Here is a 57671-nt window from a genome sequence, read left to right as displayed (position 1 = left end):
GGGCGCGCGTCGACCGGTGCCCCGCGATACGTCAGGCTATAGCCCTTGAGCGGATACATCGACACCGACTCACCCACCCCACGCAGCAACGGCACGGCGGCCAGACCGTTCGCGACGACGCAGGCATCGACCGGGATATCGCCAGCGCGTGTGCGAATAGCCTGAACGGTGTTGCCGCGCACATCGAATCCGGTCACTTCGCGCTCGAACAGCAACGTGCCGCGTTCATGCGCGCCGATCAGACGCATCAGTTCGCGGCACAGCATCTGACAGTCGCCGGTGCCTTCGCCCGGCGTGTGGATGCCACCGGCCAACTCACCGGCGATCTTGCTCAGCGCCGGTTCCAGCGAGACGCAGGTGGCCGCGTCGACGCGCCGCTGCGTGTAGCCCAGACCGTTGGCCATTTCCAGCGAGCGCTCTGCGGCCGCGAGCTTGCCCGCGTCGCGATACACCACGAGCTTGCCGCTCAGTCGGTAGTCGAACGTCCCCGACTCTTGCGCCAGAAACTCCAGCATCACCTCGCGGCTGTGCAAGCCGAGCGAGAGCAGACGCAGCGTCGAGCTGGCATTCGCCCGTGCATTGCAATGTTTGACGAATTCCAGCGACCAGCGCCAGAAATCCGGATCGAGCGACGGTTTGATCCGCAACGGCCCGGTGCTGGAGAGCAGCAGCGAGGGCAGTTGCGAGAGCACACCGGGGGCGGCGAGGGGCGACACGTAGCCGTAGCTCAACTGACCGCCGTTGGCGAAGCTGGTCCCCAGACCGCCGTCGCGCGACGCGTCGATAACCGTGACTTCGTGGCCTGCGCGAAGCAACTGATACGCGCTGGCGAGGCCGACGATGCCCGCCCCGATAACTCCAATGTGCATGACGATAGATAACGACGAAAAGCTGATGGAAAGCAAGGCGGGAAAAAATTGCGACACGTGGCGCACGCCTCGTGGCAGGTCTTCTGCACCGCCTTTGCTACGCAGTGTAGAGGGAGAAAATTCGCTAACCTATGCGGTTTTGAGGCAGCATATGTCTTTTGGCTATAGGGTCTGCCGCGCCTTTGCGCAGGCGGGCGGGACAGGGAGACGACGTCAGGCATGAAATTGCGGCATATCGAGACCTTTCGCGCAGTCGTGCTGACCGGATCGGCCAGCGGCGCGGCGCAATTGCTCAACGTATCGCAACCGGTCGTCTCTCGCGTGTTGCAGCACGCGGAGCAGCAACTCGGCTTCAAGCTGTTCGATCGGGTGAAAGGCCGCCTCGTGCCCACGGCCGAAGCGCGACGTCTGTATCCCGACGTCGAGCGCATCTTCAGCGACCTGGAGCGCCTGCGCACCACGTCGCGCAATCTGCGTCAGCACGGCGTGGGGCACCTGCGCATCGCGGTGACGCCGAGTCTCGCGCAGAGCCTGTTGCCCGCCGCCATCGAACGCATGCGGCGTGCGCATCCCGATGTCGTCTTCGAACTCATCACCCATCACACGAACGAGACCATCACCGCGATCCTGACGTCGTCGGTCGATGTCGGCATCGTCTCGGCGCCGCCGATGGCGGCCGGGATCGTGAGTCGCCCCGTGGCGCAGGGGCACATCGTGCTGGCCGTGCCCGCCGCGTGGCCGAAGCTCTCGCGGCGCGGGCCAGCCAGCGCCGACGCACTCGCCGGGCGCGATCTCATCAAGTTGCATGACGACACGCCGCTCGGCGCGCTGATCAACGAGCGGCTGGATCAGACGGAATTGCTGCAAGACGCCGAAGTGATGGTGCAGACGTATTCGCTCGCGGCGGCCCTCGTCGAGCACGGGTTGGGATACGCGCTGCTCGATCAGTTCACGGCGGCGAGCGCGCATGTGCAGGCGCAGCGCTTGTATCGTGTCGCGCCGGCCATCGAGTTTCCTGTCGAGATGCTGCGCCCCGCGCATGAGCCGGAGTCGGTGCTTGCAGATACGCTGCGGCGTCATCTGGCGGACGTCGCCAACGAACTCAGCGAGCGTGCCGAAGCGTTATGCGAAGGGCGCGAGATCGTGCTGACGCCTGCAGACGCGGCGCAAGAGGGCTGACGGGCCGACGCTGATGCTGACCGACGTTCAGCGGCAACTCGGCTCGCTTTTCACTTCGTAATAGGTAAACGGTTGCGGCTGGAGCTTATCGGCCAGCGACGGATAGTTCGCCTGCACGAAGCGTCGCGCGCCCGCCATGTCGAACTCGGTGCGCAGCCAGATCTTGCCGTCGTGATTGTCGAGAATCAGCGTGCCCGCGTAAACGACGTCGCCACGATTGACTCGCACCGTCGGCACCTTGCGCCCCTTGCAATAGCGAAAGCGATAGCTGTTGTCCGCCGGGGTGAATTCCATCGGACCGAAGCGCTCGTTGCGCATGAGCGGCGAGACGCGCATGGCGATGTACCCGCGCGTGGGCGGATTGCTGTTGAGCGTGCGGGTGATCTTGCCGCCGATGATGCCGTTGACCGTCTGATTGAAGTCCGAGTAGGTCCACGGCCCCCAGGTGCTTTGCAGCGGCGTGTCGAGACCGACGATGACGAGCGCGTATTCGTCGAGCGTGTCTTCGGTCAGGGTGGGGTTGGGCGCGATGCCCTTGGTACTGCAAGCGGCTAGCCAGGTCAGTCCACCGGCTGCCAGCAGGATGAGCGCCAGACGCCGCGCCGCCGGGAAGCACAACAGGGTACGCATCGACCTCATTGCAATCTCCTCGTGGCGCGTCGCGCTCAGGGGATGGATCCGAAAATTAATCCTGCAAGAATCTTACCTTGACCTTGCGGCCCTTGACACGGCCGTCGGACAACTTGCGCAGCGCCACCGGGGCGATATCCCGGTCTACGGCAATATACGTGAAGTTTTCGAGCACGTTGATCTTGCCGATCTGCGCGGCGGCAAAGCCGGCTTCGCCGGTCAGCGCGCCGAGTACGTCGCCCGGACGGATCTTGTCCTTCTTGCCGCCCAGCATCTGGATCGTCACCATCGGCGGGAGCAGATGTCCGCTGCCCGTGGGCGTCAGCTCCGAGAGCTTGTGCCACTGGACTTCCCCGCCCATCGCGGCTTCGATATTACCCACGCGGCCCATCTCGTCCATCGTCGCCAGGCTGAACGCCCAGCCGTCTTCGTCGGCCCGGCCCGTGCGGCCGATGCGGTGCACGTAGACCTCGGGATCGGGCGTCACGTCCACGTTGATGACGGCTTCGAGTTGGGCGATGTCCAGTCCGCGTGCGGCGACGTCGGTCGCCACCAGTACGGAGCAACTGCGGTTGGCGAACTGGATCAGGACCATGTCGCGCTCGCGTTGCTCCAGATCGCCGTGTAGCGTCAGGGCGTGGAAGCCCTCGGCGCGCAGCACGTCGGTCAGGTCGTTGCACTGTGCGCGGGTGTTGCAGAACGCAATCGTGCTGACCGGGCGGAAGTGATCGAGCAACTGCCCCACGGCGTGCAGACGTTCCTCGTCGCGCACTTCATAAAAGCGCTGGCGAATCTTGCTGGCGTCGTGCTTTTCTTCCAGACGGATCTCGCGCGGCGTCTTCAAGAAGCGCTGGGCGAGCTTGCCGATGCCTTCGGGGTACGTGGCCGAGAAAAGCAAGGTCTGGCGCGAGGCGGGCGTTTGTTTCGCCACGGCGGCGATGTCGTCGAAAAAGCCCATGTCGAGCATGCGGTCGGCTTCGTCGAGCACCAGCGTCTTGATGCCGGTGAGCGTAAGCGTGCCGCGGTCGAGGTGGTCCATGATGCGCCCCGGCGTGCCCACGATCACATGGGCACCGTGCGCGAGGCTTTCCGCCTGCGGACGGATCGGCGAGCCGCCGCACAGCGTCAGGACCTTGATGTTGTCCTCGGCGCGCGCGATGCGGCGTACTTCCTGGGCGACCTGCTCGGCAAGTTCGCGCGTGGGGCAAAGCACGGCGGCCTGCACGGCGAAATCGCGGGCGTCCACCCGCTGGAGCAGGCCCAGCGAGAAGGCGGCGGTCTTGCCGCTGCCGGTCTTGGCCTGCGCAATGATGTCGTGGCCGGCGAGCATGTCGGGGAGCGACGCCTGCTGGATGGGCGTCATCGAGGCGTAACCGAGCCGTGCGAGGTTCTCCTGCATGGCAGGCGAGAGCGGCAGGCTCGAGAAGGGAGTGGCGGGGGCGCTATCGGCGCGCGAATCGGTGGCTTTTGAGTTCATGCGCGATTATACCGGTGGCGTGAAGGACGTCGGGTTGATCGGATGGCTCGGGCGGACCGGCTCAGCATACCCGAACTCGGGAATCACGCCGTTGCCAGCCCGGGGCCGCCGGGCGTAGCATGGCCTTGCCTGTCCACAAGCCAGTGAATGGCCGGTAACTTATCCCTCGCTCGCCGGTCGAAGTCTCGTCCAATCCCGCAGAGGTGCCCATGCCCGCGAATCCGGAAGAGAAGGTCCGCCAGCACATGGCGGAAGTCGTTGCGATGGCCCGTGAACGTGCGCCCGAAGTGGCGGCGCTCTTCGAGCCTTTCGTCCAGCAGTATTACGGTCTGGCCGACGCCGAGGATGTCGTCTCGCGCAGTGTCGCCGATCTTTATGGCGCGGCGATGGCGCACTGGCAACTCGGCCAGAAGTTCGTCTCCGGCGAGCCCCGCATCCGAATCTACAACCCCACGCTCGATCAGCACGGCTGGCATTGCAGCCACACGGTCGTCGAAATCGTCAACGACGACATGCCGTTCCTTGTCGATTCGGTGACGATGGAGATCAACCGGCAGGGGCTGGCGCTGCATTCGGCCTTCCACCCGGTTTATCGCATCCGGCGCGACGCGGCGGGCAAGCGCCTGAGCGTCGCACCCGGCAGTAGTCCGGCGGGCAAGGAGGGGGAGGGCGACGGCAGCCGCTTCGAATCGTATATCCACATCGAAGTCGACCGATTCTCCGAGCCGGAGCGCATTCAGGCGCTGGTCGACGGGCTGCAACGCGTGCTGGGTGACGTGCGCGCCGCCGTCGACGACTGGCGCGCCATGCAGGCCGCGGCACATGCGGCCATCGAATCCCTGACCGAGCGTGCCGCGCAGCAAGGCGTGGCGGCGCAGGAGCGCGCAGAGATCGACGAAGCGCAGGCGTTTCTGGACTGGATGCTCCAGCGTCACTTCACCTTCCTCGGCTATCGCGACTACGAACTGGTCGAGCGCGACGGCGAGCACTACCTGCAAGGCGTGCCGGGCACGGGCCTCGGTGTGCTGCGCGAATCGCGCCGCGACGCCAGTACGCCCGACGTCACGCGCCTGTCGCCCGGGGCCATCGGTATCGTGCAGGCCAGTGCCCCGATCTTCCTGACGAAGGCCAATTCGCGCGCCAGCGTTCACCGCCCCGGCTATCTCGATTACGTCGGCGTAAAGCGCTTCGATGCGCAGGGCAAGGTCTGCGGCGAACGGCGTTTCCTGGGGCTGTACACCTCGACCGTCTACATGGTGCCGGCCGACGAAATCCCGCTGGTGCGTCGCAAAGTCGCCGAAGTGATCCGGCGAGCCGGGTTCCTGCCCAACGGCCATCTGGCCAAGACACTCGCGACCATCCTCGAACAATATCCGCGCGACGAACTGTTCCAGATCGACGTGGAGCAACTCGCCGACATCGCGCTGGGCATTCTGCGTTTGCAGGAGCGTCAGCGCACGCGGCTCTTCGTGCGACGCGACCGCTTCGACCGCTACGTGTCGTGCCTGGTGTTCGTGCCGCGCGAGAAATTCAACACCGATCTGCGCGTGCGGGTACAGAACCTGCTGCTGGCGGCATATCACGGCACCGGCGTCGAGTTCACGCCGCAACTCTCCGAGTCGATGCTCGCCCGCATTCAGATCACCGTGCGCACGGAGCCGGGGCACGTGCCGGAAGTCGACGTCAACGAGCTGGAAGCCCGCATCGTCGAGACTACGCGCCGTTGGCAGGACGACCTCTCCGATGCGCTGCGCGAGCAACTGGGCGAAGAACGCGGCACGCGGGCCTTGAGACGCTACGCACTGGCGTTCCCGGCCGGCTATCGGGAGGATTACGCGGCGCGCGTGGCTGTGCGCGACGTGGAGTTGATCGAACCGCTGTTGAACGCTGCACCAGCGCCCGCGCAAGCGGCTGCATCCGGTGGCTCGGGCGCAACGCCGCTCGCCATGCAGTTGTATCGCCCGCTGGAGGCTGCGCCCGGCACGCTGCGCTTCAAGATCTATCAGGCGGGCGAACCCATCGCGCTTTCGCGCAGCCTGCCGATGCTCGAACACTTGGGCGTGCGGGTGAACGATGAGCGGCCTTATCGGATTGAGCCGTCCGATGCAGGCGTGGTGTGGATGCACGACTTCGGCATGACGAGTCTCGACGGGGCCGACGTCGATCTCGAACACGCCCGCGCCCGCTTCGAAGACGCTTTCGCGCGTATCTGGGCCGGCGACGTCGAAAACGATGACCTCAACCGCCTCGTGCTGCAAGCTGGCCTGACGTGGCGTGAGGTGCGCATTCTGCGGGCGTACGCAAAGTACATCCGCCAGGTCGGCTCGACCTTCAGCAATGCCTATATCGAGAACGCGCTGACGGGGAACCCGACGATTGCGGGCATGCTCGTCCGCCTGTTCCTCGCGCGCTTCGATCCCTCGTTGAGTGCGGGGGTCCGCGAGTCGCGTGCTGAGCAATTGCGTACGCAGATCCACACGGCGTTGGAAGACGTCCCCAATCTCGACGAAGACCGAATCCTGCGTCAATTCCTCGGCGTTCTGGAAGCCACGCTGCGAACCAACTACTTCCAGACAGCGCAGGACGGGAGGGGCGGGAGCGGTGGAGGCGCGCAGAAGGCGTACCTCTCATTCAAGTTCGACCCGTCGAAGGTTCCGGGGCTGCCCGAACCGAAACCGATGTTCGAGATCTGGGTGTATTCGCCACGCGTGGAGGGCGTGCATCTGCGCGGTGGACGCGTCGCGCGCGGTGGCCTGCGCTGGTCGGACCGCCGCGAAGATTTCCGCACCGAAGTGCTGGGGCTGGTGAAGGCGCAGATGGTCAAGAACACGGTCATCGTGCCGGTGGGGTCGAAGGGCGGCTTCGTGGTCAAGCAGCCACCGTCGCCGGGAGACCGCGACGCGTACCTCGCCGAGGGCGTGGCGTGCTATCAGACCTTCCTGCGCGGGCTGCTGGATCTGACGGACAACTACGTCGACGGGCAACTCGTGCCGCCACCGCAGACCGTTCGCATCGATGGCGACGATCCGTATCTCGTGGTGGCCGCCGACAAGGGCACGGCCACGTTCTCCGACTATGCGAACGCGATCTCCGCAGAGTACGGCTTCTGGCTGGGTGATGCGTTCGCCTCGGGCGGGTCCGTCGGTTACGACCACAAGAAGATGGCCATCACGGCGCGCGGCGCGTGGGAGTCCGTCAAGCGGCACTTCAGCGAGATGGGCGTCGATACGCAGACGCAGGACTTCACGGTCGTGGGCATCGGCGATATGTCGGGCGACGTGTTCGGTAACGGCATGCTGCTCTCTAAGCACATCCGCCTGGTGGCGGCGTTCGATCACCGTCACATCTTCCTCGATCCCACACCGGATGCGGCGACCTCGTTTGCCGAGCGCGAGCGTCTGTTCCAGTTGCCGCGCTCCAGTTGGGCCGACTACGACGCGAAGCTGATTTCCAAGGGCGGTGGCATCTTCCCGCGCACGGCGAAAGCGATTGCGTTGTCGCCGGAGATGCGCGAATGGCTCGGCACCGAAGCTTCCGAGATGGCGCCGAACGATTTGCTGCGCGCGCTGCTGAGCGCGCCTGTCGATTTGCTCTACAACGGCGGCATCGGCACCTATGTGAAAGCGAGCACCGAGACGCATGCGCAAGTGGGCGACCGCGCGAATGATGGTCTGCGTGTGAACGGCGCGGAGCTGCGCTGCAAGGTGGTGGCCGAGGGCGGAAACCTCGGGCTGACGCAACTCGGACGCATCGAGTACGCCCAGCACGGCGGTCGCATCAACACCGATGCCATCGATAACTCGGCGGGTGTCGATTGCTCGGACCATGAAGTCAACATCAAGATTCTGCTGGGCCTCGTCGTCACCGACGGTGAAATGACGCTCAAGCAGCGCAATACGTTGCTCGCGGAAATGACGGAAGAAGTCGGCTCGCTCGTGTTGCGCGACAACTATCTGCAAACGCAGGCGTTGTCGCTCGGGCGTCTGCGCTCGGCGGCGGCACTCGATGGGGACGCCCGCTTCATGCGGTATCTGGAGCGCGCGCAACGCCTCGCACGCGCCATCGAGTTCCTGCCCGACGACGAAGCCCTCGATGCGCGTCGCGCGGCGGGTGCCGGGCTGACCTCGCCTGAGCGCGCTGTCCTCATGGCGTACAGCAAGATGTGGCTCTACGACTTGCTGCTCGCCAGCGATCTGCCGGACGCCGAATTCGTGGCCGACGGATTGCCGTCCTACTTCCCGACACCGTTGGCGAGCCGTTGTGGTGCGGCGATGCTACGTCATCCGCTCAAACGGGAAATCCTTGCGACGATGCACGCCAACGCGCTCGTCAATCGGGCGGGGGTGACGTTCGTGCATCGCCTGAGCGAAGAGACCGGCGCGGAGCCCGCCGATGTCGTGCGCGCAAGTCTCGCCGCCCGTGGCGCTTACGGGCTCGACGCGTTGTGGCTGGACATCGATGCGCTGGACGCGCGGGTATCGCACGAGACGCAGGCGTCGCTCTTCACGGCGATTGCGCAGTGGCACGAGCAGGCCACGCTGTGGTTCCTGCGCCGGCGGCTGACCGACGTGCCGCAGACCGTCGAGCGCCTGCGCAGCGTGCTCGATCCGATTCTCCCCACGCTCGACACACTCGTGAGCGGCGAAGCGGCCGATGAAGCCCGCACGCGCAGCCAGACCATGATCGACGCCGGCGTGCCCCCGATGCTCGCGCAAACGGCGGCGGGCGTCGGCGCACGCGTGGCGTTGCTCGACATCGCCGAGGTTGCGAGCACGAGCGGATGCGAGCCGTCGCTTGCGGCGCAGGTGTACTTCGCGCTCGACGCGCCGCTGGGCTACGGCTGGTTGCAGACGGGCGTGCTGGGCCTGCCCATGCAAACGCACTGGCAGCGTCTCGCGCGGGCGACGTTGCTGGAGGAATTGTCAGTGCTGCGTCGACGTTTGACGGCGAGCGTGCTGGAAGGCGGTAAGGGGAACGGCAAGGGAGACAGGGGCAATGCGGCTGCGTCACCGGAGACCGCCGATCAGAGTCCGGCCGCCCGGCTCGTCGCCGGATGGCAGCAGACGCACGCCGAAGCGCTCGCCCGTTATCACCGTGTGCTGGCCGATCAGATCGCCGTCGGCAACGCCGACCTTGCCATGTTGTCAGTGAGCCTGAAATCCCTCGCGGAAGTCGGGCGCTGACGTCAGTCAATGCCGCTCAAACGCTTGCCGGGCGGGGCTGTGGGCGATTAGCCCTGCACGGCAAGCAGCGGCAGCCGGGAAGCGCAAATCGTCGCCGCTGCAACATTTTTTAAGCGTTTACACAAAAGCGGCGAAACGGCGTATCATCCGGGAAAACCCTAGGATTGAGTTGACCCGCGCGCATGCTTGCCCGTCGCGCGGGTTGTCGCGTCCTGGGGTTTCGTCGATTCCTGATCCCTCTGCGCAATGCCTACCGACACCCGCCCTGCGAACGGCCAGTTCGCCACGACGTTGCAGATCGTCTCCACCGTGTTCTTCACGTTCCTCTGCTATCTGACGATCGGTTTGCCGCTCGCGGTACTGCCGTCGTTCGTGCACGTCGATCTGGCTTATAGCTCGGTGATCGCCGGGCTGGCGATTAGTGTTCAATATCTCGCGACGCTGCTCTCGCGCCCGTATGCCGGACGCACGGCCGACGCCTGGGGCCCGAAGCGCACGGTGCTGTGCGGTCTGGTGGCGTGCGGCGCGTCCGGCTTGCTCGTGGCGCTGGGGGGGGTGTTCTCCGGTGTGCCCTGGCTGGCGCTGCTCGCGCTGATCGCCGGACGTCTCGTACTCGGCTTCGGTGAAAGCTGGGTGTCGACAGGCGCGATCATGTGGGGCATCGGACAAGTCGGGCCGTCGCACACGGCACGCGTGATTTCCTGGAACGGTGTGGCGACATACGGCGCGCTGGCGCTCGGTGCACCGCTCGGCGTGGCGCTCAACAATGCGTACGGCATCAAGGCCGTGGGCGCTGCGGTGGCGTTGGCGGGGATCGTCGGTTTGCTGCTGGCACGCATGAAGCGTGCGACGCCGGTCATTCACGGTGAGCGACTCGCGTTCCGCGCGGTGCTCGGCCGCGTGATGCCGTTCGGTATGGGACTGGCGCTCGGGTCCATCGGCTTCGGTGCGATCTCGACGTTCATTACGCTTTACTACGCAAGCCATCATTGGGACAACGCAGCACTGGCGCTCACCGCGTTCGGACTGTGCTTCATGGGCGTGCGTCTGTTGCTCGGCAGCAGCATTCAGCGCTTTGGCGGCTATCGCGTGGCGATGGTGTCGTTCGCGCTGGAAGCTTTCGGCCTGATCGTGCTGGGCATTGCCCCGACGGGCTTCACGGCATTGCTGGGTGCAGCACTCTCGGGCGCGGGCTTCTCGCTCGTGTTCCCGTCGCTCGGTGTGGCGGCGGTCAACCTCGTGCCGGCGCAGAACCGTGGTGCAGCGCTGGGTGCTTACTCGGTGTTCCTCGACGTCGCGCTGGGCGTGACCGGTCCGGTCGCAGGCCTGATCGTGGGCGCATACGGCTACGCCGAGGTGTATCTGTGCGCCGCGCTGGCCGCCATCGCCGCTGTCCTGCTGACGCTCTGGATGTCGCGCAATGCGCCCAAGGCGCACGGTGGTGAGTCGACGGGCAAGCCCGCGCAGACGGCCACCTCGACGTCCTAAGTCACCCCCCTCGCATCCTTCCTCTTTCGCACGCGAACGACCGACGACCGGTCGTCGCGTGCCGATCACCGAGGCGAACGCCTCACGCAGCACGGTTTGCCACGTCCCTTGCTTAACGAAAAAACCGACAACATCGAGATGTCGAGTGGTCGTTGGCGCACAGTCAATTAGTTAGTTTCTGAAAGTTCGTTATCCGTACGACGCTTCTAATACTCGAACCGCACAGCCAGATCGGCGTGCGTGTCCGCTGCCGGATCGCGGCGCGGGAGGTGGAATCTTTTCCTGGAGTATTCGATGATGCGCAGCGTTTTGACGAAGGTTGGTCTGATGGTTTCGCTCCTGGGTGTGATTGGGACGTCTCAGGCGATGGATGGCCCGCCGCAGAGTTGCCCTTCGGTCGAAGAGGTCGCGGCCATGGGCAACAAATTCGAGAAGCCATTGGCCGGTGGTGCCCCCGGATTCTGGCGAGCGGCACCCTACACAGCGGTCAGCGGCACGGTGGAACGTTTTAGCAGAGCCTCCGCGCTCGGCGTCTATCGAGGCATTCACTTTCAGGGCTGTGCCTATACGACGGATCAAAACGAGAACGTCGACATCTTGTATCAGCCGGAAAAGCCTTTCGACGGCAGCATTGTCAAAATCGGCCGGGGCAACAAGAACTGGACAGCCGAAGAGACCCAATGGGGGCCGTTGTTCACGTGCAGTGCGGACGACCCGGCAAAGTGCACCTTCACACCTGCCGAAAAGGATTGGCGCGATGCATACCAATAATCCTTACGAAGTGGGAAACATGAGGGAGATTCGACGATGAGCAAGCGCTGGATCAGCGCAACGGCGATGGCGCTATTGATGGGCGTGAACATGACGACGCACGCGCAGGAAGCGGCGATACAGCACTGCCCTGCGGTGGACGATGTCAGGCGCGCGGGCGCGAATTTCGAAGCGCCGCTCAAAGACGTGCCGGGCTACTGGCGGGCGGACAGCGTGACGCCGATGCGCGGCTCCGTCACCAGTTTCCACGATGCGACGGCGGTGGCCGTGTACGGCGGGGTGCACTTCTACGCGTGCGCATATAAGACGGATCAGTCGGACGTCCTCAAGATCCTCTATCAGCCTGACGACGAGTTGGGCGGCATCGTCAAATTCTTGCCGGGCGACACGCACTGGCGAAAGGTCGAGACCAACGCTGCGCCCCGGTTCGTTTGCCAGGCCGACGCCCCGGAGAAATGCGCGTTCACGCCCGTGCCGCGCTCATAGCCACAATCGCAGCGAGCCGTTTGATCAAGCCGGGGATGCGGGAAGCGTCCGTATCCCCGTATCCGATCACCAATCCGTTGTCTGCCGGTTGCGGGTCGAGTGCGAAACTCGATAGCGCGCGGGGACCGATGCCCTCGCGCTGCGCGGCCGCCACGATCGCTTTGTCCGGGAATGCAGGGTCCAGCCGCACCGTCAGATGGAGTCCGCAGCGTTCGCCGATCACGGCATATGCGGGATCGAAGTACGTGGCGAGCGCTTCGCGTAATGCGGTCTGACGCTCTCGGTACAAACGCCGCATGCGCCCCAGATGGCGCGCAAACTGCCCGCTTCGGATGAAGTCGGCGAGCGCGAGCTGTTCGAAGCGATGGCCGCCGCGCAGGAGTTCGTCGAGCGCATCGCGGGCTTGCGTTGCGAGTGCCGTCGGCAGAATCAGAAATCCCAGCCGCAGCGCAGGGAACATCGTCTTGCTGAAGGTGCCGACGTAGACGACGGGCGCGTCCGGCACCATCCCCTGCATCGCGGCAATCGGCTCGCCCTGATGGCGAAACTCGCTGTCGTAATCGTCCTCCAGAATCCACGCACCGTGACGTCGTGCCTGCGCAATCAGATCGAGACGGCGTGATGCAGACAACACACTGCCGAGCGGGTACTGGTGCGAGGGCGTCACGTACACCAGGCGCGGCGGCGAGCGTTCCCACAGGCCTTCGGGAATGACGATGCCTTCGTCGTCCACACGCAATGCCTGCAATCGCACGTCGCTCGAATGAAAGGCGGCTTTCGCACCGCGATAGCCGGGGTCTTCCATCCACACCGTGTCGCCCGGGTCGGTCAGCAACCGCACGCAAAGAATCAGCGCCTCGTGCGCACCTTCCGTGATGACGACCTGCGAGGCATCGCAGCGCACGCCGCGAGAGATGCGCAGGTGATCGGCAATGGCCTCGCGCAGCGCGGGCTCGCCCAGCGGATCGCCGTAGTTGTAGTGGCGGGGCTGCGCTTCACGCATCACGCGCTCCAGCGTGCGCCGCCAGGTGCTCGCGGGAAAGCGGGTGAGGGCCGGCACACCGGGCGTGAACGGCAGCGGGGTTTCGCCCGCGCGCGCGGCGTGCCGCGTGGAGGGCAGGCGCTGGATGCGGCGCGAGGGTGACGGTGCCGTCACGACTTCCGACGCGCTGTCCGGCGCATCGACGGGATCGACGTGTTGCGTCTTCGACTTCGCGACCTGTGCCGCTTGCGCGGCAATGTGCGGATCGAGCGAGAGTTGCGCGACGCGCGTGCCGAGCCGATGCGGGACGATGAAGCCCTCGGCCGCGAGCTGGTCGTAGACGATGGAGACAGTGTTGCGCGACACGGCAAGGTCTTCCGCGAGTGTGCGCGAGGCGGGTAGGCGGGCTCCCGCGGGCAGACGTCCTTCGAGAATGGCGTGCTTGAGTCGCGTCAGAAGCTGCTTCTGGAGTGAGACGTTGCGTCCCGGTCCTGTGGCAAGCGGGCTATCGAACAGGGCAGCAACGTTCTCCGGTGCTAAGGCAAGCGCTGAAGGCGTCGTGTCGGCGCGCGTTTTGGCTACGGATGTCATGGCACCAAGAGATTCGCGAGGAGTGGTGCTTTTCATCGTACCACTGGAGGGATAACTTAGTCAGCTTGATCAGAATGCCCAGCCAATTGCCGGAGACGAGAGAACCATGACCGACGCACCGAACTTCAACGACTACGACCAGCCCATCGGCCCGGCGCTGCCGGACTGGAAGCCGCGCGCGCAGCCGCCGCGCACGCCGGTCAGCGGCCGGTATTGCCGTCTGGAGCCGATTGACGTCGAGCGTCACGCCAAAGACCTTTTCGACGCCTATGCCACCGCGCCGGACGGCCGCGACTGGACTTACATGAGCGGTGGCCCGTTCCCCGACTTCGACAGCTACTACGCGTATGCCACGAAGCTGGCAGCGTCTACCGATCCGCTGCATCACGCCATCGTCGATCTGGAGACGGGCAAGGCTGTCGGCACGCTCGCGCTCATGCGTATCGACCCGGCGAACGGTGTGGTCGAAGTCGGGCACGTGGCGTACTCGCCGCTGCTCAAGCGCACGCGTGCGGGGACCGAGGCGCAGTACTTGCTGATGCGTCGCGCGTTCGACGAGCTGGGCTATCGGCGCTATGAATGGAAGTGCGATTCGCTGAATGCGCCCTCGCGCCGCGCGGCGGCCCGCTATGGCTTCACGTTCGAAGGTATCTTCCGTAACGCTATCGTCTATCGCGGACGCAGCCGGGACACGGCGTGGTTTTCCATCACCGACGCCGAATGGCCTGCGATCAGCCGTGGCTTCGAGCAGTGGCTCTCGCTGGAGAATTTCGACGCACAGGGCCAGCATCGCGCGGGACTTGCCGCATTGATCGCCGCTGCCCGGGCATAACGACGACGTCAAAGCTGCGACGTCAAAACGAAACGGCCCGCCGGGAAATCCCCGGCGGGCCGTTTTGCTTGTTGGCTTACTGGCTTGCTATCGAAACCGTCCCAATCGACGGCGGCGATAACCCGTGCCGATCAGCCCGGGAAGAAGATGTACTTCAACACGAACAGCACGGCGATCACCCATGCGGCCGGGTGGACTTCCTTCGCACGGCCCGTGAACAACTTCAGCACGGCGTACGAGATGAAGCCGAAAGCCAGACCCGTGGCGATCGAGTACGTGAACGGCATGGCCAGCGCGGTCAGCGCAGCCGGCGTGGCTTCCGTGATGTCGTCCCACTCGACGTCGAGCAGTTCGCGCAGCATCAGGCCCGCAACGTACAGCAGTGCCGGTGCGGCGGCGTACGCCGGAACCGAGCCTGCCAGCGGGGCGATGAACAGCGCGAGGATGAACAGCACGGCAATCGTCAGCGCGGTCAGACCCGTGCGGCCACCCGCTTGCACGCCAGAGGCGCTTTCCACGTATGCCGTCGTGCTGCTCGTACCCAGCAGCGAGCCGATGAAGATGGCGATGGAGTCGGCGAACAGCGCACGTCCCAGGCCCTTGTAAAGCGTGCCTTCGAGCAGACCGGCGCGCTTGGCCACACCCATCAGCGTGCCCGTCGCATCGAACACTTCGACCAGCACGAAGGCCAGAATCACGTGCACGAAACCGGCGTGCAGGGCACCCGGTATGTCGAGCTGGAGGAACGTCGGCGAGAGGCTCGGCGGCATGGCGAACACGCCCTGGAACTGGTTCAGACCCAGCACCATCGAGAGCACCGTCACGGCCAGAATGCCGATCAGGATGGCACCGCGAACCCGCAGTGCGTCGAGCACGGCGATCAGGAAGAAGCCGAAGATGGCGAGTAGTGCCTGCGGCGAGTGGAGGTCGCCCAGACCGATCTTCGTGGCCGGGTTGGCAACGACCACGCCGGCGTTACCGAGCGCGATGATGGCGAGGAACAGACCGATACCGGCTGCAATGGCGCATCGTAGCGATTTGGGTACCCCGGCAATGAGCCAGGATCGCACCCCTGTGACGGTCAGGATGATGAACAGACACCCTGAGATGAACACCGCGCCGAGCGCCTGTTGCCACGTGTAGCCCATCGCCCCCACGACCGTGAAGGCGAAGAAGGCGTTCAGGCCCATCCCCGGTGCCATGCCGATCGGGTAGTTGGCGACGAAGGCCATCACCACCGAGCCGATCGCCGCTGCAAGGCAGGTCGCCACGAACACGGCACTCTTGTCCATGCCCGTCGTGCCGAGGATGTTGGGGTTGACGAAAATGATGTACGACATGGTGAGGAAGGTCGTGAGACCCGCCACCATTTCGGTGCGTACATTGGAGCCATGCTCCTCGAGTTTGAAGAATTTGGTCAGCAACGCGCTCTCCTTGTGACTTTGTTATGCCGTTGTCCGTGTGCAGCGGGGGCGCGCGCATTGTACTGCGCGCGCGCCCGTGCCACCGATTTTGTCAGGCGACTGCTTGCGTCGAGTCTGTCAGAACTTCATGCGCATGCCCACCCCGAAAGTATTCCCGGCATCCAGCCCGGAAACCTTGTCGTTGAGGTAGGCCGTGTACACATCGGTGCGTTTGGAGAGGTTGTAGTCGTAGCCGATGGCCCACGTATTCCGGCTGGCATTGTTCGCCCCGGAATTCTTCGTGTAAGCGTAAGACGCCATCACATTACCCCCGCCGAGCGGCACGGTAAAGCCGAGCTGGCCGCCGTTGGACGTCAGATTGCCGCCCGTGATAGTGTTCTTGATGTATTGGTACTGACCGAAGAACTTGACCACCTTGAAGTCGTACGTCAGACCGGCCTGAAGCGCCTGCTGATTGCGAAAGCCGGTGATCCCGGCCTGATCGTCGGGCGTCGAATCGAACTTGACCTGCTGATAGGCGAGCGTGGCGGCGAGCGGACCATGGAAGTACATGGCCGCAGCGCTCCACTTGTTCTGTCCCATTTCGCCGGCCTTGTTGCCGAATGCGTAGGAGAAGCTCGCGCCCAGCCCCTTGTAGTCGGGCGTGGCGTACATCACGCCGTTGTTCCATCCCGAGTCGCCGACGATCCCTTGTCCCGCGAGACCGAGGAACGTGTGATAGACCATCGGGCTGAAGGTGTAGGAGTCGACAAACGGATTGAACAGAATCGTCGACACGAAGTACGACGTGGTGAGCCGACCCATCGTGATCGTGCCCAGCGTGTCCGATTGCAGGCCGACGTAGGCGTTGCGCGAGAAGAAGCTGTCGCCGGTGAAGCGGCCATAGCGGCCGTTCTGCGGCAGGAAGAAGTCTTCGAGGGTGAAGATTGCCTTCAGGCCATTGCCCAGATCTTCGGAGCCCTTCATACCCCAGTAGGACGTGGACATACCGCCGCCGGCCTGCGTCCACGCGCGTTCGCCGCCGGGCGCTTTGGCCGCGCCAACCCAGGCGTCGACCTGACCGTAAAGGGAAACGCTGGATTGTGCGTTCGCGACGCCCGCCGCGCCGCAAATTGCGAGGGCGAGCGTGCCCCGCAGCCAACCTGCTGCCTTGCTCATGAATGTGTCTCCGTCTCGTTTTAGTTTGTGCGTGCCTCGAACTGCTCTTTTCACCGAAGGGTGCAAGGGGGCACGCCCGAGTCATTGACACACTGACTTCGCGTTGCGCGGGGATCGGTGTTGCTTTGAGGCGTGATCATTATTATCAAGGTGCCTCACATGACATATCACGCGGCGTTGATACTCGTTATCCGTTGTTGTCGCCACACTTCTCGGGTTAACACTGGCGGTTTACCTCTTGCGCAGCGCAATTCGCGGGGACGAAAAAAAACGGATATCCGCGCTATGTACGCGAATATCCGCTTTCGTTTCGATGGTGGCTTAAGTCAAGTCGCCGTCGTCGACTGTGCTCAATTAGCTTAACGAACTGCGCGCCAGCTCGCGTTGTGTGCGTCGAGCCAGTTCTGCGCAAGCGTCGGATCGCCGTGACGATTCGGATGGAACGACGGCAGCATGTACTTGAGCATCGGGCCGGTGGTGCGCCAGACGACGCCGTCCCGACCGAAGAACATCGTCGTGAATCCCCACCACGTGCTCGGCTTGAATAGTGTGCCGTCGCGCCAGAGGTTGTTGATCGTCTGCGCGTGGCTCTCCAGACCGAACATGAACAGCACGTAGAGATACGTCAGCACCCGCTGGCGTTCGCTACCACCCAGCGCGCGATACAGATCGAACGCCACTGCCTTGTGTTCGGTCTCTTCGGCCGCGTGCCAGCGCCACATCAGACGCATCTTCGGCTCCGCCTTCGCAAGCCAGCGGTCGTAGCGCAGCGCGCCGTCGCCGAACACCGCTGTGCAGTGCTCGTAAGCGGCCGTGACAGCGAGCATGTACATCGGCGACAGCTTGCGGCGTTTCGCCCACTGAATGCGTGACGTCGCCCAGTTCTCCCAATGATTCACCAAGCCTTGCTTGGCAAGCTGCGCGTTGTACTGGCCGTGCAGGTGACGGTGCGTCGCTTCCTGTCCGATGAATTGCGCAATGTCGGCGCGCAGCTTGTCGTAGCGCGCATCGTCGGGCAGACGGCCCATCGTGTCGCGCACCGAGTCGATGAACGACTGCTCGCCGACGGGAAAGCTCATCGACAGCGCGTTGTAGTACATCGTGCGGTAGGCGTCGCCACTGTGCCAATAGCGCTCGAAGCCACTGGCCAGATCGACCGTCAGCTTGCGCACGGTCAGCGCGGAAATGTCGTTGCTCATGATGGCAGGCCTCTCTGGCAATCAAGACGGATGTCCAACGCAATGAATATGACGTCCATGACGCCGTCTCTTGAATTTCATACCGAATGTGAGCATTATTCATTTTCCAGGCGTCATGCCGCAACTCGCTTCTCGCTCAGTTCCTGCTCAGGTTTTCAGTCATGTCCACACCGAAGTCGCCCGCCACCCCGAACGCCCCGTCCGCCATGCGAAAGCGGCCGATGCAGGCCCGCGCGCAGCACACCGTCGAGACCATTTTCGAAGCCACGGCTCAGGTTCTCGACGAAGAAGGGGAGGCGGCGCTCACGACCAATCGCATCGCCAAGAAGGCTGGTTTCTCGATTGGCACGCTGTATCAGTACTTCCCGACGAAGGAAGCGATCCTGCTGGCGATGATTGCGCGCGAGCGGCGTCGCGTGATGGACGAGCAGAACGAATTCCTCGCACGCGCCGCCGATGAGGGCGCGGACCCCGAGCGCGTGATTCGCGAGCGTATTCGCATGCTGATCGAAGCGTTCGGTTCGGGCGGACGCGTGAAGCGCTCGCTCATCAAGATGGCCTGGCAGATGGACCATCACGAGAACATCATGCAGGCGATGCGCGAGGCGGCCGAGCATATCGCCGTCGCCATGTCGCGCCGCGATGCGCCGGGGATGCGTCCGCCGACCACCGCCACGGTCTTTGTGCTCACGCGCGCGTTCATGGGCACGCTGCGCTCGGCGGTACTCGAAGACTCCCCGTTGCTTGGCACTCCAGAATTCGAGGACGAGCTTTACCGGTTATGCTGGGGCCTGTTGCGCGCCGACGCCTGACGGCACGGCCACCGGGCCGACGGTAGGTTCCACAGTCGCTTCGCAGGCAAAGACGCGCACCATTTCGATAGCTCCGGCAGTACGCACAAAGGAAGGCGTTGCATGGGTGAAATCGTCAAGGCGGTCAGCATTCTGGCGGGTGGCGTAGGCATCTTCCTCATCGGTATGGCGATGATGACCGACGGCCTCAAACTCGCCGCCGGGCCAGCGCTCGAACGCATTCTCGCGGGCGCCACGCGGACCCGATGGCAAGCGTTCGCTTCCGGCGTGCTGGTCACCGCCATCACCCAAAGCTCGTCGGTCGTGACGATTGCGACCATCGGCTTCGTCAACGCCGGGCTGCTCAAGCTCGGCGGCGCGCTCTGGCTGATGTTCGGCTCGAATCTCGGCTCGACGATGATGGGGTGGATCGTCGCGGTGATCGGCCTCAAGTTCAATATCGATGCCTTCGCGCTGCCGATGATCGCCGTCGGCGTGGCGCTGCGTCTGACGGGCGCGGGCACCCGGCGCGGTGCCATCGGTAACGCGCTCGCGGGCTTCGGTCTGCTCTTCTTCGGCATCTCGTTGCTGCAATCCGCCTTCATCGACATGGCGGGCATGATTCGTCTGCCCGACGGCACTGGCCCGCTCGACGTGCTGCTGCAAGTCGTCGTGGGCTTCGTGCTCACCTGCATCGTGCAGTCGTCTGCGGCCGCCATGGCGATCACGCTGACGGCGGCGCAGAACGGACTGCTCGGCGCGCAGGGCGCGGCGGCGGTGGTGATCGGCGCGAACATCGGCACGACGGTCACGGCCGTGATCGCGGCCATCGGGGCGACGCCCAACGCGCGGCGCGCTGCCATGGCGCACGTCGCCTTCAACGTGGTGGCGGCTGTCGTGGCACTTCTGCTGCTGCCGTGGATGATCCGCGCCATCGTCGCTGGCATGGCATGGATGCACCGCGAAGCCGACCCCGCCATTCAGCTCGCCATCTTCCATACGACGTTCAACGTGCTCGGCGTGCTGCTGATGATTCCGCTGACCACGCCGCTGTTGCACTGGCTGCAGCGCCGCTTTCGCTCACGTGAAGAAGACGAAGGCGCGCCGCAGTTCCTCGACGACAACGTGTTGCAGGTGCCCCAACTGGCCGTCGACGCGCTCAAGCGCGAAGTCGATCGCCTTGGCGTGATCAGTCGGCATATGGTGCGCGGCGCGCTGACCGGCACGAGTTCCGGCGTGCTTGCGCAGTCGCACGCGTCCGTCATGCGCCTCGGCAGCGTCTGTCAGACGTTTGCCGAGCGCATGAGTCGCGTGGCCATGGGCGCAACGTCCGCCGAACAACTGGCCGACACGCTGCGCACATTGCGCTACTACGAGAGCGCGGCCGAGCAGGCGGTGGCCGCCGCCGCGTTGCGGGACCAGACCAGCACCGCAACGGGCTTGTCGGATGCCTACACGGCGTTCCTGCACGAATCGGGCGCGCTGCTCGATCATGTGGAAAGCGATGCGTTGCCGGAGGATGGTGGCGAATCGCTGGGCACGCATGCGTCGGCGATGGAAGCGGCGTATGGCGGGCTCAAGGCCAAATTGCTCGCCGACGGCGCGGCCGGCACGGTACGTATCTCCGTCATGGAAGAAGCCTTGCGACGGTACAGCGCGCTGCGACGTGCGTTGCAACAGACCGTGAAAGCGAGCACGCGTCGCGCGAAAGGAACCGATCCCATCGACTGAGCGGGTGAGCGCGCGGCGAGAGGTGTGGTTTTTGCGTCGTACCGGTCACTTGCGCAACGCAACATGCGTGGCTAGAATGGCGACGGATTCTTGGCATCTGGCGAAATCTTCGCCGGTGTCACGTAAGCGTTCACGTGAATCAACGCATTCTCCGCGACAGCGGCCGGTTTCATCGGCACGTCGGTCGAGGGGCGTGCATTCATGCGTGAACTACCGGGCAACCCATTCAGCGTTGTTTCCGGTGCTCTGAGCGTCATAAGCGCCGTCCTCCTCCGATTTGCCTGTTTCGATACCGATGCCCTGGTTGCGGTCGTTCGTCCGCCGGTTGGCGTCTGGTGTCCGTCGTTCGTGGCTTGTTCATCGTTCGCCGGTGGTGCACCGATGGCTTCGCTCGCGTGTCATTTGTGTAATTTGGCACTGGCTTGCGCTGACCGGCAACCTTTGGAGCTTTCTCGCATGTCGTCCTCCGCTGCATCGGCCCAATCCTCGGATTCGGCCAAATCTGCGCATCAGTCGGCGGGCGCACCCGTCAACGCTACGGCGTTGCTCGTGCGCTTCTCGCTCAATGTCTTTCTCGCGTGCCTGACCATCGGCATGTCGCTCTCCGTCGTGCCGCTGTTCGTGCACGACACACTCGGGTATCACAACGTCATCGTCGGCTTTGCCGTGGGCGTGCAGTCGCTCGCGACAGTGCTCACTCGCAAGTTCGCCGGACGCACCGCCGATCAGCGCGGTGCGCGCGTGGCGCTCATGCGCGGTCTCGTGTTCGTCGGCCTGTCGGGCATCGCGCTGCTCGCGACGAGCCTGATTTCGGTGGCCGCCGAGCCGCGTCTGGCGGTGCTGACACTCGCTCGCCTGCTGCTCGGCGTGGGCGAGAGCCTGTGCATTACCGGCACGTTGACGTGGGCCATCGGCAGTCTCGGTGCTGCGCAGTCGGGCCGCGTGATGTCGTGGACCGGTGCGGCTGTCTTCGGCGGATTCGCGGTCGGTGCGCCGTTGGGATTGGCGCTCTATGGCGGTACGTCGCTCGCGGGTGTCGCCATCGCCATCTGCCTGTTGCCGCTGGCGGGCTGGGCGGTCATTTCGCGCATTGCCGCCGTCGCACCCGCGCATCAGGCAGGGGGCGCGCTGCCGTACTCGCAGGTGTTGCGTATCGTCTTCATGCCCGGACTGGCGTTGGCGTTGCAGGGTGTCGGGTTCGCGGTGATCGGTGCGTTCGTGGTGCTTTACTTCGAGGCGTCACGCTGGACCGGAGCGGCGATTGCCTTGTCGGCGTTCGGTCTGGCCTTTGTGCTGATGCGTCTGATCGGCGGACGCTGGCCCGAGCGCTTCGGCAATCTGCGCGTGGCGCAGGCGTCGCTGGTCGTCGAGGCCATCGGGCTGCTGATCGTCTGGCAAGCGCCCGTCGCATGGCTCGCACTACTGGGGACTGCGTTGGCCGGGGCCGGGGCGTCGCTGATCTTCCCGTCGCTGGGCATTGAAGTCGTCAAGCGCGCACCGGCGGCCAGCCGTGGCACGAGTCTTGGCACGTACGCCGCGTTTCAGGACATCGCGATCCTGACCACCGGTCCGCTCGCGGGGGCCGTGGCCAACCCGTTCGGCTATCGCGCCGTGTTTCTGTGTGGCGCGGTCGCGGCGGCGCTGGGCGTCGTCGTGGTCGTGTCGTTGCGAGCACGTCAGCGTTGATCTGAACATCGATGCAGCGCCGTGCAGCCTCTCTCACCTGAGATGCTGCACGGCGCTGCCTTTCGTCGTTCCGCAGGTGCCTGTAAAGACCTATTCGATATCCGACGATCGCGCCTCAGGAAAATGTTCATGCACTGAAGGTTCGTTCCATTTAAAGCGGTGTCCTATGGTTTACAATCCGCCTCGGCCTCCCAATACCTAAGGGGATGGCAGGGTGAGATACGTCGCACAACGGCTTAACGGCCGGGCGCGACGTCCGGAGACAATGCCTCCGGGCCCCGCGTGATCGATTCCCGCAACATGGGAATCGTGAGGTCTTCAGAGCGGTCGAGTGGGTAAGGCAGCGTGATCGGTGCGAGTGGTCCGGGTGCAACGTTGCAGTCAATTCAGGCTGCGTGGCAGCCGAAGTTCGAAGTGGAGACCATGAGTACTATCGCTAGCGGTGTCAAAGCCAACGCGCATACGCGCGAGATCGAGGCGCAAGCCTACGCAAAAGCGACCTGGCGTTTGTTGCCGTTCCTTTTCCTGTGTTACGTCGCGGCCTATCTGGACCGCGTGAATGTCGGCTTCGCCAAGCTGCAAATGCTGAACGACCTCCAGTTCAGCGAGACCGTCTACGGTCTGGGCGCCGGCATCTTCTTTATCGGTTACTTCTTCTTCGAAGTGCCGTCAAACATCATCATGCACAAGGTCGGTGCGCGTCGCTGGATTGCGCGCATCATGATCTCGTGGGCGGTGCTCTCGGCGGCGACGCTGTTCGTCACGACGCCGACGCAGTTCTATGTCGTGCGCTTCCTGCTCGGTGTGGCCGAGGCCGGCTTCTTCCCCGGCATTGTGCTGTATCTGACCTACTGGTTCCCGGCGCAGCGCCGTGGCCGCATGAACGCGCTGTTCATGATCGGTATTCCGGTGGCCGGTGTGTTCGGCGGTCCGCTCTCGGGCTGGATTCTGCAAGCGTTCAACGGCGTGGGCGGCTGGAAGGCCTGGCAATGGCTGTTCTTCATCGAAGCCATTCCGTCGGTGATTCTCGGCGTGATCACGCTGATGTATCTGCCCAACGGCATTCGCGCGGCAAAGTGGCTCACCGAAGACGAGAAGGCCGTGCTGGAGCACAACATCGCGCAGGACAGCGCAGGCAAGGCACCGCAATCGGTGGCCTCGGTGTTCTCGAACGGTCGTGTGTGGCTGATGGCCGTGATCTACTTCTGCTGCATGATGGGTCTGTACGGCATTGGCTTCTACCTGCCGACGCTCATCAAGGCCAGCGGCGTGAAGAGCGCGCTCGACGTGGGTCTGCTGACGGCCATTCCGTACGCTTGTGCCGTCGTCAGCATGATCGCCGTGGCGCGCAGCTCGGATCGCACGCGTGAGCGTCGCTGGCACTTCGCTGTGGTGTCGTTCGCCGGTGCCGTTGGTCTGTACCTGAGCACGATCTGGGGCAACAACGTACCGCTCGCGATGGTCGCGCTGTCGGTCGGCACGGCCGGCATGCTGGCCACGATGCCCGTGTTCTGGACCTACCCGAGTGCACTGCTCGTCGGCGGCTCCGCCGCTGCTGCCATCGGCATGATCAACTCGATCGGCAACCTGGCAGGCTTCGTGAGCCCGTTCGTCATCGGCTGGCTCAAGGATGTGACGCAGAGCACCAACGCCGGTATGTACTGCGTGTCGGCCGCGCTCGCGCTGGGTGCCGTGCTGGCACTCACGCAGTCGAAGGAACAGGTCAATCGCTGATCGTTCCGTAGTGATGTGAGGGGAGGGCGGCAGCGCTGCTCTTCCTTCTGCGGAGAGGCTTCTTGCGGGAAGCTTCGCCAACAAAAAAAGCGGGTCCATGTGAGTGGACCCGCTTTTTTGTTGGCTGCTACCGGGCGATTCTTGCGAACCGCCCGGTGTTCACGCGATGACTTACGCCTTGGCGACGCTTGCCAGTGCTGCGTTGAACGTCTTGCTCGGACGCATGACTTGTTCGAGCTTTTCGAAGTCCGGCTTGTAGTAGCCGCCGATGTCGGTCGGCTTGCCCTGCACGTCGGCGAGTTCGCCCACGATGGTCTTCTCGTTCTCGGTCAGAACCTTTGCGAGCGGGGCGAAGAGCTCGGCCAGTTCGGCGTCGTCCTTCTGCTCGGCGAGTTCCTGCGCCCAGTACATCGACAGGTAGAACTGGCTGCCACGGTTGTCCAGCTCGCCAGTCTTCGGCGACGGACCCTTGTTGTTGTCGAGCAGCTTGCCCGTTGCTGCGTCGAGCGTCTTGGCGAGGATCTTGGCGCGCTGGTTGCCCGTCTTGATGCCCAGGTCTTCCAGCGAAACAGCCAGCGCCAGGAATTCACCCAGCGAATCCCAGCGCAGGTGGTTCTCTTCCACCAGTTGCTTGACGTGCTTCGGTGCCGAACCGCCAGCACCCGTTTCGTACATGCCGCCACCGGCCATCAGCGGCACGATGGAGAGCATCTTGGCGCTGGTGCCCAGTTCCATGATCGGGAACAGGTCGGTCAGGTAGTCGCGCAGAATGTTGCCGGTCACCGAGATGGTGTCCAGACCGCGGATCACGCGCTCCAGGGTGTAACGCATGGCGCGCACTTGCGACATGATCTGGATATCGAGACCGTTGGTGTCGTAATCCTTGAGGTACGTTTCGACCTTCTTGATCAGTTCGGCTTCGTGCGGACGGTACGGGTCGAGCCAGAACACGGCCGGCATGCCCGAGTTGCGCACGCGGTTCACGGCGAGCTTCACCCAGTCACGGATCGGGGCGTCCTTGACCTGGCACATACGCCAGATGTCGCCGGCTTCCACGTTCTGCGAGAGCAGCACTTCGCCCGTGGCGATGTCGACGATGTTCGCCACGCCGTCTTCGGCGATTTCGAACGTCTTGTCGTGCGAGCCGTATTCCTCAGCCTTCTGTGCCATCAGGCCGACGTTCGGCACCGTACCCATCGTGGTCGGATCGAATGCGCCGTTCGTCTTGCAGAAGTTGATGATTTCTTGGTAGATGCGAGCGAACGTGCTTTCCGGGATCACGGCCTTCGTGTCCTTCGGACGGCCGTCGGCACCCCACATCTTGCCGCCGATACGGATCATGGCCGGCATCGATGCGTCGACGATCACGTCGTTCGGTGCGTGCAGGTTCGAGATGCCCTTGGCCGAGTCGACCATCGCCAGTTCCGGGCGGTGCTCGTGGCAAGCGTGCAGATCGCGAATGATCTCTTCGCGTTGCGTGCTCGGCAGCGCTTCGATCTTCTCGTACAGGTTCACGAGACCGTTGTTGACGTTCACGCCCAGTTCGTCGAACAGCTTGCCGTGCTTCTCGAAGGCTTCCTTGTAGAAGATCTTCACGGCGTGGCCGAACACGATCGGGTGCGAGACCTTCATCATCGTGGCCTTCACGTGCAGCGAGAACATGACGCCGGTCTTGCGTGCGTCTTCCATCTGCTCTTCGTAGAAGTCGCACAGCGCCTTCTTGCTCATGAACATGCTGTCGATGATTTCGCCGTCGAGCAGCGAGACCTTCGGCTTGAGAACGATCGTCTTGCCGCTGTTCGTCACGAGTTCCATCTTGACGTCGCGTGCCTTGTCGATCGTCATCGACTTTTCGCCGTGGTAGAAGTCGCCATGCTTCATGTGCGCGACGTGCGTGCGCGAAGCCATGCTCCACTCGCCCATGCTGTGCGGGTGCTTCTTGGCGTAGTTCTTGACGGCGAGCGGTGCGCGACGATCCGAATTGCCTTCACGCAGGACCGGGTTCACGGCCGAGCCGAGGCACTTCGAGTAACGCTTCTGGATGGCCTTCTCTTCGTCGGTCTTCGGGTCTTCCGGGAAGTCCGGAATCTTGTAGCCCTTCGACTGGAGTTCCTTGATGGCGCTCTGGAGCTGGAACACCGAAGCGCTGATGTTCGGCAGCTTGATGATGTTCGTGTTCGGGTCTTGCGTCAGACGGCCGAGTTCGGCGAGGTTGTCCGGCACGCGCTGTTCTTCGGTCAGGAATTCCGGGAATTCGCCGAGGATACGGCCCGAGACCGAGATGTCGCTCGTGTCGACCGCCACGCCCGCCGGAGCGGTGAACGTGCGGATGATCGGGAGGAAGGAGCCGGTGGCGAGAAGCGGAGCTTCGTCGGTCAGGGTGTAGATGATGCTGGGTTGCTGCGTGCTCATCGCTGGTCTCGGATTCAAGAATCAGGAAAAGGTGGGGGAACGCCGCCGACTGGGTCACAGTCCGCTAGCCATGACAAATTTTCCCTGATTGTGACACGGGTCGGGGGCAAAACTGAAATGCCTTTTCGTAATGTGAATGCTTGGGTCTTATATAAGACTGGCACGGAAGTGCCCATCACGCCGTTGAAAACCCCGCAGGCTGGGGCGGGGGTGCGGGAAATGACGGGGCGGAAGGGGGTTCTGATGGGGGTTGCTTGGATGGATTTTGTTTTTCGATAGAAAAAATCTATGGAAAACGCCGTGAAAGCCGTCGTCGAGACGTGAGGAAATCCCGTTCGAGAAGCAGTTATGACGTCGGCTGATGCGGCCGCGCGACACTCTGTTTTCTCAGTTGCAACCGGCAAGGTGTTGCGATTAAATGGCGCGCAACGCGCCGACCCTCGGAAGTTCTGTCCCCGGGTGCAGTCATCCCCCCGACTGCCGGCGGGCGTTCGTCATCTGCCGCAAGCAAAACAGATATAGGCGCAGTGACGCATTGGGCTATGCGGTTGTACAAGGCAAAACTAATAACAAACCAGCATGGGGCTGCCGGCCGCGCCGGGGTCTCGTCGTATCGGGGATTCATGCATGTCCGTTCTATCGCTTCGCCGCAGTGCGCTTGTCGCCGCGGCGCTTTCTGCTGTGCTTACGGGAACTGCGGGGGCGTCCGAGGGCGTCGCTGTGGGGGATGCCTCACCCGCCGTAAGCGCTGACGTCCGGGGTTCCGCCATCGCGCAGGCACGCGCTCACATGCGCGCGAAGTCGCCGGAGCAGGCATACGCCGTATTGGCCCCGCTGGAGGGACGTCTCGGCGGGGACGCGGAATACGATTACCTGCTCGGCATCGCGGCAGCGGACACCCGTCACCTCGACGTGGCGGAGCGCGCGCTCAAGCGCAGCATCGCCGAGCGGCCGGGTGACGGCCCGACGCACCTCGAACTCGGACGCACCTACTTCTTGTTGGGGCAGCGAGAGAACGCCCGACGGGAGTTCGAAGGCGTGGCGGCGGGCGATGTGCCCGAAGGCGTTCGTCCGGTGATTCAGGCCTATCTCAACGCGATCAACGCGCCGGTGGGTGTGCGTACGGCATGGTCCGGCTACGTGCAGGGCAATTTCGGACACGACACCAACGCCAATAATGCGACGACCAACTCGTCCATTGCGATTCCTGCGCTTGGCGGCCTGATGTTCGTGCTCGACGGTGGCTCCCGTGGCACGCCCGCGAATTTCGGCGACGTGAGCGGCGGGCTTGCCGTTCGTCATGCGGTGACGGAGAACCTCGTCGTCTCAGGATCGGGTGACGTCGATGTGCGGCGCTATGGCGGCAACGCGCGCGCGTTCGATCAGGGCAGCTACGTGTTCCAGTTGGGGGCGAACTGGTTGTCCGGCAAGAATAATTTCGGGCTGCAATATGCGAATCAGCATATGTGGGTCGATTCGGAGAGTTACCGGAGTCTCAACGGTTTCACCGCGCAGTGGACGCGCGACCTCGGCGAGAGTCTTCAGGCAGCAGCGTTCGCGCAGTACACGCCGATCCGCTATATGGGGACCAACGCACGCGACGTGAATCGCGCGATTGGCGGGGCGTCCATCGTCAAGGGATTCGCGTCGGTCTACGGTGAACCGGTGGCCTATGCGTCGATGTATGCGGGACGGGAGAGTCCCAAGGACGATCTGTCTGCGGCATTCGGCAATCACCTTTGGGGCGGACGTGTCGGTGGCGAATGGCACGTGATGCCCAATCAGATGTTCTTCGCCAACGTGAGCTTCGAGCGGCGCGATTACGACACGCTGGACAGCCTATTTCTGATCGAGCGTCGTGATCGTCAGCTCGATGTGAAAGCCGGCTATTCGTATTTCGTGACGAAGGCGTTTTCGATCACGCCGCAATTCACCTTCACGCGTAACGGTTCCAGCCAGCCGCTGTATGCCTATCACCGAAGTGTTTACGAGATCGTGGCTCGCTATGACTTCCGTTGATCTCCCTCGTCATGTCCGTCAATCTGATTCGGAGCGAAACATCATGAAGCGTAAGCCACTGTCGATGGCGCGGGGCATGTCTCGACTGTGTGCCCGGTGGATTGCAGGGTGCATCGTTGCGTTGCCGGGGATGGCGTTGTTGGCGAGTGCGTCGGCAAATGCGCAGACGTTTGTGCCGACATTCGGTCAGACGCCTGCGCCGGATTACGTCCGGTTCGGTTCTCAGCCGTCGCAGACTTCTGCGGGATCGTCGCCCATCGCGCCGACGGGTTTGGCCCCCGGCTTGTACGTTCAGGTGATCGATGGCTTGGTGACCCTGAGCAATCCGGCAGGGGCGCAGGTATTTCAGGCCGGGCAGTTTGGCTTTAACCCGTCGTACGCGGTGCCGCCGGTCGTCATTCCGCAGAATCCGGGGCTGCTGTTCACGCCGCCGGTGTCGTTCAGTCCGCCAGCACCGCAGACCCCGATGCCTCCCGCACCCAGCGGACCAATGGTCACCCAAACACCGACTCCGGTCGTCACACCGCCTATCACGCCTCCGGTGGTACTGGCGAACGGCACGAACTACTACATGATGAACTGGGGTTCGGACGGTCTTGCGAATCTCGGCATCGGCGCGGGTGTCTTCAACAGTGCGAATGCGCTGACGAAGTTCACGGGCACGACAGTGCCATTCAATGTGGTGTCCGGCGTGACGGCGACCGATACCGGCGCACTGGAAGACCTCGGTTGGGGACGCTGGACGGCGGGCAAGGTGGCGGATCACGGCATCACGTTCGATCTGTCGACGTGGAACGCCGGCATGCCTTATGTCATCGGTCGTCCGACGCTCGATGCGAATCTGCCGGTAAGCGGCACGATGACGTACGCGCTTGCCGGCGCGACGAAGGCCATCGATATGACGACGGGGGCGGTGGGTACGCTCTCTGGCAGTCTGAGCATCGCGTTCCAGAACGCGCAGTACGCCGTCACGCCGAATCTGAACATCGCGATGTCGGCGGGGCCGACCTATGTGACTGGTGCGGGATCGACGACAGTCGGCCCTGACGGTGCGCGCGCGACATTCAGCACGACGACGCAAAACGTGACGGGCGGGGCTTGCGCAGGCGGATGCCGATTCTCGACGCAGGGCGTGCTGACCGGTGCGGCGGCGAACAATGCGGGGATCGTCTATTCGCTGACGGGGCCGGATGTTCGTGTGGTGGGGGCGGCGGGTTTCAAGCGCTGATGAGCAAGGCGAACTCTCCAGCAGCGCAACCATCGGGGGTGCGGCCTTGTGCCGCATACGCGCGCATGCGATCGGTGTAGTCTGAGTCATATTGCATCGTCCGTGACTTCACCCATGACCAAAGCGCGCGCCGTGCCCATGCTTAGCGACAGCGTAATTGCACCGCTCTACGCGGGCGCAGATCTGTCGGACACTTATGCCATTCGACTGCCGTCAGAGGCCAGCAATGATCTGGAGGTGTTGACACGCATTCTGTTCGAGCGGCAGGCGTGGTGGATTCGTGCACTCATGCGTGTCCGCGATGCAGTGATGGTGACAGTCGACGTCAAATCGTCGCGCGCCGTTGGTCTTGCGGGCGCAGCGCGCGGCCCGGTGATCAGCTTCTTTCCGCTGCTGTCAAAGACGGCGACGGAGTTGGTGCTGGGCGCAGATGACCGACACCTCGATTTCCGCGTCTCCGTCCAACTTCGCACCGATGCGGCCAATGGGCGCGAGCTGCTCGCCGCGACGGTGGTGCATTGCCACAACCGACTGGGCAGAATCTATCTCGCGACGATCGCGCCGTTCCATCGCGTGATCCTTCGGTCGAATTTGGAGCGGGCGGTCAGAGATATGAGGGCGTGAGCGCGTGTAGCGGCACGACTGACTAAACCTGTTGGGCGCCTAACGTCTCTGAACAGAATTTCGGCGGAAAAAGAAAAAGGCCCTCGGCATTTGCCTGAGGGCCTTTCCTTGCGCGATTCGCGCGAATCTGGTGGGTGGTACAGGGATTGAACCTGTGACCCCTGCCGTGTGAAGGCAGTGCTCTACCGCTGAGCTAACCACCCAAATCATTAACTAAATCAATGACTTAGTGTCGATTACTGAAGTTCTTCTTTCGCAATCAGGAGCAGAACTTTAACTGTTTTCGTAGAAGTCTGCAACCTTTCTTTTGTTCTGTTTTGCTGCCGTCGTGATGATATCTCTCGATCACTTCACGTCGTTTCTTGCGATGACTCGCAAGCAGCAAAGACAGCGATTATAGTGACGTTTTCTTCGTTTGGGAAGGGCTTTGTGCGAATTTTTCGCGAGACTCGCCGCCTTCGCCAAAAGATCGCGCAAGCTCAGGTCGCAGCCGGCGTTTCACCTTCCTGTGGTTCCGGTTCCTTGCGCCACACGCACGTCCCCTTCATGCCCTTGTCGATGCCGTTCAGTACGCCGTCGTGCAGCTCCACTTCTTCGCTGGCCGCGAGGATCACCGGCAGATCGAACTGACGCAGCGAAATCTTTTCGCGTGGCACGCCGTCGTTGCTCTCGTCACCTTCGCCATCGTCGATGACGAGGCTTTCCTGACCGCGCGTCATCGCGAGATAAACGTCCGCGAGCAGTTCCGCGTCGAGCAATGCGCCGTGCAACGTACGGTGCGCATTGTTCACGCCGAGTCGTTCGCACAGCGCGTCGAGCGAGTTGCGTCGCCCCGGGAACATTTCGCGCGCACGCATCAGCGTGTCGATCAGCCCCGAGCAGTTCTGCATGAACGGCGGCCAGCCGAGGCGGCCGAACTCCATGTCGAGAAAGCCCAGGTCGAACGCCGCGTTGTGAATGATGATCTCGGCGTCGCGGCAGTACTCGCGCAACTGCTCGGCGATCTCGGCGAACTTGGGTTTGTCGGAGAGGAATTCGGTCGTGAGGCCGTGCACCGCCAGTGCGCCCGGATCGCTGTCGCGCTCGGGGTTGATGTAGAAGTGCAGGTTGTTGCCGGTCAGACGTCGATTGACCAGTTCGACGCAACCGATTTCCAGCAGACGGTCACCCGTCTTGGCATTCAGGCCAGTGGTTTCGGTGTCGAGGATCAGTTGTCGCATGATGTTCGGTCGTGTTTCGTGTGCTTTCGGAATTGGCGCACTGCGGGTCGTCGCATATGACGACGTCCTCACGCAGTGCGCGGATGATGCGATTGGCTTACGCGCTTACCCGCGACGCAGGCTTTCGACGCCGCGATTGGCTAACTGGTCGGCGGCTTCGTTACCGTCGTGCCCCGCGTGACCCTTCACCCAGCGCCAGTCGATGTCGTGCTTCTGCGAGACGGCGTCCAGTTCCTGCCAGAGGTCGGCGTTCTTCACCGGTTCCTTCGCCGCTGTCTTCCAGCCACGCGCCTTCCAGCCGTGAATCCACTCGCTGATGCCCTTCTGAACATATTGCGAGTCGGTATGCAGCACGACCTGACAGGGCTTGTTCAGGGCTTCGAGCGCGCGGATGACGGCGAGAAGCTCCATGCGGTTGTTCGTGGTGTTGTGTTCACCGCCGAACATTTCCTTGCGGTGCTTGCCTGCGATGAGCAGGGCGCCCCAGCCGCCGGGGCCGGGATTGCCTTTACAGGCGCCGTCGGTGTAGATCTCAACTTGCGGCAAGGTCATCTCTCAAACAATCAATCGGACGCTTCGGTCGTTTCCGCCAGTTGGCGATGCGTGGTATTCGGTGTGGCAACCGGTGCCGCCGCTGGCTGGAGGCCGAGTATACGCTTGCGCACTTTACCGACCAAACGCATGCCCTTGACGCGCTTGACCGCACGCACGGCATACAGCGCACCGAAGATCGGCCACCAGCGGTCGCCCGCCGGCTCCATGAATTCGAAACGTTGCAACCAGTGGTCGCCGCGAAGGGGCGGACGATAACACCCGAAGCGGCCCCGGTCGATATCGAACGACAACAGCTTGAGCCAGTCCTTCAGGCGGGTGAACGCGATCAGATCGGCACCCGGCGGCAGGAACGGCGCGCCGGCAAGCCGACCCAGTTCCTCGCGTGCACCCCACAGACTCAGATTGTTGAATCCGGTAATGATGACCTGACCTTCCGGTACAAGGATGCGTTCGACTTCGCGCAGGATGTCGTGAGGATTCTCGGCAAATTCGAGCACGTGCGGCAGCACCACAAGATCTGTGCTGGCCGTGGCGATCGGCAACTCGTCGAAGCGACTCACGAGGATGTCGCGTGCGACCATCTCGGCGCTCGTGCCATCGCCCGGCGTGCCGGACGGCGCGCAACCGGTCGTGTCGCTGGCGGCTTTGGTCATGAGCGGCGGGGCCTCCGGACCGCGCGCGGCGGGCAGGATGAGGCCCCGGTAGGGCATGCGGTTTTCGCGTAGCGTATCGAGCTCGGGACGACCCAACTGCAACGCGTGATAGCCGAACAGATCCCCGACCCATTGGTCGAAGAGGGCCTGTTCCCATGCGAGCGCGTAGCGGCCTGGCGGTGAGACGAGCCAGACGGGCCAGTCTATAATCGGACGTTCTGACATGGTGGCGAGTATATATGGATGCGCACGCAGATGCGGCAAGTGGACAGTCGGCCGGAACACTGACCGTCTTTCCAGTCCCCGCGTTCCAGGACAATTATCTCTGGGTCATCGATAACGGCAAAGATGCCGTCGTGGTGGACCCGGGCGATGCCGCGCCGGTGCTCGCCTATCTCGAATCGCGCAACCTCACGCTGCGCGCTATCCTCATCACGCACAAGCATGCCGATCACATCGGCGGCGTCGATACGTTGCTCGAACGTTTCGACGTGCCGGTGCACGGTCCCGCACATGAGGCGATTGCCTGCGTCGATCATCCGCACAATGGCGGCGAGACGGTGCACATCGCATCGCCTGCCATGACGCTTCAGGTGATCGACGTGCCCGGCCACACCGCAGGCCACATCGCTTACTTCCTGGGGGCGGGCGTCGCTGGCGCACCGCACCTGTTCTGCGGTGACACGTTGTTCTCTTGTGGTTGCGGCCGACTGTTCGAAGGTACACCCGCCCAGATGCTCGCGTCGCTCGACGCGCTCGCGGCCCTGCCGCCGGCCACGCTCGTGCACTGCGCGCATGAATATACGTTATCGAATATCCGCTTCGCGCTCGCCGTGGATCCGGATAACGAGGCGCTCGGCGCATGGCATCGGGAAGCGACGGCGCTGCGTGCGGCCGGTCGCCCGACGCTGCCCACGACGCTCGCTCAGGAGCGCGTGACCAACCCCTTCCTTCGCAGCGACGCCCCGGCAGTGGTCGCCGCCGCCGAAGCCCACGCGGGACGCACGTCGCTCTCGCGCGAAGCGGTCTTCGCGACCGTGCGCGGCTGGAAAGACACCTTTCGCGGATGACACGGCTGGCGCACGACGCGCTAGCTGTGCAAGTGTTGCGCTGTCAACATCGCAGCGCGTCATACGCTCTGTCACGGAGCAGACGTTGACAGGTTTGTCGCCGCCTGCTCCGCCCTGATGAATCGCCCCCAGTGTGAAGTTTCGGTGTCGTATCGATGGCATCGTATACGTACGGACTGTCACAAAGCGCGTCGAAAATGCGTCTCGTCGCGGCCACAATTTGTGAATTCAAACTCGGGGATAACCCTTATTTTTGGGGCATTTCTGCGTAAATTTTGCAAAAAATTTAGGCAGAAAGGTTGACGCATCTGAAGGGTTTCCTTACCATCCTTGCCAATTTCATGAAGATGTAACCCAAATCGAGCCCGATCAATGCGACTTATCGTTAGCTTGCTCCTGACGCTGCTTTTGGCAGCGTGTGCCAGCACAGCGCCGACCACAGGTGCATCGAATTCCACGCCCGATGCGCAGAGCAAGTCGCCTGTCGCTTCGACCGCAAAAGGCAAGCAGCGCGTCTCCAGCGATCAGACCATCGACCTGGACAACGACTCGATCAACGACCTGGCCTACGGCAGCGACGACGCCGATCTCTGGTCGCGCATCCGCCACGGTTTCTCCATCCCCGACCTCGACACCGACCTCGCGCAGGATCGCACGCAGTGGTACGCGCAGCGCCCCGAGTATGTCGAGCGCATGATTCAGCGTTCCGAGAAGTATCTGTTCCACATCGTCGAAGAGCTTGAGCGCCGTCATATGCCGACGGAACTCGCGCTGCTGCCGTTCGTGGAAAGCGCCTACAACCCGCAAGCACTCTCGACGGCCAAGGCCGCCGGCATGTGGCAGTTCATCCCCAGCACCGGGAAGACGTACAACCTCAAGCAGAACATGTTCCAGGACGAGCGCCGCGATGTGCTCGCCTCGACGACCGCGGCACTCGATTACCTCTCGAAGCTCTACGCCATGTTCGGCGACTGGCACCTTGCGCTGGCCGCCTATAACTGGGGCGAGGGCAACGTGCAGCGCGCCATCGACCGCAATCAGGCTCAAGGTCTGCCGACCGATTACCTGAGCCTGCGCATGCCCACGGAGACGCGCTATTACGTGCCGAAGCTCCAGGCCATCAAGAACATCATTGCGCATCCGGATATCTACAGCGTGAAGCTGCCGGAGATTCCGAATCACCCGTATTTCGTGAGCGTCACCACCAAGCGCGACATCGACGTGGCGCTGGCCGCCAAGCTGGCCGATCTGCCGCTCGACGAATTCCGCGCGCTCAACCCGTCGTTCCGCAAGCCCGTGATTCTGGGTGCCGCGCAGCCGCAGATTCTGTTGCCGTTCGAGAGCGCCGAAGTGTTCCAACGCCGTCTGAAGGGCTACGACAAGCCGCTGTCGAGCTGGACGACGTATACGTCGTCGTCGCGTGAGCGTCCGGAAGACGTGGCGCGCAAGCTGGGCGTGGACGCCGCCGTCATCCGCTCGGTCAACAACATCGCCCCGCGCATGCGCCTGAAGGCGGGCTCGACGCTGCTGGTGCCGCGCTCGGACGACATCGATCAGGACATCAGCGCTTCGGTCGCGAGCAGCGCCGTGCTGGCCCTCGAACCGGATCTGCCCGACACCCGCAAGGTGATGGTGCGTGCCCGCAAGCACGACACGCTCGCGGGTGTGGCATCGCGCAGTGGCGTGAGCGTCGCGCAGATCAAGAGCTGGAACCGCCTGCGTCGCGACACGCTGACGTCGGGCCAGTTGCTGGTCCTGCACGTGCCGGTGAAGGATGCCTCGCGTGTAGTCGCCGCCTCCGCACCGGAGCCGGTCGCCGCGAAGGATGACGACGATGCACCGCGCACGCGTCTGGTCCGTGGCAAGAACGGCAAGATGATTCGCGTGGTCGACCACCGTCCGGCCGCCAAGTCGGCCAAGGCGGCGGTCGCCAGCAAGGCTGCACCGGCCGCGAAGGTCGCCTCGAAGGCACCGGTCAAGGCCGCAGCGAAAGCGCCTGCCAAGGCCGTCGCTAAGTCGTCCGCCAAGCCTGCGACGAAGGTCACCAAGACCGCGCAGCGCTAAGCCGCAGCACCGTTATCGCAAACGCCCGTGAGGTCAGCCTCACGGGCGTTTTGCTTTTGGCGCGGCCGATGCGTGTCGCAATGACCCGCAAGTCCCTGCACGGGGTTCACGTACGCCTTCGGAAAATTCCCATAAATGCACTGGCTCCCGTTTCCTATGATGAAGACGCGGACGATTCCGTTCGTATTCACTCAACAAGGAGTCCTAAATGAAGAAGGATCAGGGAACCGTGAAAGAAGTGACCGAACTCGACGTGCTGGCATCGGTGGATGCCACGCACGCCACGCGAGGTGTCCTCGGCAATGACGCCGAAGGCATCACCGTGCTGCCGCTGTGCTTCAAGCCGGTTTGCATCCCGACGCTGCCGCCGGTGACCGGAGGTCATGCCTGACGTGGCAGATTCGACGCGAATCGGAACCGGCGCGTGTGCGGACGCGCCGGTTTTCCGTCATCTGGCACCGGACGTGCACATCGTTGGCATGGACGCACACGTTGTCGTGCTCAAGCTCGCGCACGATCGCTACTTCAATCTGTCGTACGCGCACTCTCAGGCGCTGCGTCGGCTGATCGGATGGCGTCATGCGCCGCAGGAAGTCACGCAGGGACTGCCCGCGATGCAGGCCATGTTCGACGCCGAGGGCCTGTTGGCACCCGGCGAGCAGGACATGCCCGACACCCGTCACGCCGCGCGCGATATGACACCACGCCTGGGCTTCGACGTCTGGCTGGCGATGCCCGGCGATCTCGCAGGCCATGCGCGTGCGCGCGATGTGATGCGGGCGAGCTACTGGCTCTGGCAAGCGCAGCGCGCGACGCGCAAGACGCGTATGGCGGGCGTGATCGGGCGCATCCGCGACGCGCAGGAGCGACGTGCCACGCAATACGGTTTGCCCGGCGATTACGCGCCATACGTCGCGGCGATGCACCGCGCTGCGCTGTGCTATCCGCAGTGCACGCCGTGCCTGCCGTGGTACGCGGCGCTTGCGCTGTGGTGCGCGCATGACGGGTTGCGTCTGCAACTGGTGATCGGTGTGCAGCGCCAGCCGTTCTATGCGCACGCGTGGGCGGAAGCGCAGGGCCGTGTGATCGGCGACGACCCGCGACGTCGCGAACAGCTCGCCGTCATTTACGAGACGCCCGTCTGAGCACCTGTTCTCGCTTCGGTCCATCGCCCATATCGTCAACTTCGAGGCATCGCCTGCCTTTCACCTGCGCCTGCGCCGGCGCGCCATCCAACACGGAGCCTGTCATGCAACTTGCCCGCCTGAGACCAGGACCGGCCGAGCGTCACGTGCCGTTGCCCGGCGCTGTCGTATTACGGGGGCTGGACGGTCAGCCTGCGGCCCGGATTCGTCCCGAAGCGAACGACGACCGTCGCCATGTGAGCGATCAGAGCGAATTGCTCGCGTGGTACGTGAGCGGTCGTGTGTTTCACAAGGACGATGGACGCGAAGTGTCGCCGGGACTGGATCTGGCACGACTGGCGCTGGAATCGCCCGAGCGCTTCGTGCAGCAGTATTGGGGGCACTACCGAATCATCGTGCATGACCGCTGGTGCGGGGCGACGCTCGTGTTGTGCGACCCCTGCGGTCACTGTCCGACGTACTACCGTTTCTGCCGCGACGGCGCGGTGCACGTCGCGTCAGACCCGGCGGCCCTTGTAGGGGACGAGCCGTCGTTCGACAGCACCGCCCTCAAGTCCTTTCTGGTGCACGGCGACGTGGGCGGCGTGCAGTGTGCGTTATACGACGTGGAGCGTTTGCCACTCGGCCACGCGCTGTGGATCCCTGAGCGTGGTGCACCGAAGACGCGGGTCGTCTGGTGGCCCGCATGGCAGCCGGGCGGCGGGGCGAGCGAGGTGTATGAGATGACGTCGGGCACCGGTCTGCTCGGCGTCTTGCGCCGCGCTACGGAGCGATGTCTTGGCGACCGCTCCGCAGTGCTGGAACTGTCGGGCGGGGTGGAGTCGACGTCGCTGGCGCTTGCGCTCGCGCAGTCGGGACTCGCCGGTCAGTGCACGGCAGTGAACCATTGCGACCCGGCGTCGCCGTCGAGCGACGAGTCGCATCACGCGGGCAGTGTAGCGAGACACGTGCGCATGGCGTTCGAGCGACTCGATATCGCATGTGCGGCGTTTTCGCCGCCGACGGATATTCCGCGTCTGGCACGTCCGGCCATGCACTTGTGCATGCTTGCGCAACTGGATGCCGTGCGAGAGCGGCTGATGCCGTACCACGCGCATCGCCTCGTCAACGGTCACGGTGGCGACGCCATCTTCCTCGCGCCGCCGCCCGATGGTGCCTTGCTCGATGCCTTCGCGGACGGTCAGTGGCGTCGCGCGCTCGGTGCATGGCGCGATCTGGCAATCATGCAGCGCTTGCCGCTTTGGTCGGTCGCGCGAGGGGCGTTTGAGCAACTGCGTCAGCGGCAGGCGAACCCGCTCGCCGCGACGCAGGACGGTTTGTTGACGGCCGCCGCCTGCGCAGGCGAGCCATGCCATGGCGAACCGCTTGCACAGGCATGGCTGGCGCAGTGGCCGCTCAGGATGCGTCCGGGCAAGCGCGCGCAGATTCTCGGCACGCTCGGCAACCTGCGCGACATCGAAGTGCATCCGTCGCTGGCGGCGGGCGGCACGGCGTTTCCGTTCCTCACGCAACCGGTCGTTGAAGCGGGCTTTGCGATGCCGACGTACCGGCTCTTCAACGCCATGCACAACCGTTTGCCGCTACGTCGTGCGGCGTATCTGGCCAGCGGTCTGCCGAACCTCTGGCGGCGCGACAAGGGGATGATGACGGGCGTTGTCGGCGCGGGCGTCGCGGCCAATTTGCGGCACGTCGAGGAAGTCTGTCTGGAGGGCTATTGCGCGGCGTCCGGATGGATCGATCGCGATGCCTGCCGTCGTGCCATCGGCCGGATTGCGCACCATCATCTCGAATCGATGACAACGATTCGCCGGCTGTACGCCGTCGAGATGTTCGTGCGCGGCTGGCGGCAAGGAGCGGGCGGCGTTGGCGGAGTGCCCGAGGCGGAGGGACGGCGCGCGCAACATGGGGCGTACGGCGGTAGCGGCGAGGCGACGGCATGACGCGACAGGCGGGGTGGAACGCGCTGTGTTTCGTGCTGCGCACGCTGTGGGCGCGTGAGACGGCGACATCGCGTCATCGGCTGTGGCTTGCCGCCGCGACGCTTGCTGCGGCGCTGATGCTCGCGTTGCGGCTCGTCGCACCCTGGGTGCTGGGCCTGGCCGTCGATGCGCTGGCGGGGGAGCGTCCGGATACGCGGGCGATGCCGTTCGCGGTGGCCTACGTCGTGCTGTGGTCGGGAGCGGCCATCGGCGAGCGCGGTAAAGACCTGCTCATCCAGCGGGTGATGGAAGATCTTCGACGCCGCACCGGACTCGGCTATCTCACACGCCTGATCGCGCTGCCCGCGCACCGCGCGCGGGACGTCAACGCCGGGCACGTGCTCGACTGCCTGTTTCGTGTGGAAGTGGCGCTGCCGGTCATCGTCACGGGACTGGTGTTCGGACTGTTGCCGCTGGCCGTGCAGGTGATCGCGACGGGCGTGATCCTGATGCTCAACTTCGGCGTGCTCTACGGCGTGATTCTTGGCGCGACGGTCGTCGCCTACGTGCTGACGCTGCGGCCGACGCTCGCGCGCGTGACCCGTCGCGAATCGCAGGCGAACGACGTCTCACGCGCTACAACCGGCGCGCTTGCCGACACGCTGAGTCAGTTGGAGTGTGTGAAGACGTTCGCGCAAGAACCCGCCGAAGTGGGCCGCCTGTCGCAGCGTCTGCGAACGCGCTATATCGCGGCGTTGGCGACGGCCACCACGGCGCAGGCCACGAGCGCTTTGCAGATGGCGATCATGGCGGCGGGCGTCTCGGCGATGACCTTGCTCGCGGTCAGCGACGTGGCGCGGGGTGCCGAGCCGGTGGGCACGCTGGTGCAGGTCAACGCCTATCTGCTTCAGTTCGCGTTGCCTGCCGCCATGCTCGGTGCGCTCGTGTCGCAGGTGGCGAGGGCGCTGGTCAGCGTCGATGAACATCTGCGCGATGGGGCGAGTGGGGCGAGTGGGGCGAGTGGAGCGAGTGGAGCGAGTGGCGCGGGCACGCGTCGCGATGGGTCGGCACCTTCACCGTCTTCGGCTTCTCGAACGCCAGTCGCATCGCATGCACCCACCATCGAATTCGACGACGTCAGCGTGGCCGTCGGCGACGCACCGCCCATCGTGTCCGGCATCCGTCTGCGGATCGCGGCAGGCGAGTACGTGGCGCTCGTCGGCCCCTCGGGTGCGGGGAAATCGACGCTGCTGAGGCTGATGACGGGCCTCGTGTTGCCTTCGCACGGTGAAGTACGCGTCGACGACCACAAGCTGTGCGTAGCGCGCGCTGAAGCCATGCGTCGAGTGACGGGGTTCGTCACACAGGACTGTCGTCTGTTCGATCGTTCGGTGTTCGATAACGTCGCTTATCGTGCGGGACGCGCGGAGCTCGACGAAGGCGCACTGCGCGAAGATGACCCTGTTCGGAACGAATATCTGCGCGTGACGGCGCTTGCAGAAGTCCCGGATGCGGCTTCCGTCGCGGGCCTGTCGGGCGGCGAGCGCCAGCGCGTGAATATTGCGCGCGCACTCTGGGGCAGCCCCCCGTTGCTGCTGCTCGACGAACCGACCGCCGCGCTCGACGCCCTGACCGAGGCGCGCATTCTGGCCCGTCTCTCACGCGAACGGGCAGGTGCGACGTGCGTGGTCGTGGCGCACCGTCTCGCCGCCATCCGGCAGGCGGATCGCATCGTGGTGATGGAGGGCGGGCGCATCAAAGAGACGGGCGACCATGCGGCGCTACTGCGTCACGGCGGCCTTTACGCTCGGATGTGGCACGCCCAGCAAGCCGAAGCACCGTCATCGTCACCTACGCCGCAGACGACCGCCCCTGTCCCGGATCTCGCTTAATTCGACAGAAATCCCCCCGATCTCCGCGTAATCCCCTAGCATTTCAGGCATGTGCCCAACGCACCGGTAAGCCTTCCGTAAGCGTCAACGCGCACACTGAACGCCAATAATGCAAGGAGACAACATGACTTCGTACGCGTCGTTTCACGCCCGTTCGATTGCTCCGGACTCGCGTGCGGCCTTCTGGGAGGAACAGGCCAAACTGATCGACTGGGAGACGCCCTTCGATCAGGTGCTCGAATACGACAAGCCGCCTTTTGCGCGCTGGTTTGTCGGTGGGCGGACCAACATCTGCCACAACGCGGTAGACCGTCATTTGCCGTCGCGCGGCACGCAGAATGCGCTGGTATGGGTGTCGACGGAAACCGAACAGGAGCGTGTCTACACCTACAACGAACTCGCGGCGGAAGTGAACCGCATGGCGGCGTCGTTGCAATCGCTGGGTGTGAAGCGCGGCGAACGCGTGCTGATTTACATGCCGATGGTGCCGGAGGCGTTGTTCGCGATGCTCGCGTGCACGCGTCTCGGCGCGATTCACTCGGTGGTGTTCGGTGGCTTCGCATCGGTCAATCTCGCCGCACGCATCGACGACGCGCAACCCAGAGTCATCGTCTCCGCCGACGCCGGTTCGCGTAACGGCAAAGTCGTGCCGTATAAACCGTTGCTCGACGAAGGCGTCGCACTCGCGCAGCACAAGCCGTCGAGCGTGTTGCTGATCGATCGCGGGCTGGCACCGATGGAACGCGTGGCAGGCCGCGACGTCGACTATGCGCCGCTGCGCGAACAGCATCTCGACGCGTTCGTCCCATGCGAATGGATGGAATCGAGCGAGCCGTCCTACATCCTCTACACATCGGGGACGACCGGCAAGCCCAAGGGCGTGCAGCGCGACACCGGCGGTTATGCGGTCGCGCTGGCGTCGTCGATGGAGCACATCTTCTGCGCAAAGCCCGGCGACACGATGTTCTGTGCATCGGACATCGGTTGGGTCGTAGGGCACAGCTACATCGTCTACGCGCCGTTGCTCGCAGGCATTGCGACGGTGATGTACGAGGGCACGCCGATCCGTCCCGACGGCGGGATCTGGTGGCGCATCGTCGAGAAGCACAAGGTGACGCAACTCTTTACTGCGCCGACGGCGATCCGTGTGCTCAAGAAGCAAGACCCGGCGTATCTCACGCAGTACGACCTGTCGTCGCTGCGACTGATCTTCCTTGCGGGCGAGCCGCTGGACGAACCGACGGCGCGATGGCTCACTGAGGGCGTGGGCAAACCGGTCGTCGACAACTATTGGCAGACGGAGACGGGCTGGCCGATTCTCGGGATGGCACGCGGTGTCGAAGTGCTGCCTAGCAAGCTCGGATCGCCGGGCAAGCCGGTGTACGGCTACGACGTGAAGCTCGTCAACGAGGCGACGGGCGAGGATTGCGGACCGAACGAGAAGGGCGTGCTCGCCATAGAAGGCCCGATGCCGCCGGGGTGTCTCAGCACGCTGTGGGGCGACGATGCGCGTTTCGTCAAAACGTATTGGCAGACGGTGCCGGGCCGCACGCTCTATTCGAGCTTCGACTGGGGCGTGCGCGACGAGGACGGTTATTACTTCATTCTCGGGCGCACCGACGACGTGATCAACGTGGCCGGACACCGGCTCGGCTCGCGTGAGATCGAGGAGAGCATCGCGAGCCATCCGGCGGTGGCGGAAGTCGCGGTGATCGGCGTGCAGGACGCGCTCAAGGGGCAGGTGGCGATGGCGTTCGCGGTGCTGCGCCGACCGGAGCAGGTGGACACCCCGGACGCACGTCTTGCGCTCGAAGGCGATGTCATGAAGACCGTCGACAAGCAACTGGGGGCGGTGGCGCGTCCGGCGCGTGTGTTCTTCGTCTCGATGCTGCCCAAGACGCGTTCCGGCAAGCTGCTGCGTCGCGCGATTCAAGCCATTTGCGAAGGTCGTGAGACGGGCGATCTGATCACCATCGAAGATCCGTCCGCGCTTGAGCAGGTGAGGGAGGCGGTGGCGGGGAAGTAAGCGGATTTCAGCGATGTCTGACGTTGGCTGAGCAAAAACTGCGGCGCATCCGATTTTTCGGACTGCGCCGCAGTGCATTTGGACGGTGAATGTGTTTCGATATCGATAATCGACGTTGCGATTCGACAAGCTGTCGTGCAACGTCGGTATGATGCATTGCACCTGTTTGCCCATCTTCACAAAGTCCATCGCCAATTGTCATGACCTCACCCGATCAAGCCGCATGGCGGCAGAAAGCGATGCTGTTGGTCGTCTCCGTCGGCTTCTTCATGCAGACGCTGGACTCGACCATCGTCAACACGGCGCTGCCCGCGATGGCGCGCGATCTCGGCCAGTCGCCGTTACACATGCAGGCGGTCGTCATTGCCTACGCGCTGACGATGGCCGTGACGATCCCGCTGTCGGGCTGGCTTGCCGACCGGTTCGGCACACGCGTGGTCTTTTCCAGCGCGCTCACGATCTTTTCCATCGGCTCGGCCATGTGCGCTTATTCGAGCACGCTCGACGAGCTGGTCCTATGGCGCGTGGTGCAGGGCTTCGGCGGGGCGATGCTCTTGCCCGTCGGGCGTCTGGCCGTGTTACGTACATTCCCCCGCGAGCAGTATTTGCAGGCGCTGGCGTTTGTCGCCGTACCGGGCATGATCGGGCCGCTCATCGGGCCGACGCTGGGCGGCTGGCTCGTGAAGGTGGCATCGTGGCATTGGGTGTTTCTGATCAATGTGCCGGTGGGCGTTGCGGGATGCGTGGCGGCCCACTTCTTCCTCACGAATGCGCGCGCACCTCATCAGACCTCTTTCGACGTCAAAGGCTATCTGCTGCTGTCGGTGGGCATGGTCGCGACATCGCTGGCGCTCGACCGTCACGCCGACATGGCGGGCGCGCACGCGCTGATGCTGGTGTTGCTCGTGGTGGGGTTTGCGGGCTTCGTGGCCTATGGGCTGTATGCGAACCGAACCCCGCAGCCGTTGTTCTCGCTCGCGATGTTCCGCGTGCATACGTTCAGCGTCGGGTTGCTCGGCAATCTCTTCGCCCGTATCGGGATCGCGGCCGTGCCGTACCTCGTCCCGCTGCTGTTGCAGGTCAGCCTCGGCTATACGGCCTTCGAGGCGGGGCTGCTGATGCTGCCGATCACGATCACCGGCATCTTTGCGAAGAGCCTTGCGACACATCTGGTCGTGCGTTATGGCTATCGGTCTGTCCTTGTGTGGAACACGATTTTGGCTGGCGCAGTGATGGCCAGCTTCTCGCTGGTCACGCCCCACTATCCGGTGCCATTGCTCATCGTTCAGTTGGGGATTCTCGGCGGCATCAACTCGATCCAGTTCACGGCGATGAACACCTTGACGCTCAAGGATTTGAATCCGGACGATGCGAGCGGCGGCAACAGCTTGTTCTCGCTCGTGCAGATGCTGGCAATGAGCTTCGGTCTGACGGTCGGCGGTGCGCTGCTGGTGACGTTCACTGGCGCGTTCGGCGAGGCGGCAGGCGTGGGCGCGTTGCCGGCGTTTCGTGCGACGTTCGCGTGCGTCGGCCTGATCACATGTTGCTCGGCGTGGATCTTCGCGCAGTTGACCGACCGCGAGCAGATGGCCAATGACGACGGCGACGCACAGGCGCAAGCGGTCGCAACGACGCCACCGCCTCCGGCGAACTAGTGGCGCTGTGTCAGGGGGCTTCAGGCCGTGACGTCAGGCAAACGGTTTGTCGAGAATTTCCGGGGCGCGGATGGCGTCGATGAGCAGGCCGAGAAAGGCCTCGACGGGGGCGGGCAGGGTGCGTCCGGCCATCGTCTGTACCTGAAGGGAGCGCTGATGCAGCGCCGGATTGCGGATGGGGACGGCGGCGAGTCCCTCGGGCGCGAGACGGCTACGTACCGTCAGCAGCCCGGTGAGGGTAACGGCGTTGCCCGAGCGCACGAAGCTGTGCAGCGCGGCGTGATAGTTGCTGATGAAGACCGGCTCGAACAGCAGGCCTTCGAGCGTGCAGCACAGGTCGAACATCTGGCGGATCGTCACCCCGGCCTCCGATAGCGCCATCGGGTACGGCAGCAGGTCGGCGAGGGCGACGTCGCGCCGCTTCGCGAGCGGGTGCTTCTTCGCCATTAGCGCATAGATCGGCGCGGGTTGCGTGTGAACGACCTGCACGCCTTTTTCGGGCGCGACGCTGAAACACACGGCAATGTCGGCTTCGCCGTCGCGTACGCGCTCCGTCGCTTCGAACGGCGAGACGACATCCAGCAGAAAGTGCGCGCCCGGATACGCCTCGCGAAAGCGCGCGAAGACTTGCGGCAGAAAGTCGCGCGCCACACCTTCCGAACTGGCGACACGAATCGTTGCGCGTCCCACTTCCGTGAGACCGCGAATCTCCGAGGTGACGCGCTCGGCATCGAGCAACACACGTCGCGCATGATCCGCGAGCAACGCGCCGGCTTCACTCAACACCATGCCGCGCGGGCGCCGTTCGAATAGCGGCGTCCCCAGATCCTCTTCCAGCTTGGCAATCTGACGACTCAGCGCCGAGACCGCCACATGCAAGCGTTCCGACGCCCGGCTCAGGGAGCCCGTTCGGGCGACTTCCAGAAAGTAGCGCAGTGCGTGTGTTTGCATGGGGTGACCGGGGGAGAGCGGGAGAAGGGCGTCGTTTGGGGCGTCATTTCTGCTTTGCCGAAACGGCAACGAAACCTTCGAAATATTATCATTGTTGTCAAAAATACCGACTCCTAGAATGGCCTGAACGGTTGTGCCGCAGCGTGCTACCGACACGCGTCGCACCCATGTCGTACCAATGCGCGAGACCGGCAGCCGTGCCCATAAAGCCATCTGGAGACAAGCAGTGACCCGTAGCGCAGCGATTTCCCAAGCCACCGCCCAATACGATTCGGGCGCCTTCCTCGACACCCTCAATCGTCGCGTCGCCTACAAGACCGAGAGTCAGGAGCCGGACAGCGGCGACGTGCTCCACGCCTATCTTTCCGACGAAATGACGCCCGCGCTCGCGACACTGGGATTCACGTCGCGCATCGTCCCCAACCCGATTGCGGGCGGCGGACCGTTCCTGATTGCCGAGCGTCACGAAAGCGACGACGCCCCGACCGTCCTGACCTATGGGCACGGCGACGTCGTGCGCGGTTACGACGCGCAATGGCGCGACGGACTCAAGCCGTGGGAGATCGTCGTCGAAGGGGACCGCTGGTACGGCCGTGGCACCGCCGACAACAAGGGGCAGCACACGATCAATCTGGCGGCGCTTGCCGAGGTGCTTGCCGCGCGCGGCGGCAAGCTCGGTTACAACGTGAAGATGATCGTGGAGATGGGCGAGGAAATGGGCTCGCCGGGGCTGCATGCGATCTGCGAACAACTGCGCGACGAGTTGCGTGCGGACGTGCTGATCGCCTCCGACGGTCCGCGTCTGGCGGCGCAGCGACCGACGGTGTTTCTCGGCTCGCGTGGTCTCGTCAATTTCAAACTCAGCCTGAATCTGCGTGACGGTGGCCATCACTCCGGGAACTGGGGCGGCCTGCTGCGCAATCCGGGCGTCGTGCTGGCGAACGCGATTGCGTCGATGGTCGATGGCAACGGCAAGATTCTGGTGGAGGGACTGCGTCCCCCCGAACTGCCGGTGTCGGTGCGACGCGCGCTGGCCGGGCTCGAAGTCGGCGGCGGCCCCAACGATCCCGAGGTCGATGCCGATTACGGCGAGCCGGGCCTCACGCCGACCGAGCGCGTCATCGGCTGGAACAACATCGAGGTGCTGGCCTTCAAGACAGGCAATCCTGAGAAGCCCGTCAACGCGATCCCGCCGTACGCCTACGCGCATATGCAGATCCGGTTCGTCGTCGGGACGGATTGGGAGCGTCTGGGGGAGATCGTGCGGGCACACCTCGATGCGCATGGCTTCACGATGGTGGACGTCGAGGTCGAGCGCGGTGTGATGGCGACGCGTCTCGACCCGGAGGATCCGTGGGTGCTGTGGGCGCTCGCGTCGATGCGCGAGACGACCGGCAAGCCGCCGGTGCTCCTGCCGAACCTGGGCGGCACGTTGCCGAACGATGTTTTCGCCGACGTGTTGGGCTTGCCCACGCTGTGGGTGCCGCACTCCTACCCGGCGTGTTCGCAACACGCGCCGGACGAGCATCTGCTGGGTTCGGTGGCGCGTGAGGCGTTGCAGATCATGGCGGGGCTGTTCTGGGATCTGGGGGATGTGAACCTGAAAGAGGGGAAACCGCGATGAACAGTTCCGCTGCCGCCGCCGGGGCGGATCACGCCGAGGGTGCGAACGACGCTAGTGCGAAGGCTGGCGCGCGTTCCGACGTGCCCGTCTACAAACTGATCGTGGCGACGTCGATCGGCAATGCGCTCGAATGGTACGACCTGATCGTCTACGGCTACTTCGCGGTGACGATCTCGAAGCTGTTCTTTCCTGCGCATGACGAAACGGTGTCGTTGCTGATGGCACTCGGCACGTTCGCGCTGTCGTATCTGGCGCGTCCATTGGGCGCGTTCGTGTTGGGCGCGTACGCGGATCGACACGGCCGCCGTGCGTCGCTGATGCTCTCGATTGCCATGATGACGGTCGGTACCGGCATCATCGCCTTCATGCCGACGTATGCGGTCATCGGCGTGTGGGCACCTATCGGCATCTTCCTGTCCCGCCTGATGCAGGGTTTCTCGGCGGGCGGCGAGTTCGGTAGCTCGACGGCCTTTCTGGTCGAGCATGTGCCGAACCGTCCCGGCTTCATGTCGAGCTGGCAATTCGCGAGTCAGGGGGCGAGCACGTTGCTGGCGTCGGCGTTCGGGGCGGTGCTGACCGGCGCGCTGACGCAGCCGCAACTCGAATCGTGGGGCTGGCGGATTCCGTTCCTGTTCGGGATGCTGGTCGGCCCGATCGGCCTGTACATCCGGAAGTACGTCGACGAAACGCCGGCGTTTGCGAACGATGCGGCACGCAAGAAGGCGGCAAGCGCCGAGGGCGGCGATGCAGGCAAGTCTCCGGTGTGGGAGGTGCTGGCGACGCAGAAGTCGCGTCTGCTGGTGTCCATCGGTGCGTTGATTCTGACGACGACCGCGAACTACATGATCCTCTACATGCCGACGTATGCGACGAAGCAACTCGGCCTGCCGCCCGCGCAGGGCTTTATCGCGACGCTGGTGACGGGGTTTGTGATCATGACGCTCACGCCGTTCGTCGGCCATTGGTCGGATAAGGTCGGACGCATTCGCATCATGCTGGTGGCCGGGGTGCTGTTCCTGTGTACGGTGTATCCGGCGTTTGCCTTCATGAATGCGCATGCCTCGCTGGCGACGATGATGGTCGTGATGCTGTGGGTGGGCACGTTGAAGGCGGTGTACTTCGCGCCGATCCCGGCACTGATGTCGTCGTTGTTTCCGACACGCACACGTGCCACGGGCATGGCCGTCGGCTACAACCTGGGGACGACGATCTTCGGCGGTTTCACGCCGTTGGCGGTCGCGTGGCTGATTGCCGCGACGGGCAACAAGCTGGCCCCGGGGTTGTATCTGATGGTGGGCGCGGTGATCAGTCTGACGACGCTGTTGATCGCCCGAGCGCGCATGGGCGCTCGCTGAGGGTTACATCGGACGTTACATCGTTACGGCATTCCGCCATTCCGGCATTACGCTACTACGTTGGCGAATCAGTGATGTTGAGGGGGCGCGTCCTCGGTCGAAAGGAGCGACGGGGCGCGCAACTCGTTGAGGAAGTGATCCCGCACCATAGTGAGCGAGTCGGCTTCTGTGTCGGGGTAGGCCTGGCGCAGGGCGTCCGATACCTGACGGGCAACGTCCGCGAGGATGACGCCCCAGACAGCCTCCTCCGAAACCTTCCGGGTTTCCTGATACATCCCGACCTTCATCGAGCAGTACATCGTCTTTTCTGCGGTCCAGACGCGCAGCATTTCGACTGCGTCATCGTCGGCTAATACGGCGTCGGGGATGGGACATGCGTGCATCAAATTCCTCTCTGGTCATTGACCGGCTCGCGCGAGCCGTCGGTGGGTTCTGAACGGATGGTGTGCTGGCCGAAGCCTGAAGCGCGGGCTTTGGACAGGGCAAAACCATGCGTCGATAATGACGCGGCCAATCGTTCAAACCCATCGGGTAACGACCGTAGATTGCATTGGTACTTGTCTGATAAATCGTGCGAATCCGTGTCGCACCGAGCGTCGTCTAAGGACTTTCCCTCCTCCCGGTTTTCACCCCCTCGACGGTCTTGCCGCCGTCAATTTTTTTCGCTAGTATTTTAGACATAAACTATTTATGATTTAACAAAGGTCGACCGCTCGGCTAGCGCGACGCGATCTGTGAATCCGGAGGCTGGAGATGAATATCGTCTGTATCGGTGGCGGTCCCGCAGGTCTGTATTTCGGGCTGTTGATGAAGCTGCGCGATCCTTCCCATCGTGTCGTGGTGGTCGAGCGCAACCGGCCGTACGACACCTTCGGTTGGGGCGTGGTGTTCTCCGACGCCACCATGGACAACCTCCAGGAAGCCGATCCGGTCAGCGCCGCAGAGATCAATGCCGCGTTCAACCACTGGGACGACATCGACATCCACTTCGAAGGCCGCACGATCACCTCGGGCGGGCACGGCTTCATCGGCATCGGCCGCAAGAAGCTCCTCAACATCCTGCAAGCGCGCTGCGAAGCCCTCGGCGTCGAACTCGTGTTCGAGACGGACGTGAGCGACGATCAGGAAATCGCCCGCCGCTACAACGCCGATCTGGTGATCGCCTCCGACGGCCTGAACAGCCGCATCCGGACCCGTTACGCCGACACCTACCGTCCCGACATCGACACGCGTCAGAACCGCTTTGTCTGGCTCGGCACGCATCAACGCTTCGACGCCTTCACGTTCGCCTTCGAGAAGACCGAACATGGCTGGTTCCAGGCGCACGCTTATCAGTTCGATGCCGACACGTCGACGTTCATCGTCGAGACGCCCGAATCGGTCTGGCGCGCCCACGGCATCGACCAGATGAGCCAGGAAGAGGGCGTGAAGTTCTGCGAAAACCTCTTCTCGAAGTACCTCGGCGGCCACGAGCTGATGAGCAACGCCAAGCACCTGCGCGGCTCCGCCATCTGGATTCAGTTCCCGCGCGTCATTTGCGAACGCTGGGTGCACTGGACCGATGTCGACGGCAAGCGCGTGCCAGTGGTGCTCATGGGCGACGCTGCGCACACGGCGCACTTTTCCATCGGCTCCGGCACCAAGCTCGCACTCGAAGATTCGATTGCGCTGGCCGACGGTCTCGGCACGCAAGGCATCGACGCCTTGCCGCACGTGCTCAACGACTACGAAGCCGCCCGCAGCATCGAGGTGCTCAAGATTCAGAACGCGGCGCGCAATTCGACGGAGTGGTTCGAAACCGTCGACCGTTACGCCCGCTTCGCCCCCGAACAGTTTGCTTACTCGCTGCTCACGCGCTCGCAACGTATCTCGCACGAGAACCTGCGCGTGCGCGATGCCGGTTACGTCGAAGGCTATGAAGACTGGCTCGCCGAACACGCCGGTGTGAAACGCGCCGCCGGTCAGCACGCGATCCCGCCGATGTTCACGCCGTTCCGCGCACGCGAGCTCACACTCAAGAACCGCATCGTGATGTCGCCGATGGCGATGTACTCGGCGGTCGACGGCGTGCCCGGCGACTTCCACATGGTCCACCTTGGCAGCCGTGCGCTGGGCGGCGCGGGCATGATCGTCGCGGAAATGACCTGCGTGTCGCCGGATGCGCGCATCACGCCGGGATGCCCCGGGCTGTGGAACGATGAGCAGCGCGACGCCTGGAAGCGCATCGTCGACTTCGTTCATTCGGGCAGCGACGCGAAGATCGCCATGCAGATCGGGCACGCTGGGCGTAAGGGCTCGACGCGTCTGGCGTGGGACGGTATCGACTTGCCGCTGAACGACGGCAACTGGCCGCTGATCTCGGCTTCGCCGATGCCGTATATCGACGGCGTGTCGCAGACGCCGCGCGAAATGACGCGCGCCGACATGGACCGCGTCAAGGACGATTTCGTGCAAGCGGCGCGCCGCGCTGCCGAAGCTGGCTTCGACTGGCTCGAACTGCACTGCGCACACGGCTATTTGCTGTCGAGCTTCATTTCGCCGCTGACGAATCATCGTCAGGACGAGTACGGTGGTTCGCTGGAAAACCGTCTGCGCTATCCGCTGGAAGTGTTCCATGCGGTGCGCGACGTGTGGCCCGCCGCCAAGCCGATGTCGGTGCGTATCTCGGCGCACGATTGGGTCGAAGGCGGCATCACGCCGGACGACGCGGTTGCCATCGCCATCGCCTTCAAGGACGCAGGGGCCGATCTCATCGATTGCTCGTCGGGGCAGGTCAGCAAGGAAGAGAAGCCGGTCTATGGCCGCATGTTCCAGACGCCGTTCGCCGATCGCGTGCGCAACGAAGCCGGTGTGCCCACGATTGCCGTCGGCGCCATCTTCGAGGCGGACCACGTGAACAGCATCATCGCGTCGGGTCGCGCCGATCTGTGCGCGCTCGCCCGTCCGCATCTGGCCGATCCGTTCTGGACGTTGCACGAAGCCGCGAAGATTGGCTACAAGGATCTGCCGTGGCCGTCGCAGTACTATGCGGGCAAACGTCAGTACGAGACCAATCTGGAGCGTGCTGCCGCCTACGCTCAACAGATCGGTAAATAAGGACATCATGACGTCGACGACAACCTCTACCCACGCTATCGGTACGACACCGGCATCGCTTGCGGGCGTGCATGCCCTCGTGACGGGCGGTGCACGCGGTATCGGCGAAGCCGTGGCCCGTTCGCTGCTCGCGCAGGGCGCGCGCGTAACGCTGCTCGGACGTAGCGAAGCGAAGCTCGCGCAAGGCGCGCAGGCGCTGGCCTCGTTCGGTGAGGTGGCGTGGGTCGCGGCGGACATTGCCGACGCAGCCGCCGTCGAAGCCGCTTTCGCCCGTGCGGCGGAGCGCTTCGGTCCGGTGCAGGTGCTCGTCAACAACGCGGGGCAGGCCGTGAGCGCGCCCTTCGGCAAGACGGACGCCACGCTCTGGCAGCAGATGATCGACGTCAACCTGACGGGCACGTATCACTGCATTTCGGCCGCGCTGCCCGCCATGCTGGGCGCTGGCTGGGGACGCATCGTCAATGTCGCGAGCACAGCCGGTCTCATCGGCTATCCGTACGTCACCGCGTATTGCGCTGCCAAGCACGGCGTGGTCGGTCTGACGCGTGCGCTGGCACTGGAAGTCGCAAAGAAGGGCGTGACGGTTAACGCCGTGTGCCCGGGCTATACGGAAACGGACATCGTGCGCGACGCGGTCGCGAACATCGTCGCCAAGACGGGGCGCAGCGAAGACGAAGCACGTGCGGAACTGTCGAAGCGCAATCCGCAGGGACGCCTCGTGCAGCCGCAGGAAGTCGCCGATACGGTGCTGTGGCTGTGCCAGCCGGGCGCGAGCGCGGTGACGGGGCAGTCGATTGCGGTGGCTGGCGGGGAAGTGACCGTCGGCTAAGGGTTGTGAGTGTGTGACAGAGACTCAGGGCGTTGCGTCGGTAAGTGTCCGTGCAGCGTCATTCCAATCAGCAGGATCGTCGGGCTTCATGGGCGGGGAACACCGACCCGGAGCGGCTCGACGAAGGCAAAGGAGATCGGCCAATGAGTGACGTGAAACTGACGATGGCGCATCACAAACGCCCCTTCGCGAACTATGAAGCCAAGCACTTTCTGTGGTCGGTGTCGAACGACGCGCAAGGGCGTCCGAGCATCGGCACGATCACGCTGAACCGTCCCGACAAGAAGAATCCGCTGACGTTCGACTCGTACGCCGAGCTGCGCGATCTGTTTCGCGGGCTGGTCTACGCCACGGACATCAAGACGGTTGTGGTGACGGGCGCAGGCGGCAATTTCTGCTCGGGCGGCGACGTCCACGAGATCATCGGCCCGCTCACGCAGATGAGCGTGCCGGAGCTGCTGGACTTCACGCGCATGACGGGCGATCTCGTCAAGGCGATGCGTGCCTGCCCGCAGCCGATCATCAGTGCGATCGACGGCATTTGTGCCGGTGCGGGTGCGATGGTGGCGCTGGCCTCGGATATGCGTCTGGGTACACCGCAGACGAAGACGGCATTCCTGTTCGTGCGCGTGGGACTGGCTGGTGCCGACATGGGCGCCTGCACGTTGCTGCCGCGCATGATCGGACAAGGTCGCGCGTCCGAACTGCTCTACACCGGCCGCGTGATGACGGCGGAAGAGGGCCAGCAGTGGGGCTTCTTCAACGCGTTGCACGATGGCGGCGCGGTCTTGTCGGCCGCGCAAACGCTGGCCGATCAGATCGCCTGCGGACCGACTTTCGCGCACGGTGTGACGAAGAAGTTGCTGCATCAGGAGTGGAATATGGGCGTGGACGAAGCCATCGAGGCCGAAGCCGAAGCGCAAGCCATCTGCATGCAGACGAAGGATTTTCGCCGCGCTTACGACGCTTTCGTCGCGAAGCAAAAGCCGGTATTCAAGGGCGACTGACCTATGAGCGATATCACGCCTCACAACGCGCGCAACGCCGACTTTCTCGCGTGGCCGTTTTTCGACGATGCGCATCGCCGTCTCGGGACGGAACTCGACGACTGGTGCACGCGCGAACTGAAGGTCGACCATCACGCGGATACGGACGCGACGTGCGTCTCGCTGGTGCGTCAGTTGGGGCGCGCGGGATGGCTGAAGTATTGCGTGCCGGCGAGCCATGGCGGTGCGCTGGATCAACTGGATTCGCGCGCGCTGTGTGTGCTGCGCGAGACGCTGGCGCGTCACGATGGTCTGGCCGACTTCGCGTTTGCGATGCAGGGACTTGGCAGCGGTGCGATCACGCTCGCGGGCAGCGACGCGCTCAAGCAGCGTTATTTGCCGCGCGTGGCGTCGGGCGAGGCGATTGCCGCGTTTGCGCTGTCGGAGCCGAATGCCGGTTCGGATGTGGCGGCGATGGCCTGTTCTGCGACGCCGGACGGCGACCACTATGTGCTCAATGGCGAGAAGACGTGGATCTCCAACGGCGGCATCGCGGACTTTTACTGCGTGTTCGTTCGCACGGGCGAAGCGCCGGGCGCTCGCGGCATCAGCGCGTTTGTGGTGGATGCCGACACGCCGGGGCTAACGATTGCCGAGCGTATCGATGTGAGCGCACCGCATCCGTTGGCGCGTCTGAAGTTCGAGAACTGCCGCGTACCGGCGTCGCAGCGTCTGGGTGAGGCGGGGCAGGGCTTCAAGGTCGCGATGATGACGCTGGATATTTTCCGCGCATCGGTGGCCGCCGCTGCGCTGGGTTTTGCCCGTCGCGCATTGGATGAAGGTCTGGCGCGGGCGAAGTCGCGCGAGATGTTCGGACAGACGCTCGCGGACTTCCAACTGACGCAGGCGGCGCTGGGCGACATGGCGACGTCGGTGGATGCTGCGGCCTTGCTGACGTACCGTGCCGCGTGGCAGCGCGACGTTCTGGGCCAACGCACGACGCGCGAAGCTGCGATGGCGAAGATGTTCTCGACGGAATCGGCGCAGCAGGTGATCGATCGCGCGTTGCAGATGTTTGGTGGCGCGGGCGTGGTGTCGGGGGCGGTGGTGGAGCGTCTGTATCGCGAGATCCGGTCGCTGCGGATTTACGAAGGGGCAACGGAAGTACAGAAACTGATCATCGCGCGCGAACTGCTGAAGGACGGCTGATTGTCCACACTCGGCATTCGACGCGCGGGACAAGCTTTGACAAGTCCATGGCGGTAACACGGCGGGACTTGGGATGTGCGCAGTGGCAACCCACGGAGACAGGGATGGCATGGCGTCTTGCAATAACACTTGGAAGCACTAGGACTACGTCGGGCGCGAAGCGCTGGCGTCATGCTTGATTACCGGGGGCAAGGAGAAGCACATGGAACGATCTGGACATCTCGACACTTTCGCGCGCGACAATCTGCCGCCTGCGGATCAGTGGCCCGAGTTTCTGCTGGACAATCCGGACGTGGCGTACCCGGCGCGCTTGAATTGCGCTGCCGATTTGCTGGACCGCACGATTGCGCAGGGACGCGGCGACGCACCCGCGATTTATTCGGTGGAGAGCGGTCAGCCGACGGTCACGACGTATCTCGGTTTGCGCGAGATGGTGGACCGCATCGCCCATGTGTTGCGCAACGATATGGCGCTGGTGCCGGGCAATCGCGTGTTGCTGCGCGGCCCGAACAATCTGTTCATGGCAGCCGCATGGCTCGCAGTGATCAAGGCGGGCCTGGTCGGTGTGCCGACGATGCCGCTGCTGCGTGCGAAGGAATTGAAGCAGATCGTCGACAAGGCTGAGGTGACGGCGGCGTTGTGCGATGGCCGGCTGAAGGAAGAGCTGGAATTCAATCGTCAGGCAGGGCATGAGTATTTCTGTCCGGTACTGTCGAAGGTGGTGTATTTCCACGACGTTGGTGAGGACTCACTGGAGGCCCGCATGGCTCGTCAGCCGGCGAGCTTCGACGCTTGCGACACGGCCGTGGACGACGTCTGTCTGATCGCGTTCACCAGTGGCACGACGGGGCAGCCGAAGGGCACGATGCACTTTCATCGCGACGTGCTCGCAATGTGCGATCTGTTTCCGCGTCATGTACTCAAGCCGGGGCCGGACGATATCTTCTGCGGCACTCCCCCGTTAGCGTTCACTTTCGGTACGGGCGGCTTGTTGACGTTCCCGTTGCGGGTTGGCGCAGCAACGGTGTTGCTGGAGAAGCTCACGCCGGACAGCTTGTTGCAAGCGATTGCCGACTACCGCGCGACGATCTGCTTCACAGCACCGACGTTCTATCGTCAGATGGCGGCGCTGGTGGGTAAGTACGAACTTTCGAGTCTGAAGAAGACGGTGTCGGCCGGTGAGGCGTTGCCGGACGCAACGCGTCAGCTATGGAAGCAGGCGTCGGGCATCGAAATGATCGATGGCATCGGCGGCACGGAGATGATCCACATCTTCATCTCGGCGGCCAATGGCGATGTGGTGCCGGGTGCGATCGGCAAGCCGGTGCCCGGTTACATCGCGATGATCGTGGACGAGAACATGCAGCCGTTGCCCCCGGGAAAAGTGGGCAAGCTCGCAGTGAAGGGGCCGACGGGGTGCCGTTACCTCGCCGACTCTCGTCAGACGAATTACGTGAAGAACGGCTGGAATCTGCCGGGCGACACGTTCATGTGCGACGAAGCGGGCAATTACTACTATCAAGCACGCTCGGACGACATGATCGTCTCGGCGGGCTATAACATCGCGGGTCCGGAAGTGGAGTCGGCACTGTTGCAGCACCCGGCGGTCGCGGAGTGCGGGGTGGTCGGTGCCGACGACGAGACGCGCGGTCAGATTGTGAAGGCTTACGTGGTGCTGAAGTCCGGGCAGGCCCGCGACGACGCGATGGTGAAGACGCTTCAGGAGTATGTGAAGGCTAACATCGCGCCGTACAAGTACCCGCGAGCGATTGAGTTCGTCGACGCGCTGCCACGCACGGAGACCGGTAAGCTGCAACGCTTCAAGCTGCGTCAGATGGCGCAGTAGTCCCGCACCACGACAACGACAACAACGAGGTTCAGGGTGCTCCAGTGGGCACCCACTGACTTTGGCAGGGGAGGACGGAATGACGACGAAGACCGATGTCGCGGAACACGCTTTCGTGAAACCGCTTCTGGTGCGCTTCAAACACTGCGACCCGGCAGGCATCGTGTTTTATCCGCGCTACTTCGAAATGATCAACGATCTCGTCGAAGACTGGTGCGCCGAAGGCCTCGGCCTCTCATTCGGTGACATGCACCTGCGCAACGGCATGGGCGTGCCCACAGCAAACATCGAATGCCGTTTCAGCGCCCCCAGCTTTTTAGGCGACACGCTGCAACGCTCGCTGGAAGTGACCCGCCTCGGCCGCTCGTCCATGACGCTGCGTATCCGCTTCGCCGGCGCGAACGACGAAACCCGCCTGCAAGCCACGCTCGTGCTGGTCTGGGTCGCCAAAGGCGAGGGCGGTAGACCCGCCCCGATCCCAGTGCCCCCAGCCCAACGCGACGCGATTGTCCGCTTTGCTTCACCCGATTCTGTGATTGAAGGAGTGTCCTGATGCTGCAAGTTCTCCAACCGCCCGAATGGGCAAAACCGCGCGGCTACGCCAACGGCATGGCCTTCGAAATGACGGCAGGCAGCCGCATCATCTTCGTCGGCGGTCAGATCGGCTGGAATGGGCAGCAACGCTTCGAGACGGATGATTTCGCACTTCAGGTGCGTCAGACCCTCGAGAACATTGTCGCGATTCTCGCGCAAGGCAACGCTAAGCCCGAGCACATCGTTCGCATGACCTGGTACGTGAAGAACAAACGCGAATACGTCGCCAACTATCCCGCTATCGGCGAACACTATCGCGCCGTCATCGGACGCCATTTCCCCGCCATGACCGCTGTGGAAGTCGCCGATCTCGTTGAAGACGAAGCTAAGGTCGAAATCGAAGTGACGGCGGTTGTGCCTGCTGGCTGATTCTCTCTTTTTTAAAACCCTCCCCCCTAACGGACCGGGGCACCTTTCCGCCGCTCAGACATAAACCCAACTCGCTGCAGAAAGGCGCCCCGGTCCGTCTCCCTCGAAGCACCCAGTGC

Annotated in this window: 44 protein-coding genes and 1 tRNA gene (1 of these 45 running past the window's edge); 30 read left to right on the top strand and 15 right to left on the bottom strand. The window is 63.7% G+C overall.

The genetic code is table 11. From position 1 onward, the window contains the following. Nucleotides 1–869, bottom strand: the 5' portion of a protein-coding gene (locus PAQ31011_RS17350; RefSeq protein ID WP_150577004.1) for a D-amino acid dehydrogenase. The gene continues 388 nt to the left of window position 1, outside the view; the window shows 869 of its 1257 coding nt (coding positions 1–869); it begins with the start codon at nt 867–869; the stop codon falls past the left edge of the window. 219 nt (nt 870–1088) lie between these two features. Between PAQ31011_RS17350 and PAQ31011_RS17345 the strand changes: the two genes are divergently transcribed. Further along, complete coding sequence (locus PAQ31011_RS17345; protein WP_150577003.1) at nt 1089–2048, top strand: LysR family transcriptional regulator; 960 nt, start codon at nt 1089–1091, stop codon at nt 2046–2048. A gap of 27 nt (nt 2049–2075) precedes the next feature. Here the strand turns inward: PAQ31011_RS17345 and PAQ31011_RS17340 are convergent, their stop codons facing one another. Continuing rightward, nucleotides 2076–2687, bottom strand: coding sequence for a hypothetical protein (locus PAQ31011_RS17340; protein ID WP_150577002.1), 612 nt, complete (start codon nt 2685–2687; stop codon nt 2076–2078). A gap of 46 nt (nt 2688–2733) precedes the next feature. Beyond that, on the bottom strand, nt 2734–4155 hold the full coding sequence (dbpA, locus tag PAQ31011_RS17335; RefSeq protein WP_150577001.1) for an ATP-dependent RNA helicase DbpA: 1422 nt from the start codon (nt 4153–4155) through the stop codon (nt 2734–2736). Between the two features lie 209 nt (nt 4156–4364). Between dbpA and PAQ31011_RS17330 the strand changes: the two genes are divergently transcribed. The 4 genes from PAQ31011_RS17330 to PAQ31011_RS17315 all read left to right on the top strand — a co-directional run bounded on the left by PAQ31011_RS17330 (nt 4365) and on the right by PAQ31011_RS17315 (nt 12083). Further along, complete coding sequence (locus PAQ31011_RS17330) at nt 4365–9338, top strand: NAD-glutamate dehydrogenase (RefSeq protein WP_150577000.1); 4974 nt, start codon at nt 4365–4367, stop codon at nt 9336–9338. Between the two features lie 246 nt (nt 9339–9584). Further along, entirely contained in the window at nt 9585–10826 is a 1242-nt protein-coding gene (locus tag PAQ31011_RS17325) for an MFS transporter (protein ID WP_246179636.1), read from the top strand. A 294-nt stretch (nt 10827–11120) separates the two neighbouring features. Further along, nucleotides 11121–11597, top strand: a complete 477-nt coding sequence (locus PAQ31011_RS17320) for a DUF3757 domain-containing protein (protein ID WP_150576999.1) — start codon at nt 11121–11123, stop codon at nt 11595–11597. Between the two features lie 36 nt (nt 11598–11633). After that, on the top strand, nt 11634–12083 hold the full coding sequence (locus PAQ31011_RS17315) for a DUF3757 domain-containing protein (RefSeq protein ID WP_150576998.1): 450 nt from the start codon (nt 11634–11636) through the stop codon (nt 12081–12083). On the opposite strand, the gene pdxR is transcribed toward PAQ31011_RS17315, so the two are convergent. Beyond that, the gene (pdxR, locus tag PAQ31011_RS17310; protein ID WP_246179634.1) at nt 12061–13656 is read right to left on the bottom strand and encodes a MocR-like pyridoxine biosynthesis transcription factor PdxR; all 1596 of its coding nucleotides are present in this window, start codon (nt 13654–13656) and stop codon (nt 12061–12063) included. The genes PAQ31011_RS17315 and pdxR overlap by 23 nt on opposite strands. Before the next feature lie 106 nt (nt 13657–13762). Between pdxR and PAQ31011_RS17305 the strand changes: the two genes are divergently transcribed. Beyond that, complete coding sequence (locus PAQ31011_RS17305) at nt 13763–14488, top strand: GNAT family N-acetyltransferase (protein WP_150576997.1); 726 nt, start codon at nt 13763–13765, stop codon at nt 14486–14488. A gap of 131 nt (nt 14489–14619) precedes the next feature. Here PAQ31011_RS17305 and PAQ31011_RS17300 read toward each other — a convergent pair whose 3' ends face one another. From PAQ31011_RS17300 to PAQ31011_RS17290, 3 genes are all read right to left on the bottom strand, one after another. Then, nucleotides 14620–15912 carry an NCS2 family permease gene (locus PAQ31011_RS17300; protein WP_150576996.1) on the bottom strand — a complete coding sequence of 431 codons (1293 nt, stop codon included), beginning with the start codon at nt 15910–15912 and terminating at the stop codon, nt 14620–14622. A 117-nt stretch (nt 15913–16029) separates the two neighbouring features. After that, the gene (locus PAQ31011_RS17295) at nt 16030–17070 is read right to left on the bottom strand and encodes a porin (protein ID WP_150576995.1); all 1041 of its coding nucleotides are present in this window, start codon (nt 17068–17070) and stop codon (nt 16030–16032) included. Nucleotides 17071–17429: 359 nt separating this feature from the next. Continuing rightward, nucleotides 17430–18269 (bottom strand): metal-dependent hydrolase, encoded by an 840-nt coding sequence (locus tag PAQ31011_RS17290; RefSeq protein WP_150576994.1) that lies wholly within the window; start codon nt 18267–18269, stop codon nt 17430–17432. A gap of 161 nt (nt 18270–18430) precedes the next feature. Here PAQ31011_RS17290 and PAQ31011_RS17285 point away from each other — a divergent pair, with 161 nt between their 5' ends. Further along, entirely contained in the window at nt 18431–19081 is a 651-nt protein-coding gene (locus tag PAQ31011_RS17285) for a TetR/AcrR family transcriptional regulator (RefSeq protein ID WP_246179632.1), read from the top strand. 102 nt (nt 19082–19183) lie between these two features. Next, complete coding sequence (locus PAQ31011_RS17280) at nt 19184–20791, top strand: Na/Pi cotransporter family protein (RefSeq protein ID WP_150576993.1); 1608 nt, start codon at nt 19184–19186, stop codon at nt 20789–20791. Nucleotides 20792–20862: 71 nt separating this feature from the next. On the opposite strand, the gene PAQ31011_RS26920 is transcribed toward PAQ31011_RS17280, so the two are convergent. Continuing rightward, a complete protein-coding gene (locus PAQ31011_RS26920; protein ID WP_281350012.1) occupies nt 20863–20994 on the bottom strand; it encodes a hypothetical protein in 132 nt (43 codons plus the stop codon). Nucleotides 20995–21247: 253 nt separating this feature from the next. On the opposite strand from PAQ31011_RS26920, the gene PAQ31011_RS17275 reads away from it, so the two are divergent. Continuing rightward, entirely contained in the window at nt 21248–22477 is a 1230-nt protein-coding gene (locus tag PAQ31011_RS17275; RefSeq protein ID WP_150576992.1) for an arabinose transporter, read from the top strand. A gap of 423 nt (nt 22478–22900) precedes the next feature. Continuing rightward, nucleotides 22901–24211: an MFS transporter gene (locus tag PAQ31011_RS17270; RefSeq protein ID WP_150576991.1), complete on the top strand. Its 1311-nt coding sequence runs from the start codon at nt 22901–22903 to the stop codon at nt 24209–24211. A 171-nt stretch (nt 24212–24382) separates the two neighbouring features. On the opposite strand, the gene PAQ31011_RS17265 is transcribed toward PAQ31011_RS17270, so the two are convergent. After that, nucleotides 24383–26623: an NADP-dependent isocitrate dehydrogenase gene (locus tag PAQ31011_RS17265; protein WP_150576990.1), complete on the bottom strand. Its 2241-nt coding sequence runs from the start codon at nt 26621–26623 to the stop codon at nt 24383–24385. 627 nt (nt 26624–27250) lie between these two features. Between PAQ31011_RS17265 and PAQ31011_RS17260 the strand changes: the two genes are divergently transcribed. The 3 genes from PAQ31011_RS17260 (at nt 27251) to PAQ31011_RS17250 (ending at nt 30494) form a co-directional block, all read left to right on the top strand. Continuing rightward, entirely contained in the window at nt 27251–28642 is a 1392-nt protein-coding gene (locus PAQ31011_RS17260; RefSeq protein WP_174990171.1) for a surface lipoprotein assembly modifier, read from the top strand. Nucleotides 28643–28685: 43 nt separating this feature from the next. Continuing rightward, nucleotides 28686–29870: a hypothetical protein gene (locus PAQ31011_RS26915; protein ID WP_150576988.1), complete on the top strand. Its 1185-nt coding sequence runs from the start codon at nt 28686–28688 to the stop codon at nt 29868–29870. Between the two features lie 114 nt (nt 29871–29984). Further along, nucleotides 29985–30494, top strand: coding sequence for a DUF2867 domain-containing protein (locus tag PAQ31011_RS17250; protein ID WP_150576987.1), 510 nt, complete (start codon nt 29985–29987; stop codon nt 30492–30494). 128 nt (nt 30495–30622) lie between these two features. Here the strand turns inward: PAQ31011_RS17250 and PAQ31011_RS17245 are convergent. From PAQ31011_RS17245 to PAQ31011_RS17230, 4 genes are all read right to left on the bottom strand, one after another. Beyond that, nucleotides 30623–30697: transfer RNA gene (locus tag PAQ31011_RS17245), tRNA-Val, on the bottom strand. A gap of 276 nt (nt 30698–30973) precedes the next feature. Then, nucleotides 30974–31714, bottom strand: coding sequence for a DNA polymerase III subunit epsilon (dnaQ, locus tag PAQ31011_RS17240; protein ID WP_150576986.1), 741 nt, complete (start codon nt 31712–31714; stop codon nt 30974–30976). Between the two features lie 105 nt (nt 31715–31819). Then, entirely contained in the window at nt 31820–32266 is a 447-nt protein-coding gene (rnhA, locus tag PAQ31011_RS17235; protein WP_150576985.1) for a ribonuclease HI, read from the bottom strand. A gap of 11 nt (nt 32267–32277) precedes the next feature. Then, a complete protein-coding gene (locus PAQ31011_RS17230) occupies nt 32278–33147 on the bottom strand; it encodes a methyltransferase domain-containing protein (protein ID WP_150576984.1) in 870 nt (289 codons plus the stop codon). Nucleotides 33148–33161: 14 nt separating this feature from the next. Here PAQ31011_RS17230 and gloB point away from each other — a divergent pair, with 14 nt between their 5' ends. From gloB to mdtD, 8 genes are all read left to right on the top strand, one after another. Beyond that, nucleotides 33162–33992: a hydroxyacylglutathione hydrolase gene (gene gloB, locus PAQ31011_RS17225; protein ID WP_150576983.1), complete on the top strand. Its 831-nt coding sequence runs from the start codon at nt 33162–33164 to the stop codon at nt 33990–33992. Between the two features lie 372 nt (nt 33993–34364). Continuing rightward, nucleotides 34365–36056 carry a transglycosylase SLT domain-containing protein gene (locus tag PAQ31011_RS17220; protein WP_150576982.1) on the top strand — a complete coding sequence of 564 codons (1692 nt, stop codon included), beginning with the start codon at nt 34365–34367 and terminating at the stop codon, nt 36054–36056. A gap of 208 nt (nt 36057–36264) precedes the next feature. Then, nucleotides 36265–36447, top strand: a complete 183-nt coding sequence (locus PAQ31011_RS17215; protein ID WP_150576981.1) for a hypothetical protein — start codon at nt 36265–36267, stop codon at nt 36445–36447. Further along, nucleotides 36440–37201 carry a lasso peptide biosynthesis B2 protein gene (locus PAQ31011_RS17210; protein WP_150576980.1) on the top strand — a complete coding sequence of 254 codons (762 nt, stop codon included), beginning with the start codon at nt 36440–36442 and terminating at the stop codon, nt 37199–37201. The genes PAQ31011_RS17215 and PAQ31011_RS17210 overlap by 8 nt, the downstream gene beginning before the upstream one ends. 104 nt (nt 37202–37305) lie before the next feature. Continuing rightward, a complete protein-coding gene (locus tag PAQ31011_RS17205) occupies nt 37306–39141 on the top strand; it encodes an asparagine synthase-related protein (RefSeq protein ID WP_150576979.1) in 1836 nt (611 codons plus the stop codon). Continuing rightward, the gene (locus PAQ31011_RS17200; protein ID WP_150576978.1) at nt 39138–41012 is read left to right on the top strand and encodes an ABC transporter ATP-binding protein; all 1875 of its coding nucleotides are present in this window, start codon (nt 39138–39140) and stop codon (nt 41010–41012) included. Before PAQ31011_RS17205 ends, PAQ31011_RS17200 begins: the two co-directional genes overlap by 4 nt. A 124-nt stretch (nt 41013–41136) precedes the next feature. Beyond that, nucleotides 41137–43038, top strand: a complete 1902-nt coding sequence (locus PAQ31011_RS17195) for a propionate--CoA ligase (RefSeq protein ID WP_150576977.1) — start codon at nt 41137–41139, stop codon at nt 43036–43038. Nucleotides 43039–43238: 200 nt separating this feature from the next. Further along, complete coding sequence (gene mdtD, locus PAQ31011_RS17190; RefSeq protein ID WP_246179630.1) at nt 43239–44693, top strand: multidrug transporter subunit MdtD; 1455 nt, start codon at nt 43239–43241, stop codon at nt 44691–44693. A 33-nt stretch (nt 44694–44726) separates the two neighbouring features. Here mdtD and PAQ31011_RS17185 read toward each other — a convergent pair whose 3' ends face one another. Further along, nucleotides 44727–45644, bottom strand: coding sequence for a LysR family transcriptional regulator (locus PAQ31011_RS17185; protein ID WP_150576976.1), 918 nt, complete (start codon nt 45642–45644; stop codon nt 44727–44729). A gap of 226 nt (nt 45645–45870) precedes the next feature. Here PAQ31011_RS17185 and PAQ31011_RS17180 point away from each other — a divergent pair, with 226 nt between their 5' ends. Both PAQ31011_RS17180 and PAQ31011_RS17175 read left to right on the top strand, forming a co-directional pair. Then, on the top strand, nt 45871–47268 hold the full coding sequence (locus PAQ31011_RS17180) for a M20 family metallopeptidase (protein ID WP_150576975.1): 1398 nt from the start codon (nt 45871–45873) through the stop codon (nt 47266–47268). Next, complete coding sequence (locus tag PAQ31011_RS17175) at nt 47265–48623, top strand: MFS transporter (protein ID WP_150576974.1); 1359 nt, start codon at nt 47265–47267, stop codon at nt 48621–48623. Before PAQ31011_RS17180 ends, PAQ31011_RS17175 begins: the two co-directional genes overlap by 4 nt. A 68-nt stretch (nt 48624–48691) precedes the next feature. On the opposite strand, the gene PAQ31011_RS17170 is transcribed toward PAQ31011_RS17175, so the two are convergent. Continuing rightward, nucleotides 48692–49006, bottom strand: a complete 315-nt coding sequence (locus PAQ31011_RS17170; protein ID WP_150576973.1) for a DUF5076 domain-containing protein — start codon at nt 49004–49006, stop codon at nt 48692–48694. Between the two features lie 370 nt (nt 49007–49376). Between PAQ31011_RS17170 and PAQ31011_RS17165 the strand changes: the two genes are divergently transcribed. From PAQ31011_RS17165 to PAQ31011_RS17135, 7 genes are all read left to right on the top strand, one after another. Continuing rightward, nucleotides 49377–51719 carry a bifunctional salicylyl-CoA 5-hydroxylase/oxidoreductase gene (locus tag PAQ31011_RS17165; protein ID WP_150576972.1) on the top strand — a complete coding sequence of 781 codons (2343 nt, stop codon included), beginning with the start codon at nt 49377–49379 and terminating at the stop codon, nt 51717–51719. Nucleotides 51720–51726: 7 nt separating this feature from the next. Continuing rightward, nucleotides 51727–52548, top strand: coding sequence for an SDR family NAD(P)-dependent oxidoreductase (locus PAQ31011_RS17160; protein ID WP_150576971.1), 822 nt, complete (start codon nt 51727–51729; stop codon nt 52546–52548). 143 nt (nt 52549–52691) lie between these two features. After that, entirely contained in the window at nt 52692–53555 is an 864-nt protein-coding gene (locus tag PAQ31011_RS17155; protein ID WP_150576970.1) for an enoyl-CoA hydratase family protein, read from the top strand. A 3-nt stretch (nt 53556–53558) separates the two neighbouring features. Next, a complete protein-coding gene (locus PAQ31011_RS17150; RefSeq protein ID WP_150576969.1) occupies nt 53559–54743 on the top strand; it encodes an acyl-CoA dehydrogenase family protein in 1185 nt (394 codons plus the stop codon). Nucleotides 54744–54945: 202 nt separating this feature from the next. Beyond that, nucleotides 54946–56589: an AMP-binding protein gene (locus PAQ31011_RS17145; RefSeq protein ID WP_150576968.1), complete on the top strand. Its 1644-nt coding sequence runs from the start codon at nt 54946–54948 to the stop codon at nt 56587–56589. A gap of 79 nt (nt 56590–56668) precedes the next feature. Beyond that, nucleotides 56669–57142 carry an acyl-CoA thioesterase gene (locus tag PAQ31011_RS17140; RefSeq protein WP_150576967.1) on the top strand — a complete coding sequence of 158 codons (474 nt, stop codon included), beginning with the start codon at nt 56669–56671 and terminating at the stop codon, nt 57140–57142. Nucleotides 57143–57144: 2 nt separating this feature from the next. Next, the gene (locus tag PAQ31011_RS17135) at nt 57145–57552 is read left to right on the top strand and encodes a RidA family protein (RefSeq protein WP_150577275.1); all 408 of its coding nucleotides are present in this window, start codon (nt 57145–57147) and stop codon (nt 57550–57552) included. Nucleotides 57553–57671 lie beyond the last annotated feature (119 nt).

The organism is Pandoraea aquatica (assembly GCF_902459565.1).
In the GTDB taxonomy this organism is placed as follows: domain Bacteria; phylum Pseudomonadota; class Gammaproteobacteria; order Burkholderiales; family Burkholderiaceae; genus Pandoraea; species Pandoraea aquatica.
This window is presented reverse-complemented; position numbering and strand designations above follow the sequence as displayed.

Coding starts and splice junctions, on each gene's coding strand:
- PAQ31011_RS17345 (WP_150577003.1), top strand. CDS start 1,089: ATGAAATTGCGGCATATCGAGACCTTTCGCGCAGTCGTGCTGACCGGA.
- PAQ31011_RS17340 (WP_150577002.1), bottom strand. CDS start 2,687: ATGAGGTCGATGCGTACCCTGTTGTGCTTCCCGGCGGCGCGGCGTCTG.
- dbpA (WP_150577001.1), bottom strand. CDS start 4,155: ATGAACTCAAAAGCCACCGATTCGCGCGCCGATAGCGCCCCCGCCACT.
- PAQ31011_RS17330 (WP_150577000.1), top strand. CDS start 4,365: ATGCCCGCGAATCCGGAAGAGAAGGTCCGCCAGCACATGGCGGAAGTC.
- PAQ31011_RS17325 (WP_246179636.1), top strand. CDS start 9,585: ATGCCTACCGACACCCGCCCTGCGAACGGCCAGTTCGCCACGACGTTG.
- PAQ31011_RS17320 (WP_150576999.1), top strand. CDS start 11,121: ATGATGCGCAGCGTTTTGACGAAGGTTGGTCTGATGGTTTCGCTCCTG.
- PAQ31011_RS17315 (WP_150576998.1), top strand. CDS start 11,634: ATGAGCAAGCGCTGGATCAGCGCAACGGCGATGGCGCTATTGATGGGC.
- pdxR (WP_246179634.1), bottom strand. CDS start 13,656: ATGACATCCGTAGCCAAAACGCGCGCCGACACGACGCCTTCAGCGCTT.
- PAQ31011_RS17305 (WP_150576997.1), top strand. CDS start 13,763: ATGACCGACGCACCGAACTTCAACGACTACGACCAGCCCATCGGCCCG.
- PAQ31011_RS17295 (WP_150576995.1), bottom strand. CDS start 17,070: ATGAGCAAGGCAGCAGGTTGGCTGCGGGGCACGCTCGCCCTCGCAATT.
- PAQ31011_RS17290 (WP_150576994.1), bottom strand. CDS start 18,269: ATGAGCAACGACATTTCCGCGCTGACCGTGCGCAAGCTGACGGTCGAT.
- PAQ31011_RS17285 (WP_246179632.1), top strand. CDS start 18,431: ATGTCCACACCGAAGTCGCCCGCCACCCCGAACGCCCCGTCCGCCATG.
- PAQ31011_RS17280 (WP_150576993.1), top strand. CDS start 19,184: ATGGGTGAAATCGTCAAGGCGGTCAGCATTCTGGCGGGTGGCGTAGGC.
- PAQ31011_RS26920 (WP_281350012.1), bottom strand. CDS start 20,994: ATGAATGCACGCCCCTCGACCGACGTGCCGATGAAACCGGCCGCTGTC.
- PAQ31011_RS17275 (WP_150576992.1), top strand. CDS start 21,248: ATGTCGTCCTCCGCTGCATCGGCCCAATCCTCGGATTCGGCCAAATCT.
- PAQ31011_RS17270 (WP_150576991.1), top strand. CDS start 22,901: ATGAGTACTATCGCTAGCGGTGTCAAAGCCAACGCGCATACGCGCGAG.
- PAQ31011_RS17265 (WP_150576990.1), bottom strand. CDS start 26,623: ATGAGCACGCAGCAACCCAGCATCATCTACACCCTGACCGACGAAGCT.
- PAQ31011_RS17260 (WP_174990171.1), top strand. CDS start 27,251: ATGTCCGTTCTATCGCTTCGCCGCAGTGCGCTTGTCGCCGCGGCGCTT.
- PAQ31011_RS26915 (WP_150576988.1), top strand. CDS start 28,686: ATGAAGCGTAAGCCACTGTCGATGGCGCGGGGCATGTCTCGACTGTGT.
- PAQ31011_RS17250 (WP_150576987.1), top strand. CDS start 29,985: ATGACCAAAGCGCGCGCCGTGCCCATGCTTAGCGACAGCGTAATTGCA.
- dnaQ (WP_150576986.1), bottom strand. CDS start 31,714: ATGCGACAACTGATCCTCGACACCGAAACCACTGGCCTGAATGCCAAG.
- rnhA (WP_150576985.1), bottom strand. CDS start 32,266: ATGACCTTGCCGCAAGTTGAGATCTACACCGACGGCGCCTGTAAAGGC.
- PAQ31011_RS17230 (WP_150576984.1), bottom strand. CDS start 33,147: ATGTCAGAACGTCCGATTATAGACTGGCCCGTCTGGCTCGTCTCACCG.
- gloB (WP_150576983.1), top strand. CDS start 33,162: ATGGATGCGCACGCAGATGCGGCAAGTGGACAGTCGGCCGGAACACTG.
- PAQ31011_RS17220 (WP_150576982.1), top strand. CDS start 34,365: ATGCGACTTATCGTTAGCTTGCTCCTGACGCTGCTTTTGGCAGCGTGT.
- PAQ31011_RS17215 (WP_150576981.1), top strand. CDS start 36,265: ATGAAGAAGGATCAGGGAACCGTGAAAGAAGTGACCGAACTCGACGTG.
- PAQ31011_RS17210 (WP_150576980.1), top strand. CDS start 36,440: ATGCCTGACGTGGCAGATTCGACGCGAATCGGAACCGGCGCGTGTGCG.
- PAQ31011_RS17205 (WP_150576979.1), top strand. CDS start 37,306: ATGCAACTTGCCCGCCTGAGACCAGGACCGGCCGAGCGTCACGTGCCG.
- PAQ31011_RS17200 (WP_150576978.1), top strand. CDS start 39,138: ATGACGCGACAGGCGGGGTGGAACGCGCTGTGTTTCGTGCTGCGCACG.
- PAQ31011_RS17195 (WP_150576977.1), top strand. CDS start 41,137: ATGACTTCGTACGCGTCGTTTCACGCCCGTTCGATTGCTCCGGACTCG.
- mdtD (WP_246179630.1), top strand. CDS start 43,239: ATGACCTCACCCGATCAAGCCGCATGGCGGCAGAAAGCGATGCTGTTG.
- PAQ31011_RS17185 (WP_150576976.1), bottom strand. CDS start 45,644: ATGCAAACACACGCACTGCGCTACTTTCTGGAAGTCGCCCGAACGGGC.
- PAQ31011_RS17175 (WP_150576974.1), top strand. CDS start 47,265: ATGAACAGTTCCGCTGCCGCCGCCGGGGCGGATCACGCCGAGGGTGCG.
- PAQ31011_RS17170 (WP_150576973.1), bottom strand. CDS start 49,006: ATGCACGCATGTCCCATCCCCGACGCCGTATTAGCCGACGATGACGCA.
- PAQ31011_RS17165 (WP_150576972.1), top strand. CDS start 49,377: ATGAATATCGTCTGTATCGGTGGCGGTCCCGCAGGTCTGTATTTCGGG.
- PAQ31011_RS17160 (WP_150576971.1), top strand. CDS start 51,727: ATGACGTCGACGACAACCTCTACCCACGCTATCGGTACGACACCGGCA.
- PAQ31011_RS17155 (WP_150576970.1), top strand. CDS start 52,692: ATGAGTGACGTGAAACTGACGATGGCGCATCACAAACGCCCCTTCGCG.
- PAQ31011_RS17150 (WP_150576969.1), top strand. CDS start 53,559: ATGAGCGATATCACGCCTCACAACGCGCGCAACGCCGACTTTCTCGCG.
- PAQ31011_RS17145 (WP_150576968.1), top strand. CDS start 54,946: ATGGAACGATCTGGACATCTCGACACTTTCGCGCGCGACAATCTGCCG.
- PAQ31011_RS17140 (WP_150576967.1), top strand. CDS start 56,669: ATGACGACGAAGACCGATGTCGCGGAACACGCTTTCGTGAAACCGCTT.